This is a genomic window from Streptococcus cuniculi (assembly GCF_001921845.1).
Lineage (GTDB): Bacteria > Bacillota > Bacilli > Lactobacillales > Streptococcaceae > Streptococcus > Streptococcus cuniculi.
In genome coordinates, this window is record NZ_MSJM01000009.1 from 1 (window position 1) to 51814 (window position 51814).

Below are 51814 nucleotides of genomic sequence, written 5' to 3' on the forward strand. Positions count from 1 at the left end.
AGAGGCTGGTGACGAGTCAAGAGCAGTGAGGCTTGAACAAAGTGAAAGCCAGCGTCTTTAGGCGCTGGCTGGGAATGTGGGCTTATAGCCCCGGTTCAAACCACCCGTTAGACGGGTGGTCATGATTGAAAAAAAGTTCTTTTATGATACTTTTCTTAGGTGGTGCGGACGGTAGCGACTTCCTGCGGAGTAAAGGCTGGGACAAAAGTCCCTTATCTCCTTACGTTTTATGGTTTTAACAGTTTGACGCAGTAGTTGTCTGGTTTGTAAAACGTTGATAAATCAACATTCTATTAGAAGAGGCTAGCGAAGAATTGTTCGCTAGCCTTATTTCCAACCTTCCACAATTCTTGATTGTGAAAGCTAGTCAACTTGCGGGGTATTGACAGTCAGGGGAGTGACTGTTGATACCCGAGCCTAAAAATTAGAAAGCGAGGTCTACGAAATCGAACTCTTACGAGTTACCGATTTCTGTCCCACTCCCTAGCCCGAGCCCAGAAACAAAGGAGCGAGGATAATCGATTTCTACGAAATCACCGATTTTTATCCCACTCCCTACTTTTACCACAGCGAAAAGTATCTGATGAGGCTCGCTCCGCTCGCGAAAATCGGCAAATCGAGTAGAGCTTTTTAACTTGTTTAAATAGATCTTGGATTTGTCTACATTTTGAAAGAAGAAGCCTGCTAGGCTTCTTCTTTGTTAAAAACGGAATAGACTATCAAACACTTCGACCTGCTAAGAGGCTAATCGGGAGAGAATAATGTTGCTCAAGGGCTACTCCTTCAATTTTGAGAATGAGGAGGTCTACCATGAGAATGGCAATATCTGCCAAGGGCTGCTTGATAGTGGTTAACTGGGGATAATGGGTCTCGATAAAGTAAGTTCCGTCATAACCAATCAGTTTGAGGTCTTGGGGAACGGATAGCCCCAAGGATTGGGCGATATTCCAGACCAGCATAGCCGTCAAATCTCCTGAAATGAAGATTCCGTCTGCGTGGCTGGTTTGGAGGATATTTCTGATTTCCATTTCCTTGCGCACAGGTGAGAAGTCGCTCGAAATGTGGTAGATATCAGCCTGTGGAAAGATGCTGGAAAAGCCTGTCTGACGAAGACCAGTAGGGGAATTGGAATCATCATTTCCCGTAATCATAATCGGTTGTTTGCAGCCTGCTTTTTGCAAGGTCTGGGCTGCGAGCACCCCGCCTCCGTAATTGTCAGAGGAGACAATGGGAGTGGATGGGGATAAATTGCGGTCAAAGGCGATGATTGGCGCAGATACGCGGTCATAATCCTTGATGCCTAGATTGTGGCTACCAGAGATAATCCCGTCCACCTGATTGGCGGTGAGCATCTCGAGATATTCCCGCTCCTTTGCAGAATCGTGCTGGCTGTTGCAGACAATGGCCTTGTAGCCGCGATTGAACAATTCCTTTTCCAAATGCTCAATCAGTTCTGCGTAGAAGATATTGCTAATGGTGGGGAAGATGAGACCGACCAGCTTGGCGGATTTTCCTTGTAAGCCCCTAGCGAGGTTGTTGGGCTTGTAGCCCAATTCCCGCATGGCATCGGTGACTTTTTTGATGGTTTTTTCGGAAAGATAGCCTTTTTTGTTAATGACACGGGAGACGGTAGTGGGGCTGACGCCCGCTAATTTTGCGACATCAGTTAGTTTTGCGACCATAATCTAATGGGTAGTAATGTCCAGTTGCTTTCCCTGCTAGAACTGCGATACCAGTCTGGTCTTTGCGAGGGAAGACGCGTCCGGAAAATACTTTTTCTCCTTTATTGATGAAAATTTCAAAGACAGACTTGTCGATGAAGATGTTGGCAGTCGTTGGCTGGTTGTCAATTTCGCAATGACGTTCTGTGCCAAAGTCAAGGGCAAAGGCTTCACCACAGTCCTTACGGTCTAGGGAAACTCGTTCATTTGCTGGGTCAATGGTCAGCTTGAGTCCGTGGCCATTCGCATCTGCAAAAAGGACCAAGTCTAGGCTGCTGTCTGCTTCTACGGTCACTTCCAGTTCGTAGACATTGTTGGTCTCGGCTTTTGCTGCAAAGGCTTGAGAATCCGTGCGGAGGCTCGTGATGGCTTCCACGGGATATTGGTAGAGCTTACCGTCTTTGATGGTCAATTCCTTGACGAGGGAGAGGCACCCTTGATAGTCATAGCGGTCTGTCGGATATTCGACATCTGGAAGAGCGAGCCAGCTAACGGCAAGGGCTCGTCCGTCAGGCGCATTGAAGGCCTGGGTTGCGTAGCACTCAAAACCGTAGTCCAACTGCTCAAGAGGGCTTGGATTGACCATGGTTGCTGTCTCTGGGTCGAATGATTGGGCTATCTTATACATATTCGGATAGATATTGTCGTAATCTAGGACAGCCTTGTCCAATCCTTGGGGACAATAGAGCAGCACAGGCTTTTCATCGATAAAGACCAGATTTGGACATTCCATCATGTAGGCGGTCAGGTCATTGTCAAAATTCAAATCAGCTACGTATTCCCAGTTGAGGTAGTCGTTGTCAACGGCCTTGTAGAACTTGATGATGCCTTTTTCATCGAGATTTTGCCCACCGACAATGGTATAGTAATTCCCTTTAAAGTTGAAAATCTGTGGGTCGCGGAAGTGGTCGGTTGTGTCGGTTGGCTGTTCAATCAAAACCTGATCGATTTTTTGAATCTGCCCATCTGTGTCCATCAAGGCACCGATTTGGTAGGGGTGGCGAACCCAGTTTTCGTCGCGGACATTTCCCGTATAAAAGAGAAAGAGCTTATCGTCAAACTGCATGGCAGAGCCAGAATAGGCACCGTGGCTATCGAGTGGTGTGTCGGGATAGAGCATGGTACCTGTTGGCTCAAAGTGGACCAGGTCTGTTGATTCGGTATGAACCCATGATTTCAATCCATGCGCAGCACCGAATGGGAAATATTGATAGAACAGGGTCCATTTGCCATTAAAGTAGGAAAAGCCATTGGGGTCATTTAAGAGCCCGTGAGGTGTTTCGATGTGGAAGTTGGTCCTCCAAGGCGAGCTTTGGGTATTGTTTCTAATCGTATCAATGTAGTCTGCTGACCAGTCCGCATACGGACGGTAGCGTTCTTCAGTGGTGAAGGCCATGTGTTCTCCTTTTACAGTGTTGTACGTATTTCTTCTATAGTTATAGTAATATAGTAAACGTTTGCTTGTCAAAAATCAAGGTTTTAACGTCAAAAGATAAAAAATAATAAAAATTTATGTCAAGCGTTTGACATATTGCAAAAAAATGGTATAATGAGAAACATAGAAAGTTTGAAAATGCTTTCAAAAAATGAAAAATAACGCATTAAAGGAGATGTGCTTTATGGATTACAATAAAGTAGCCAAGGACGTCATTGCGGCGGTCGGAAGAGACAACTTAGTCGCAGCGGCACACTGTGCAACCCGTCTACGCTTGGTTCTAAAAGACGATTCAAAAGTTGACCAAGCTGCCTTGGATCAGCACGAAGATGTTAAAGGGACATTTAAAGCATCAGGGCAGTACCAAGTCATTATCGGACCTGGTGATGTGAACTTTGTTTATGCAGAGTTGATTAAAGAAACTGGTCTAAAAGAAGTTTCGACAGATGACTTGAAAAATATTGCAGCTAGCGATCAGAAGTTCAATCCGATCATGGCTTTGATTAAACTTTTGTCAGATATCTTTGTCCCAATTATTCCAGCCCTTGTAGCGGGTGGTTTGTTGATGGCATTGCGTAATTTCTTGACTTCAGAAGGTCTATTTGGTCCTCAATCAATCGAGCAAACTTTCCCAGCAATCCAAGGTGTTTCTGAAATGATTCAACTCATGTCAGCTGCGCCATTCATGTTCTTGCCAATCCTTGTCGGAATTTCAGCAGCAAAACGTTTTGGTGCCAACCAATTCCTAGGAGCTGCAATCGGTATGATTATGACTACTCCAGCTCTTGGTGGCGGAGAGGTCTTCTGGGATATTTTTGGACTGCAAGTTGCTCAGACAAGCTACATCTACCAAGTTATTCCTGTCTTGGCTGCTGTATGGGTCTTGTCTATCTTGGAGAAATTCTTCCACAAACACTTGCCAGCAGCGGTTGACTTTACCTTTACACCATTGCTATCTGTCATGATTACAGGTTTCCTAACCTTCACAGTCATTGGTCCGGTAATGTTGTTGGTATCAAATGGAATCACAAACGGTATTGTATGGTTGTATAACACAACTGGCTTCCTTGGTATGACAGTCTTTGGTGGAACTTACTCCTTGATTGTTATGACAGGGCTTCACCAATCATTCCCAGCGATTGAAACTCAATTGTTGACAGCTTTCAACGAAAACGGAACTGGTTACGGAGACTTCATCTTTGTCGTTGCCTCAATGGCAAACGTTGCCCAAGGTGCAGCAACATTGGCAGTTTGGTTCTTGACCAAAGATTCTAAAACAAAAGGCTTGACCTCTTCAGCAGCTGTATCAGCCTTCTTGGGAATTACAGAGCCAGCCTTGTTTGGTGTAAACTTGAAATACCGTTTCCCATTCTTCTGTGCCCTAGCAGGTTCAGCAGTCGGAGCAGCTGTAGCAGGTTTGACACACGTGATTGCGGTATCTCTTGGAGCAGCAGGCTTCCTTGGATTCTTGTCTATCAACGCTTCTTCTATTCCAATGTACATCGTCTGTGAATTGATTGCTTTTGCAGTAGCCTTTGCCTTGACATTTGCTTATGGTAAAACAAAAGCAGCCGCAGTCTTTGCAGCAGAAGGTGCAGAGGCTGTGCCAGTAGCAGCTCCAGAAGCGCCAGCTCAAGCAGTAGAAGTAGCTTCAGAATCTGTTGAAGAAACACTCGTATCCCCACTTTCAGGTGAAGTGGTTGCCCTTGAAAATGTGAATGACCCAGTTTTCTCATCAGGTGCTATGGGGAAAGGTCTTGCGGTAAAACCGTCTGAAGGTGTTGTTTATGCACCAGCAGATGCGGAAGTGACCATTGCTTTTGAAACAGGTCATGCCTATGGCTTGAAAACAGCAAGCGGCGCTGAAATCCTTATCCACATCGGTATTGACACGGTATCAATGGAAGGTGATGGATTTGAAAAATTGGTGGCCGCAGGTGATAAAGTAACCGCTGGTACACCGATTGCCAAGTTTGATGCAAGCAAAATTGCAGCCGCAGGTCTTGATGATACCACTATGGTCATCGTGACAAACACAGCAGACTTCGTAGCAGTTGAAGCTCTTGCAAGTGCGACAGTTGCTCACGGAGATGCCTTTATCAAAGTTGCAAAATAATCTAGTGAAAAAGGCGGTTCGCCTTTTTCTTACGCCTAAAACTATGATATAATAAAGTAGAATAAAACTTTACAAAAATCAACAATATCCTGCTCACATATCTCCTTGTTTTGCTTGCTAGGTCTAGGTATCAATAATCAATTTTTGACAGTTTGAACTTTCCTATTTTTAGCTTTTTGAATGTATAGGAGTGCGAATGAAGTGAGCCTAAGGCTGATATTTTCGTAGTAAGTGGAATTCTTAGCAATAGCAAAGCTATTGCTAAGAACGGCATTTTTGAGACCTGAGGCTCAAAAATGAGTAATGAAACTCTGAAAGAGGTTGCTTACGTCCGCACTACCTAAGAAAATATCGAGAAGGATAGATGTTGATAGTTGTTAGGTATAAAACGATTTCAAAAGGGAGAAACAAGATGACAAAATTGTATGGAAGTTTAGAAGCTGGCGGGACAAAATTTGTCTGTGCAGTTGGAGATGAGAATTTCCAAGTGGTTGAAAAGACACAATTCCCAACGACAACGCCGTATGAAACAATTGAAAAAACAGTTGAATTTTTCAAGCGCTATGAGGACCGTCTAGCAGGGATTGCGATTGGTTCGTTCGGTCCTATCGATATTGATCAAAATTCAGCAACCTATGGCTACATTACGACAACTCCAAAACCGCATTGGGCAAATGTCGATTTGCTGGGCTTGATTGCAAAAGAATTTAAGATTCCGTTTTACTTTACGACCGATGTGAACTCTTCTGCTTTTGGAGAAGCCATCGTTCGTAAAGGCGTGAACAGTCTCGTTTACTACACCATTGGAACAGGAATCGGAGCAGGTGCGATTCAAAATGGCGAATTTATCGGAGGCGTAGGTCATACAGAAGCTGGTCATACCTACGTTGCGCTCCATCCGCAAGATGTGGCAAAAGAATTTACAGGCGTCTGTCCTTTCCATAAGGGCTGTTTAGAGGGTTTGGCGGCAGGTCCGTCTTTGGAAGCTCGTACAGGAACACGTGGTGAATTGATCGAGCAAAACTCTGACGTATGGGATGTTCAAGCCTACTACATTGCTCAAGCGGCAGTACAAGCAACCTTGATGTATCGCCCACAAGTCATCGTTTTTGGTGGCGGTGTTATGGGACAAGAACACATGCTCAAGCGTGTGCGGGATAAATTCACAGCCTTGATGAATGGCTATGTACCAACCCCTGATGTGACAGAGTACATCGTGACACCAGCGGTAGCTGAAAATGGTTCAGCGACCCTCGGCAACTTTGCCTTGGCTAAACAGGTATCTGAAAAATAAGATTTACGGAGCTGGACTTGAGTCCAGCTCTTTTTTCTAACAATACAAGTTTTTTCTCTTCTTTTTTGAGAAATCTTTGAAGGACATTGGCTTTTCTAGGCTATTTTTGCTATGATAGCAATAAGAAATAGAAACGAGGAATCATTATGGCAGAACCATTATTTTTGCAATCTGTGATGCAGGAAAAAATTTGGGGCGGAACCAAACTTCGGGATGAGTTTGGCTATGAAAGTTCGAGCGATCACGTAGGAGAATATTGGGCAATTTCGGCTCATCCAAACGGGGTTTCAACCGTTAAAAACGGTGCCTATGCAGGCTGGAAATTGGATGACTTGTACCGTGAACACCGCGAACTCTTTGCCAGTCGTTCAGAAGAAGTCTTTCCGCTCTTGACCAAGATTTTAGATGCCAATGATTGGTTGAGCGTGCAAGTCCACCCAGATGATGCTTATGGACTGGCACACGAAGGCGAACTTGGTAAAACCGAATGCTGGTATGTTCTAGCAGCCGATGAAGGCGCGGAAATTATCTACGGTCACAAGGCTCTCTCCAAAGAAGAACTCCGTGAGAAGATTGAGAAAAAAGACTGGAACGGCCTGTTGCAGAAAGTTCCTGTTAAGGCTGGCGATTTCTTCTATGTACCGAGTGGGACCATCCATGCCATTGGAAAAGGCATCATGATTTTAGAAACCCAGCAGTCAAGCGACACGACCTACCGCGTCTATGACTTTGACCGCAAGGACGATGCGGGAAATCTTCGAGAACTGCATTTGGAAAAATCGATTGATGTCACCACAATCGGTGAGCCAGCAAATAGCCGACCTGTGACCTTACATGCAGATGATTTGCGCTCGACATTGCTTGTTGCCAACGACTTTTTCAGCGTCTATAAGTGGGACCTGACAGGTCAGGTTGCCTTGAAGCAAACCGCAGATTACTACTTGGTGAGTGTCTTGTCTGGTCAAGGAGAACTTGGTGTGGACGGGCAAAGTTATCCAATCGCCAAGGGAGATCATTTTATCCTGCCAAACGATGTCAAGGACTGGACCTTGAAAGGGCAAGACTTGGAAATGATTAGCAGCCACCCGTAAGGATGAAAAATCGATTTTAAACAGAGCCGATGAAGCAGGTGTTTCATCGGTTTAATCTGTCGCTCATTCTTGAAAGTAGAGGGGAAACATGCTATAATGAAAAGAACACAAAAAAGAATCGATACAAGTAAGGAATAAAATGGCAAATATTTTAAAAACAATTATCGAAAACGATAAAGGTGAATTACGAAAATTAGAAAAGATGGCCGACAAGGTCATTTCCTATGCAGATGAAATGGCTGCCTTGTCCGATGAGGAATTGCAGGCCAAAACAGCAGAATTTAAAGAACGCTACAACAAGGGTGAAACTCTTGATGACCTTCTATACGAAGCCTTTGCGGTTGTCCGTGAAGCTGCTAAACGGGTACTTGGTCTCTATCCTTATCCTGTTCAGATTATGGGGGGGATCGTTCTTCACCATGGGGATGTGCCAGAGATGCGTACTGGGGAGGGAAAAACCCTGACAGCAACCATGCCAGTTTACCTCAATGCCTTGGCTGGTAAGGGTGTGCACGTTGTCACGGTCAATGAGTATTTGGCGAGCCGTGACGCGACAGAAATGGGTGAAGTATACTCATGGCTCGGCTTGTCTGTAGGGATTAACTTAGCGGCTAAATCTTCTCTTGAAAAACGCGAAGCCTACAACTGCGATATTACCTACTCAACCAACTCAGAAATCGGCTTTGACTACCTTCGTGATAACATGGTGGTCCGTGCGGAGGACATGGTACAACGTCCCTTGAATTTTGCCTTGGTCGATGAGGTAGACTCGATTTTGATCGACGAGGCGCGGACACCGCTTATTGTATCTGGTCAAACATCTTCTGAAACCAACCAACTCTATTTCCTAGCAGACAACTTGGTCAAATCATTGGATGAGGATGATTACATCATCGATGTTCCATCAAAAACCATCAGTCTATCTGACTCTGGAATTGACAAGGCAGAGAGCTTCTTCAAATTGAAGAATCTATATGACATTGAAAATGTAGCACTGACTCACTTCATTGATAATGCCCTTCGTGCCAACTATATCATGACCTACGATATTGACTACCTCGTAAATGAGGAGCAAGAGGTCATGATTATCGATCCATTTACGGGTCGTACCATGGAAGGTCGTCGTTATTCGGATGGTTTGCACCAAGCAATTGAAGCTAAAGAAGGTGTGCCAGTTCAGAACGAATCAAAAACCAGTGCTTCTATCACCTACCAAAACCTCTTCCGTATGTATAGCAAATTAGCGGGTATGACAGGTACTGGTAAGACCGAGGAAGAAGAATTCAGAGAAATCTACAACATTCGTGTGGTTCCAATCCCAACCAACCGTCCGATTGCCCGTATTGACCATGAAGACTTATTGTACCCAAGTTTGGAGTATAAGTTTAATGCGGTTGTGGCAGATGTCAAGGCGCGTTATGAAAAAGGTCAGCCTGTCCTAGTCGGTACCGTTGCGGTAGAGACTTCGGATTACCTTTCAAAACGTTTGGTGGCGGCAGGTGTTCCCCACGAGGTCTTGAATGCCAAGAACCACTATCGTGAAGCGCAAATTATTATGAACGCCGGTCAACGCGGTGCAGTTACCATTGCAACCAACATGGCGGGACGTGGGACAGATATCAAATTAGGCCCTGGTGTCCGTGAACTCGGTGGACTTTGTGTCATCGGTACAGAGCGCCATGAAAGCCGTCGGATTGACAATCAGCTCCGCGGACGTTCAGGTCGTCAAGGAGACCCAGGTGAATCTCAATTCTACCTCTCATTAGAAGATGATTTGATGAAACGCTTCGGATCAGAGCGTATCAAGGCCTTCATGGAACGTATGAATTTGACCGAAGAAGAATCTGTCATCAAGTCTAAGATGTTGACCCGCCAAGTGGAATCTGCCCAAAAACGCGTTGAAGGAAACAACTACGATTCTCGTAAACAAGTCCTTCAATATGACGATGTCATGCGTGAGCAACGCGAAATCATCTACCGTCAACGTCAAGATGTGATTACTGCGGATCGTGATTTAGCTCCAGAAATCAAGGCGATGATCAAGCGGACGATTGAACGCCAAGTGGCGGATCACAAGGTAAGTAAGCGTAGTGAAGCTCTACAAGCTATTTTGAACTTTGCCCAGCTCAATCTTGTTCCAGAAGAGTCTATCAGCCTCACTGACTTGGAAGGCAAGTCTGATAAGGAAATCATAGCAGACCTTTACGACCGTGCCTTGGAAGTCTACGACAGTCAAGTAGCCAAGTTACGCGATGAAGACCGTGTACGTGAGTTCCAAAAAGTTTTGATTCTTCGCGTAGTGGACAATCGCTGGACAGACCATATCGATATGATGGATCAATTGCGCAATGCAGTTAGCCTACGTGGATATGCACAAAACAATCCAGTTGTAGAGTATCAGTCAGAAGCCTTTGCGACCTTTAATGATATGATTGCTGCGATTGAGTTCGATGTAACACGTCTCATGATGAAAGCCCAAATTCATGACAATATTGAACGGGAGCGGACAAGTCATGAAGCACGTACAACGGCTGTCAAGAATATCGTCCCTGCCCAAGCTGCTACGAATGAGCAAGTCAGCTTTGAAGGAGTGGATCGTAACGACCCATGCCCATGTCAGTCAGGCAAGAAATTCAAGAACTGTCATGGACGCAAACATGTATAGTAAGAAGATATGAGGGAGGAGTGAGGGAATCCAGTATTCAATCGAATACGGATTTCTCACTTCTTTTTTGAGAAATGATGATAGGACACGGAATAGATTTACAAGAAATCGCTGCTGTTGAAGCGGCCATGAACAGACACGATCGCTTTGTCGAGAAAGTCTTGACGGAAAATGAACGAGGGCGATTTGAACAGTTGAAAGGTCGTCGAAAGCTGGAATACCTAGCTGGTCGATGGTCTGCTAAAGAAGCCTTTGCTAAAGCATTGGGAACAGGGATTGGCAAGGTTGGATTTCAAGATATTGAAATTTTGACAGATGACAAGGGAGCGCCCTATGTCGCCAAGTCCCCTGTTCGAGCCAAGGCTTGGCTCAGTATTAGTCACTCTGCTGGTTTCGTGCAAGCCAGTGTGATTTTGGAGGAAGTAGATGAAAGCAAGCATTCATAGACCCACAAAGATTCAGGTCAACTTGTCAGCTATCTCATATAATGTAGAGCAGGTTAAGCGTCACTTGCCGGAAGAGACCAAGGCTTTTGCGGTGGTCAAGGCCAATGCCTATGGGCATGGGGCAGTTGCGGTAGCACGTCGCCTAGAAAGTCAAGTCGATGGTTTTTGTGTCTCCAACTTGGATGAGGCCTTGGAATTGCGCCAGGGGGGTATTTCTCGACAAATTTTAATTCTTGGAGTAGTTCCAGTAGAGGTCGTGCCACTTGCCATTTCCGAAAAGATTACGCTGACAGTTGCAAGCCTAGAATGGGTGACGAGCCTTCTTGAGTGTGGCACTTCCTTGAAGGGGTTGACGGTTCATATCAAAGTGGACACAGGCATGGGTCGGCTTGGTTTTCGGGATTGCCAGTCTCTTAACCAGGCTATAAATGACTTGAGAGATGAGGGTGTGCAAGTCGAAGGCATTTTTACCCACTTTGCAACAGCAGATGAAAAGGACGACAGTCAGTTTCAGACTCAACTTGCTCAATTTAAAGACATGCTTGCGGCACTAGACCAACTACCTACCTGCATTCATGCTAGCAATTCGGCAACCAGTATCTGGCATGCAGATACAGTTTTTAGTATGGTTCGTCTGGGCAATGTCATATACGGTCTCAATCCGAGTGGGCATGAGCTAGACTTACTCTATCCCGTTCAGCCAGCTTTGCAGTTGACCTCTGAATTAGTCCATGTCAAAAAAGTCGAAGCGGGAAGCAGTATCGGCTATGGTGCGACCTATCATAGTGGCGAAGCGGAGTATATCGGTACGGTTCCGATTGGCTATGCGGACGGTTTTTTGCGTGCCATGCAGGGCTTTGCGCTTTTAGTCGAGGGTGAAGTCTGCCCTATTGTCGGTCGGGTTTCTATGGATCAAATCACCATACGTCTACCGAAAAAGTATGCTTTAGGAACACCTGTGACTCTGATTGGTCAAAGTGGAAACGGTACGATTTCCGTGCAGGACTGGGCAGATTACCTAGGGACTATTAACTATGAAGTGGTCTGCACCTTGTCTGACCGCATACCTCGCTATTATGAGTAAGAAAACGGCTATTTGCATCGGCAAATAGTCGGTTTTTGCTGTTTTTATCTCCTGAGTAGGACGTCCTCTTTTTCCTGATGAGAAAATCAACATGAGGTTCTTTTTGTTGTGTGTTTATTATAGGAGAAAGTGTCAGATGTTTCAGAAATAACTTGACAATTGGGCAAAAGGTGAGTACAATAATAGGAGAGGTTATAACCAGTTTTAGGTTAATATGTTAAATCAAGTAAAATCTAGTTTTAATGAAAGGAGACTCTATGTCACATTATATTTTTGCTAAGTCCATTATTTTATCAGATAGGGAGGTAGAAAATGCCTATCTGGAGATTACAGATGATGGTCAATTTGGTGCGATTGTAACGGAAAAACCAGACGGTGATATCGTGGATTATGCAGACTATCACATTGGACCTGGTCTCGTTGATACCCACATCCACGGCTATGCGTCGCATGATGTCATGGATAATGATTTTGAAGGCATCAAGGTGATTTCAGAAGGACTCTTGTCCTGCGGTGTAACATCTTGGTTGCCAACGACCTTGACCGATTCGACAGAGAATCTAGATGCGGTCTGCGAAACGATTGGTCGCCATGCGGGGGAAGAAACAGGTGCCAAGATTCAAGGGATTTTCCTTGAAGGGCCATTTTTCACAGAGAAATACAAGGGAGCGCAAAATCCTAAGTATATGAGTGACCCATCGGTGGAGAAATTGGACAACTGGCATCGCTTGTCTGCGGGCTTGGTCAACAAGATTGCCATTGCTCCAGAGCGTGAGGGTGTGGAAGAATTTATCCACTTTGCTAACGAGAAAAAGATTCATACTGCACTTGCCCATAGCGATGCGACCTATGATCAAGCTAAGAAAGCGGTAGAAGCAGGAGCGAATATCTTTGTCCATGTCTACAATGGTATGAGCGGACTTCATCATCGTGAGCCTGGTATGGTCGGTGCGGCTCTTGATTTGAAACATGTCTTTGCGGAAGTGATTTGTGATGGCCACCATGTGCATCCTGCAGCGGTTGAGATTGTTGTGAATGCGCGTGGTGTAGAGGAGACAGTCCTCATTACGGACTGTATGCGGGCTGGTGGTCAAGGAGAAGGTGATTCTCGTCTCGGTGAATTTGAAGTGGTGGTCAAAGACGGAACAGCTCGTTTGAAACACAATGGCAGCCTAGCAGGATCCATCTTAGAATTGATTCAAGCGGTCGAACACATCGTAGAATGGGGCTTAGCAAGCCTACCAGATGCCGTTCGGATGGCTTCACTTGCGCCAGCAAAATCTGTCAACATCGATCATGTCTGTGGACAAATTGCAACAGGTCGCGCAGCAGATTTCATCGTCATTGATGACAAGGGACACTTGCAGGCTACTTACTTGGACGGTGTCAAACGTTTTAGTAACAACGGATAGTTTATTGGCGAAAGGCCAGTTATTATTGCTTATATTCTACTTTATCTAGGAGGAAGATAATGGAAAAATTACAACTTTCACAGGCAAAATACGATCATCTTGTTCGTCTATCAAATGATGAAAAAGTGATTGCAGCCCTTGCGATTGACCAACGCGGTGCCTTGAAGCGTCTCTTGTCAGCGGCAGCAGATGCTGATTTTGGTGATGACATCTTGGTGGATTTCAAAAAAGTCATCGCAAGTGATCTAACCCAGTATGCAAGCTCTATCTTGTTGGATGCCGAGTACGGGGTGCCCGCGGCTGAATTGCGTCATCCAGATTGTGGTTTTATTGCAGCGTATGAAAAAACCGGTTATGATGCCTCAACCCCAGGTCGCTTGCCTGACTTGCTTCCAAACTGGTCTGCAAAACGTATCAAGGAATTAGGGGCAGATGCTGTCAAAATCTTGCTCTACTATGATGTGGATGACAAGCCAGAAATCAATGACATCAAGCATGCTTGGGTGGAACGCATCGGTAGCGAGTGTATCGCAGAAGATATTCCTTACTTTGTGGAAATCTTGACCTATGATGCGAGCGACATGGATGTGACTTCCCGTGAATATGCAGCCTTGAAACCACACAAGGTGAATGGAGCTATGCGTGAATTTAGCAAGCCACGTTACAATGCCGATGTCTTGAAGGTGGAAGTGCCTGTCAATATGAACTTTGTCGAAGGTTACACCGATCAAGAGCCAGTTTATAGCCTAGAGGAAGCCAAAGCCTATTTCAAGGAGCAAGCAGCAGCAACGCATTTGCCATTTATCTTCTTGAGTGCAGGGGTATCTGCTAAACTCTTCCAAGAAACATTGGTCGTGGCGAAAGAAGCAGGTTCTAGCTTTAACGGAGTGCTATGTGGTCGTGCAACTTGGAAAGATGCAGTTGCAGTCTTTGCCAAAGAAGGTGAAGCAGCAGCCAAGGCATGGTTGGCAGACCAAGGTCGTCAGAATATGGAAGAACTCAATAGCGTTCTTGAAACGACTGCAAGCTCATGGCTGGATAAGGTAGAAGTAAAATAAAAGACAAAACTCCAACTCTGTCACAGAAGAGTTGGAGTTTTGCGTTTGTTCTGTCTTTACCTGAAAATAGCTAGATACAAGGGGATATATGCTCGTTTTTCATGTTTTTCAAAATGATGGTATACTATTGATTGGCTCTACTATACCCGCCTAGGAAAGGGAAGGGCGTCATTGACCAGAATGGAACTGTTTTTAAATGTTATAGTCTTTTAGTTTTGATTTAGTACTAGGCAACGAGTCGCAAGCATAACTGAAGTTAGGTAAGACGAGTTAACGACGTAATAGATTAAAACTAAAGGAGTATACCGCCAATGTGATTGCAGGAATACTCTTGTATTACATTGAAAAACGGCTAGACAAGCGGTAATAAAAGTAGTAGCTCTAGCTTGAGCACTCGAAAGAGTGCAAAAAAAGTCCCTTGCAAGGCCTAATTCGCAAGGGACTTTTTCGTTGTCAGTAACTGACTGAACTTCTTCTTACTTAGATTGTAGTTTATTTTTTCGATAAAATCAACTACGATTTTCAGCTTGCTTCCTTGGCTACTGTTTCAAACTTGGTTTTTGGGGAACGATCTATTTACCCGAAAAACGCTTGATACAAGGCCTTGAGGGCTTTTTCTTTTTCTTCAGTCTTGATAACGAAGAGGACAGAAACTTCGCTTGCACCTTGGGAAATCATGGCCAAGTTGACATTTTCTTTTGAAAGCGCTGCGGTTGCAGTTGCAGTAACCCCGACATGGCTCTTCATGTTTTCACCGACAATCATGATAATAGACAGACCGTGCTCGATTTCTGCCTTGTCCACTTCTAGTTTTGAATTGAGTTGGCGGAGGATTTCTTCTTCCTTGATTGGTGTCAATTCACGGTTACGCAAGACCAGAGAAAGGTCGTCGATACCAGTCGGCATGTGCTCCCAACGGATATTGAGATCTTCAAGGATATTCAAGACCTTACGACCAAAACCGACTTCGCGGTTCATCAGGTATTTGGACATATTGATGCTGACAAAGCCGTCATCTGCTGCAATTCCGACAACTGGCAGGGTATGGTCGGTATGTTTTAGGACAATGCGTGTACCAGGGTGATCAGGATTGTTGGTATTTTTAATGACAAGGGGAATCCGACCACGATAGGCAGGAAGGAGAGCTTCGTCATGAAGCACTGAAAAGCCAGCGTAGGCCAACTCCCGCATTTCACGGTAGGTTAATTCCTTGATGGAGTGGGGATTGTGAATGATACCGGGGTGGGCCGCAAAAATCCCGTCCACATCGGTAAAGTTTTCATAGAGATCCGCTTTGACACCAGCTGCTACGATAGAACCTGTAATGTCTGAACCGCCACGAGAGAAGGTACAGATTTGATTGTCAACGGTTACTCCGAAAAATCCCGGAATGATGAGGACTTCATCTGCCTCTTTTAAGGCTTCAATCTTGTCATAACTAGACGGCAAAATGCGAGCATTTCCAGGTTCGGAGCTGACAATGATGCCTGCCTTTTTAGGATGGATATAGCGGGCTGGAACGCCTTTATAGGTGAAATATTCAGCGACTAATTTGGCATTGTTGTCTTCTCCAGCCGCCAAAAAGGCATCGTAGAGAAATTCATTGTCGTCAATTGGAAGAGTTGCCAAGGCAAGAATGCTTTCTGCAATCTTCTTCATACATTTGCCAGGGAAGTTTAGCTCGTCCACCATGGCTTGATAGCGGTTGATAATCCACTCTTGACTAGCAGAAACATCTTTGCCATCGGTATATTCTTTGTAGTATTTGATGAGGGCATCAGTCACCTTGGTATCCTTGCTATCGCGTTTACCAGGGGCGGATACAACGATAAATCGACGTTCTGAATCTGCTTGAACAATGTTGAATACTTTTTCAAGTTGGGCAGCTGAAGCAAGGGAGCTACCACCAAATTTTGTCACTTTCATAACAATTTTCAATCTCCTTTTATGCTTTTCATCATTATAGCAAAAACTGCTACGCTTGTCAGTAGGCTTAGTATGAAAGTTTAGGAATGTTTCGATTTATGCTATAATGATATAAAAACATCAAAAAAGGAGTAGTAGATGGCCTATAAAGGGATTATTTTTGACATGGACGGTGTCTTGTTTCAGACAGAAGACTTTTACTACCAACGGCGAGCAGATTTTCTAGCGACTAAGGGCTTGTCTGTTGCTCACTTAAATCCAGCTATATTTGTCGGAGGTCGGGCCAATCAAGTGTGGAAGCTCGTCCTGCAGGACGATTATGACAACTGGGATATCCCAGCCCTAGAAGCAGAATATAAAGAGTATAAGGAAGGTCGACAAACGCCCTACAAGGATTGTCTCTTCCCAGATGTGCCAAGGGTTTTGGCTAGTCTAAAGGAAAAGGGGATTGAACTTGCCCTGGCTTCTAATACAGATCGCAGCGAGATTGAGCGTGCCTTGACCGAAGCGGGGATTCGTTCTTATTTCTCCCATGTCTTTTCTGGGACAGAATGTAAAGCCTGTAAGCCTGACCCTGAAGTCTACGAAAAAGCCTGGAGCGCGCTAGGCTTTGCCAAATCCGAAACTCTGGTCATCGAAGATAGCCCGAAAGGAATCGAAGCAGGAAAAGCCGCGGGTCTAACTGTCTGGGCCATTCGAGATCAAGAATTGGGCTTAGATCAGTCGCAGGCAGATGATTTTTTAGATCGACTGGGAGATTTGCTAGATAAGTTGTAAATGTAAGGAGCCTTGACTCCTTTTTTGTTATTTCCAAGACGAAATCGCATCGGCTGTCACACCAGAACTCCTTGTTTTCTGAAAAATATGTGATAGAATAGCTCCAATACGTAAAACCTCTTTCTTTGAGGTATCAAATGATCGTCGTTTCGCTTTGATTGATGATATGGTTCACTCATCAAAAGGAAACGCTGCTAGCAACTAAAAGTTGACAGTCTATAACCATAAAAGGAGGACAAAGATGACCTATGAAACGATTCGGTATGAAGTAGAAGAGCGTATTGCGAGGCTGACCTTGTGCCGTCCCGAAGTATCAAATGGCTTTAATATTCCGATGTGCGAGGAAATCTTAGAGGCAATTGAAAGCGCTAGTCGGACGGATGAAGTGGCTATTCTCCTCATCCAAGCAGAGGGGGCTGTTTTTTCCGTTGGCGGTGATTTGGTAGAAATGAAACGGGCTGTAGATGAGGATGATATTGCGTCCTTGGTCAAAATCGCAGAGCTGGTCAACCAGATTTCCTTTGCGCTTAAGAAATTGCCTAAGCCCGTCATCATGGTGACCGACGGTGCGGTGGCAGGAGCTGCAGCCAATATGGCGGTTGCAGCAGACTTTGTGGTTGCTTCTGATAAGACCAAATTCATTCAGGCCTTTGTTGGTGTTGGTCTAGCACCTGATGCGGGTGGCCTGTTCTTGCTTAGCCGTAGTATCGGCGCAACCCGTGCCAGTCAACTCGCCATGACAGGAGAAAGTCTAAGCGCAGAAAAAGCCTTGGAATATGGACTGGTGTACAAAGTAGTCGAGCAGGAAAAATTAGTCAAGACCTGCCAGCAGTTGGTCAAACGCCTGTTAAGAAATTCGCCAAATTCCTACCGCGCCATCAAAGAATTGATGTGGAAGAGTGAATTTGAAGGGTGGCAAGCATACGCTAATCTGGAGTTGGAATTGCAACGAGAACTAGCCTTTAAAGAAGATTTTAAAGAAGGGGTTCGAGCTCATTTTGAACGCCGCAGACCGAGCTTTACAGGCCGATAAGATGTCATCATCTTGCCCTGATAGTCTTGCATCTTATCCGATGTGACAAAAAATATTTGACAATCAAACTAATCTGTCGTATACTTTGATAGTCAAAGTATGTAAGGAGGCATTCGATTGTGGAAGATGCAAAGATTAATGAATATCTGACTGCGATTTTTAATAATGTGCTCATTATTGAGGAGACCAGTCTGCGGGGGAGCCGCTTCAAGGATATTTCAATCAAGGAAATGCACACGATCGATGTCATTGGTGACAAAGATGGTGTAACTCCGAGCGATGTTGCCCGTGCTTTGATGGTGACACTAGGTACGGTGACCACCAGTCTGAATAATTTGGAACGAAAAGGCTATATTGAACGGATTCGATCGACCAAGGATCGCCGTGTGATTCATCTTCATTTGACCAAAAAAGGAAGATTGGTCTATCGTTTGCACCAACGATTTCACAATGAAATGGTGCGCCAGATTACATCAGACATGGATGAAGCCGAATTTAAGGTCATGAAAAAGGGTCTCTTGAAACTCTATCATTTCTTGGAGGACTTAAAATGACAACCTTTGCAAAAATCAGTCAGGTGGCTCACTATGTGCCAGCGCAGGTCATTGAAAATGATGATTTAGCGCAGCTGATGGACACGAGTGATGAATGGATTGCTTCGCGGACAGGCATTCGCAGGCGCCATATCACAAAAGATGAAGAGACCAGCGATTTAGCCGCGCAGGTAGCTACGCAACTCTTACAAAAAAGTGGTACTGCTCCAGAAACGATTGATTTTATCATCGTTGCAACGATTACGCCCGATTCAGCCATGCCTTCAACAGCAGCGCGGGTTCAGGCTAAGATTGGGGCAACACAGGCTTTCGCCTACGACTTGGTTGCAGCCTGCTCTGGTTTCGTCTTTGCCTTATCTACTGCTGAAAAGCTCATTGCTTCAGGGCGCTACCAAAAGGGGCTGGTGATTGGGGCAGAAACGCTCTCGAAAACCCTTGACTGGTCAGACAGAAGCACAGCGGTTCTCTTTGGAGACGGGGCGGGTGGTGTCTTGTTAGAGGCGACCGATCAGCCGCATTTCTTAGGAGAAATTCATCGGACAGATGGCAGCAGGGGCACGGATTTGCAGTCGGGGGTCCTAGGACTTTCATCCCCTTTTTCAGAAGCAGGAGAAGATGCTCCCTATCTGAAAATGGAGGGGCGCTCCATCTTTGAATTTGCGATTCGGGATGTGACCAAGACCTTGGACGACTTGTTAGCTAGTCAGGGCTTGACGGATGAGGATGTGGATTATTACCTACTCCATCAGGCCAATCGGCGGATTTTGGAAAAAATGGCCAAGAAGTTGCGCAGCGACATCCGTAAATTTCCAGCCAATATGGCGGAGTACGGCAATACCAGTGCGGCAAGTATTCCGATTCTACTATCGGAGTGTGTCGAGCAAGGAAAGATTTTCCTTGATGGTAGCCAAACCCTTGTTTTAAGCGGTTTTGGTGGGGGCCTCACCTGGGGAGCCATTCTTTTAACACTTTAGTTAATGAACTGTTTTTACAGTTATTAAAAATTTTTATTATTTTCTTAAAGGAGAAACATCATGGCAGTATTTGAAAAAGTACAAGCAATTATCGTGGAAGAACTTGGTAAGGACGCAGAAGAAGTAACCCTTACAACAACATTTGAAGATTTAGATGCAGATTCATTGGATCTTTTCCAAGTCATTTCAGAAATCGAAGACGAATTTGACATTCAAATCGAATCAGAAGATGGTTTGAATACCGTAGCGGATTTGGTCGCTTACGTGGAAGAACAAACAAAATAAGACAGAAGAACAATAAAGAATAAAAATGCTAGTATCTAGCATTTTTACTGGAGTAAATACTTTGATTATCAAAACATTGAACTATCAAAGTATTTTAAATAGGTAGTGGGGACAAGCACCCCGCTTCCTTGTTTAGTTAATTGTTTGATATTCAAATGATTAACTAAGCAAATGAAGAATTGAAAAGGGGACATGATGCAAACAAAGATTACAGAACTACTTGAGATTGAGTATCCGATTTTCCAAGGTGGTATGGCTTGGGTCGCAGATGGAGACCTAGCTGGAGCAGTATCAAATGCTGGTGGTCTAGGGATTATCGGTGGGGGAAATGCTCCGAAAGAAGTCGTCAAAGCCAATATCGACAAGGTTAAGGCGCTGACAAATAAGCCCTTTGGTGTCAATATCATGCTCCTTTCTCCCTTTGTGGACGATATTGTGGATTTGGTCATTGAAGAAGGCGTAAAAGTCGTGACAACTGGTGCTGGCAATCCAGGAAAATACATGGAGCGGTTCCATGCGGCAGGTATTACCGTCATTCCGGTCGTTCCAAGTGTTGCACTAGCGAAGCGGATGGAAAAGCTAGGTGTGGATGCGGTCATTGCAGAAGGCATGGAAGCAGGGGGCCACATCGGTAAATTGACGACCATGACCTTGGTGCGGCAGGTGGCTGAAGCGGTTTCGATTCCTGTGATTGCAGCGGGTGGAATCGCAGATGGTCATGGGGCTGCGGCAGCCTTCATGCTAGGAGCAGAAGCCGTTCAGGTCGGGACCCGTTTTGTGGTTGCAAAAGAGTCCAATGCGCATCCCAACTTCAAGGCAAAAATTCTTAAGGCAAAAGATATTGATACCACCATTTCTGCTCAAGTGGTTGGCCATCCTGTACGGGCGATTAAAAACAAGCTCTCGACAGCCTATGCGAGTGCAGAAAAAGACTTCCTTCGTGGCTTGAAAGACAGCAAAGACATTGAAGAGCTAGGGGCAGGTGCCTTGAAACATGCAGTGGTAGACGGTGATGTGGAATACGGTTCTGTCATGGCTGGTCAGATTGCTGGTTTGATTACCAAGGAAGAGTCTTGTGCCGAGATTGTGCAAGATATTTATGAGGGAGCAGCCCAAGTTATCAAGGAACAAGCAGCACGTTGGGCAGGAAATGGAGCATAAGATGACAAAAACAGCCTATCTATTTGCTGGTCAAGGAGCCCAATATCTGGGAATGGGACGGGACTTGTATGACCAGTATGACATTGTGAGACAGACCTTTGATGAGGCGGCAAGCGTCCTTGGTTATGATGTGCGAGACTTGATTGATACCGATGAAGAAAAGCTCAACCAGACCCGCTATACTCAACCCGCTATTTTAACGACTTCGGTTGCGATTTGGCGCTTGCTCAAGGAAAAAGGAGCAAGAGCAGACATGGTGGCAGGTCTGTCTCTGGGAGAGTACAGCGCCTTGGTAGCATCAGGTGCCTTGGACTTTAAAGAGGCGGTTGCCTTGGTGGCAAAGCGCGGTGAATATATGGAAACAGCTGCGCCAGCAGGGAGCGGTAAAATGGTAGCGGTGCTAAATGCGGACTTGGATACCATTGAGAGTGCCTGTCAGGCTGCATCGATTCATGGCGTTGTAGCCCCTGCCAACTACAATACTCCAGCTCAAATCGTCATTGGCGGTGAAGTAGCCGCGGTTGATGCAGCGGTTGCCTTGTTAAAAGAAGCTGGCGTGAAGCGAATGATTCCGCTCAATGTATCAGGCCCCTTTCATACCGCCTTATTGCAACCCGCTTCAAGGCGCTTGGCCGAGGATTTGGCAACCATTTCCTTTGGCGATTTTGAGATTCCGTTGGTCGGAAATACCCTTGCTCGGGTCATGACCAAGGAGGAGATTGTGCCACTTTTGACCCGTCAGGTGATGGAGCCTGTGCGATTTTATGATGGGATTGCCTGCATGCAAGCAGCAGGGGTGACAGAATTTGTCGAAATTGGTCCGGGAACAGTCTTGTCAGGCTTTTTGAAAAAAATCGACCGTTCGGCACGTGTTCAGCAGGTGGAAAATCTGGAGACACTCACAGCGTTTACAACAGAGGAGTAACAAATGGAAGTAAGTGGAAAAAATGTATTGATTACAGGGTCTAGTCGTGGAATTGGCCTAGCGATTGCCCAGGAATTTGCCAAGCAAGGTGCCAATGTCATCTTAAATGGACGAAGCAGCATTTCAGAAGAGATCTTAGAGAGCTTCTCTAGTTATGGTGTCAAGGTTCATGTGGTGCTGGGTGATGTTGGAGAGCAGGCAGATGCCAAGCGTATGGTGGCTGAAGCCATTGATTTGGCAGGATCTGTGGATATCTTGGTCAACAATGCAGGGATTACCAAAGATGGGCTTGCGCTCAAGATGTCAGAAGATGATTTTGAAGCGGTGCTCAAGGTCAACCTTACAGGGACTTTCCATATGACGCAGGCTGTATTAAAACCAATGACCAAGGCAAAGAGCGGTGCTATTATCAATGTCTCCAGCGTCGTTGGATTGATAGGAAATGCTGGTCAGGCCAACTATGCCGCCTCTAAGGCAGGTGTGATTGGATTGACCAAGTCCATTGCCCGTGAAGTGGCAGGGCGCAATGTTCGTGTCAATGCCATTGCCCCAGGTTTTATCGAGTCCGACATGACGGCTGTTTTATCGGACAAGATTACAGAGGCCATGCTAGGACAGATTCCGATGAAGCGCTTTGGCTTAGCACAAGAAGTCGCAGAAGTCGCTGTTTTCCTCGCTCGCCAAGAATACCTCACCGGACAAGTCATCGCCATTGACGGTGGCCTAACCATGCAATAAAGGAGTAAGACATGACAACACATCGCGTAGTAGTAACAGGATATGGTTTAACCTCACCGATTGGCAATACACCTGAAGAATTTTGGCATAGTTTGAAGACTGGAAAAGTCGGAATTGGTCCGATTACCAAGTTTGACACGAGTAGCTACAATGTTCACAATGCAGCAGAGGTTACCGATTTTCCATTTGATAAATATTTCGTCAAAAAAGATACAAATCGTTATGACTTGTACTCGCTTTATGCCATGTATGCGGCTCATGAAGCAGTTGCGAATGCAAATTTAGAAACGGAAAGTCTTGATCGTGACCGCTTTGGGGTCGTCTTATCTACTGGTATCGGTGGTATCAAGGAAATCGAAGAGCAGGTTGAAAAGATGAATACCAAGGGGGCGAAACGCATTCGGCCGATGGCTCTCCCTAAGGCGCTTCCCAATATGGCTGCGGGAAATATTGCCATGCAGGTAGGTGCAAACGGTATTTGTAAATGCGTTATCACTGCCTGTGCATCTTCAAATGATGCCATTGGCGAAGCCTTTCGAGAAATCAAATTTGGCTTCCAAGATGTTATCCTAGCAGGCGGAGCAGAAGCAGCGATTACCCCGTTTGCTATCGGTGGTTTCCAGGCCTTAACAGCCCTTTCCACTACCGAAGATCCCTTGAGAGCCTCTATTCCTTTTGATAAGGACCGCAATGGCTTTGTCATGGGAGAAGGAGCTGCGGTTCTAGTCTTAGAAAGTCTCGAGCATGCTGAGAAGCGTGGAGCTACTATCCTAGCGGAAATCGTAGGCTACGGCAATACCTGTGACGCCTACCATATGACGTCTCCTCATCCAGAAGGACTCGGTGCCATCAAGGCGATGAAACTAGCGCTTACAGAAGCAGGTCTTGCACCAGAGGATATTGATTACATCAATGCGCATGGAACATCGACGCCAGCGAATGAAAAAGGAGAAAGCCAAGCGATTGTGGCCGTATTTGGAACCGACACACCTGTTTCTTCTACCAAGTCCTATACAGGGCATTTGTTGGGAGCTGCAGGAGCCATTGAGGCGGTTGCGGTGATGGAAGCTATGCGCCATTCGCACGCTCCAAAAACAGCAGGGACCCAAGCCTTATCTGAGGACATTGAAGCAGATGTCATTTACGGAGAGGGACGTGACATGGAGATTCGCCACGCCATTTCCAATACCTTTGGTTTTGGGGGGCATAATGCCGTCATTGCCTTTAAACGTTGGGAGGATTAAGTGAACAATACAGAGATTAAAGACTTGATGGCTCAATTTGACCAGTCCAGTCTACGTGAGTTTTCCTATACAAATGAAGGGGTGCAGCTTGTCTTTAGTAAAAATGAGCACAAGCCTGAACCGACAGCGCCAGTTGTAGCCCCAGTTGCTGTATCAGAAACGGTGGTTGCTCCTCAAGTGGATACGACACCAGCACCAACTACAGGAGCTATACTTGATGCCGCTAGTGAAGGGACGGTAGTAGAAAGTCCGCTCGTAGGAGTGGCCTATCTCTCACCATCGCCAGACAAGCCAGCCTTTGTATCTGTAGGAGATACGGTGAAACAAGGCCAGACCGTAATGATTATCGAAGCCATGAAGGTCATGAATGAAATTCCTGCACCGTGTGATGGTGTGGTGGCAGAGGTCTTGGTTGCAAATGAAGATGTGATTGAATTTGGACAAGGATTGGTGAGGATTGTATGATCGATATTCAAGCAATTAAAGAAGCCCTACCGCATCGCTATCCCATGCTCTTGGTCGATCGGGTGCTTGAGGTTACGGAAGATGAGATTGTCGCCCTGAAAAATGTGACCATTAACGAGCCTTTCTTTAACGGGCATTTTCCAGATTATCCAGTCATGCCAGGGGTTCTCATCATGGAAGCTCTAGCCCAGACGGCAGGTGTCTTGGAATTGTCCAAGGAAGAAAACAAGGGGAAATTGGTCTTTTACGCAGGCATGGACAAGGTCAAATTTAAAAAACAAGTCGTGCCGGGGGACCAGCTCATCATGACTGCCCGCTTTGTCAAACGCCGTGGCACGATTGCAGTCGTAGAAGCTAAGGCAGAAGTAGATGGAAAACTGGCAGCGAGTGGGACATTGACGTTTGCCATCGGGAGTGGGACAGAAATCAGTAACTCGTAAGAGTTTGATTTCGTTGTCCTCGCTCTCTAGTTTCTAGGCTCGGGTATCAACAGTCACTCCCCTGACTGTTGATATCCGCACAGTTGATTAGACAATCTTTGGAGCTTAAAAAGCGAACGAAGGTGTCAATCAACCACTGCGTCAATATTTTCACTAATATCTGATAAGAAAGGCTGGACTTGAGCCCAGTCTCTTATCCTTTACCTTTTTACATTTGATTGTGAAAGCTAATCAAATTTTAATTTTTATATAGTATGAAGAGAAAGGAGGAGAGCCATGTTTCGGAAAATACTCATAGCAAATCGTGGTGAAATTGCGGTGCGGATTATTCGAGCAGCGCGTGAATTGGGGATTGCAACGGTGGCCGTCTATTCAACGGCTGACAAGGAAGCTCTCCATACCATGCTGGCTGATGAAGCGATTTGCATTGGGCCAGCTCGTTCGCGGGATTCTTATTTGAACATGAATGCCATTATTTCAGCGGCCGTTGTAACGGGAGCAGAGGCGATTCACCCAGGCTTTGGCTTTTTAAGTGAAAATTCAACCTTTGCGACCCTCTGTGCAGAAGTGGGTATTCAATTTATCGGACCATCTGGCGATGTCATGGACATGATGGGGGATAAAATCAATGCTCGCGCCCAGATGATTGCGGCCAATGTACCCGTCATTCCAGGCTCGGACGGTGAAATCATGACAGCAGATGAGGCGCTTTCTGTGGCAGAAGCCATCGGCTATCCTGTCATGCTCAAGGCTTCAGCTGGTGGCGGCGGAAAAGGGATTCGCAAGGTCGAAAAAGCCGAAGATCTCGTATCCGCCTTTGAATCGGCATCAAGTGAAGCCAAGGCTGCTTTTGGAAATGGTGCTATGTATCTGGAGCGGGTCATCTATCCAGCCAGACACATTGAGGTGCAGATTTTGGCGGACCGATACGGCCATGTTGTGCATCTGGGGGAGCGGGATTGCTCGCTACAGCGCAACAACCAAAAGGTGCTAGAAGAAGCTCCGTCGATTGCTATTGGACAAACCCTGCGGGAGCAGATTGGACAAGCAGCGGTGCGCGCAGCAGCAGCGGTTGGTTATGAAAATGCAGGAACGATTGAATTTCTCTTAGACGAAGCAAGCGGTCAATTCTACTTCATGGAAATGAATACCCGCGTGCAGGTCGAGCATCCTGTGACCGAGTTTGTGACAGGGGTCGATATTGTCAAGGAGCAAATTCGGATTGCTGCAGGGCAGGAATTGAGCGTAAGGCAGGAAGATATCGAGATTCAAGGACATGCCATTGAATGCCGGATTAATGCTGAAAATCCAGCCTTTCACTTTGCACCGAGCTCAGGGAAGATTTCCAATCTCTACCTACCGAGCGGTGGTGTCGGGGTGCGTGTGGACTCGGCTGTTTATCCGGGCTACACCATTCCCCCTTACTACGACAGCATGATTGCCAAGGTCATTGTCCATGGTGCCAACCGTTTTGAGGCCCTGATGAAAATGCAGCGGGCCCTTTATGAGTTGGAAATTGACGGTCTTGTGACCAATACGGATTTTCAGTTGGACTTGATTGCAGATAAGCGAGTTGTAGCAGGGGATTATGATACGGCTTATCTGATGGAAGAGTTTTTGCCTCGCTATCAAGGAGGTTTGGAATAAACTCTAGCAGCCATCACTAGAAAAAGGAGGAGTTCATGGCTCTATTTGGAAAAAAGGATAAATATATTCGCATCAATCCCAATCGGTCGCTCTTGAACGAGACCGCTCAGAAAAAGCCAGAAGTACCCGATGCCCTATTTTCAAAATGTCCTGCCTGCAAGCGCCTGATTTATCAGAAGGAGCTGGGACAGGAAAAGATGTGCCAGCATTGTTCCTACACCTTTCGGATTAGTGCCTTTGAGCGCTTGGCCTTGACGGTCGATGAAGGCTCGTTTGAAGAATGGTTTACAGGAATAGAAACCAACAATCCTTTGGATTTTCCCGATTATCTGGAAAAATTAGCCGCAGTCCGCAAAAAGACTGGCCTAGATGAGGCTGTCATGACAGGAAGGGCACGGATTGTGGGACAGGAGGTAGCGCTTGGTATCATGGATGCTTCCTTTATCATGGCCAGTATGGGGACGGTTGTCGGTGAAAAGATTACCCGCCTGTTCGAGCTTGCGACAGAGCAGGGATTGCCAGTTGTCCTCTTTACCGCTTCTGGTGGTGCCCGTATGCAGGAGGGAATTATGAGCCTCATGCAGATGGCAAAAATCTCTGCCGCTGTCAAACGCCATTCCAATGCAGGTCTCTTTTACCTGACTGTGCTGACGGACCCTACAACAGGTGGCGTGACCGCCTCCTTTGCCATGGAGGGCGATATTATTTTGGCGGAACCGCAGGCCTTGGTGGGCTTTGCAGGTCGCCGTGTCATTGAAACCACCGTTCGGGAGCAGCTGCCAGATGACTTTCAAAAGGCGGAATTTCTGCAAGAACATGGTTTTGTAGATGCCATTGTCAAGCGTCAGGAATTGCGGGAGACCATTGGCTACCTAGTACGATTGCACGGAGGAAAGAAATGACGGAGATTGCAAAAATCATTCGACAGGCACGGGATCAGGCACGGTTGACCAGTCTGGACTACGCTCGTCTACTCTTAGATGATTTCATGGAATTGCATGGTGATCGTCAGTTTCGCGATGACGGTGCGGTGATTGGTGGTGTCGGATTCTTAGGTGGAAAGCCTCTTACGGTAGTGGGCATTCAAAAAGGCAAGAGCTTGCAGGACAATCTCAAGCGCAATTTTGGCCAGCCACATCCAGAAGGCTACCGCAAGGCACTCCGTTTGATGAAACAGGCGGAAAAATTTGGCAGGCCCATTCTCACCCTGATTAACACAGCAGGAGCCTATCCAGGAATCGGTGCAGAAGAGCGGGGACAGGGCGAAGCCATCGCTCGAAATCTGATGGAGATGAGTGACCTAAAGGTTCCGATTATCGCCCTTATTATCGGTGAGGGAGGTTCTGGCGGAGCGCTAGCCCTTGCAGTAGCGGATCAGGTCTGGATGTTAGAAAATGCCATCTATGCAGTGCTCAGTCCAGAAGGGTTTGCATCGATTTTATGGAAAGATGCTAGCCGGGCAATGGAGGCTGCAAGGCTGATGAAAATCACCTCCTATGAACTCTTAGAAATGGGAGTGGTCGATCGGGTGATGTCAGAGCAGGGAAGCCAGCAAGCACTGGTAGAGCGCCTAAAACAAGAGCTGATTGTGACCTTTCAGCACTTGAGCTCTCTTCCAGCAGAGCAACTCGTCGCTAAGCGTTACGAGCGCTTTCGGAAATACTAAAAGGAGTAAAGACAATCATGATTTCGAAAGAATCGATTGTCTTTGCTCCTCTTGTTTATTGTTTATTCTACATTCCAAGCAACACCCTCGTACTTCCAACCACGAGTCGAGAGGACATTTTTTTCATTGACATCTCGTGTATAGAGGTGCTTTTTAATACCTGCGTGATAGAGACGATAAACTGGGGTGTTGCCACTTGATTTATAGGCTTCCCCCTCTTGGTTCCAACCACGGGTCGCAAGAACCTTGTACTCATTTGTATCCATGGTGTAGAGATGAACTTTTAGGCCTGGGTGGTAGAGACGGTAGACAGGAGTACCTGAAGCGTTATTGCTGGTCCAGGCTTGTCCCTCTTGGTGCCAACCTCTTGTTCCAAGAACGCGATATTCATTTTCGTCCATGGTATAGAGATGTACTTTTAAATCTGGTTGGTAAAGGCGGTAGACGGGTGAGACATTATGATTTTTACCGACAACTTTTATAGTGTTCTGAACATTGTATTGGATATCAGTAGTCCCTATCGGTGATAATTTTCGCTTAAAACCAAATTTATCTAGTTCAGCTTCGAATTCTGGAGATTCATTATATTCACGACGACCATATACGGAAAGCCTTACTTCACCCTCTTTTAAGGCTTTCCATCTTCCTGTTTTGTCAATTGAAAGAATACTTGGGTCTGAAACTACATAATGAAAAGCATACTGAAAATCTTTTAATATGCTGGCTTGATTGGGACGGACCTGACCGGTTTCACCAATAACAATTTCTCCACTCGGAATAGTAGTTTCATCAAAATATTCCGGAAAAACATAATAATCATAGATGAGTTCTTCTGCTTTTACAGAAGAGATAGAAGAAATGACAAGAAGGCAAAGCATAAAGCCTGCGCATACTATATACTTCAACGGTTTAGTTAATTTCATTATTTTCTCCTTACTCCACATTCCAAGCGACACCCTCGTACTTCCAACCACGAGTCGAGAGGACATTTTTTTCATTGACATCTCGTGTGTAGAGGTGTTTTTTGATGCCTGCGTGGTAGAGACGATAAACCGGTGTACTGCCGCTTGATTTATAGGCTTCCCCCTCTTGGTTCCAACCACGGGTCGCAAGGACCTGGTACTCGTTTGTGTCCATAGTATAAAGATGAACTTTTAGGCCTGGGTGGTAGAGGCGGTAGACAGGAGTACCAGAAGCGTTGTTATTAGTCCAGGCTTGGCCTTCTTGGTCCCAGCCATGATTTCCAAGGATACGATACTCATTTTCGTCCATGGTATAGAGATGGACTTTTAAGTCTGGTTGGTAAAGGCGGTAGACGGGGCTACTTGCTGGAACGACTTCAATATCGTACTCCTTGGTCTCCTTGGTTCTTACTGTATCAGGTCTTGCTCCATTAGGAATAGGCATAGGCTCTAAATCGTGCTGTCTCATATAGTCTCTCATATAGTCAAAGAATCGATTCGAAGAATTATCAACACTAATCTCTAATCTTGTTTTACCAAGTCTCACTGCTTTCCAATGACCAGTATCATCTATTTCTAAGACATCACTAGAAGAATCTGGAGCAAAAGAATAAAAATAGGGATTCTGAAAATCTTTTAAGGGTCCATCCTGTAATGGAAGAACTTGCCCAGATTGCCCAAGGATGATCTTCCCTTGAGGTACCGTGGTTTCATCTAAATAAAATTCATCATCGTCAATGTAGGTTGTGGCTTCTGCGCTTTGAATAACCACAAAACACATACAGAGGACGGAAAACAGCGCGGTGATATAAATAGTAAGTTTTTTCATCTTCAAAAAACTCCTTTATTTTTAGTATATCAAATGTTCAAAAAGTAATCAAGTGATTACACGAGGATAAATCGCTTTTCGCCATTCACGAAAGATGCATCCGATTTTTTTCTGGTTGATGAGTAAAAACAAATGGCTAATCCCTTGCTGGTAGGTGTTTTAGTGGCTATACTGTTTGCACAAATCAAAATAGGTTGAGCAAGGCTCAACCTATTTTAAACGATTTAAATTGTCTTATTTGAGTGCAATCACCTCAACACCACCCATGTATGGACGAAGGACTTCTGGGATAGTGACAGAGCCGTCTTCGTTTTGATAGTTTTCGAGAATGGCAGCAACGGTACGTCCCACGGCAAGTCCTGAACCGTTTAAGGTATGCAGGAGTTTGACCTTACCGTCCGCCTCATCACGGTAGCGGATTTGAGCACGGCGGGCTTGGAAATCTTCAGTATTGGAACAGCTAGAGATTTCACGGTAGGTATTTTGCGCTGGAATCCAGACTTCCAAGTCGTAGGTTTTAGCCGCAGAGAAGCCCATATCGCCTGTACAAAGAGCAAGAACGCGGTATGGAAGTCCCAATTTTTGGAGAATATTTTCAGCGTTAGCCGTCATTTTCTCAAGCTCTTCGTAGGATTCTTCTGGTTTGGCAAATTTGACCATTTCAACCTTGTGGAATTGGTGCAAGCGAATCAAACCGCGGGTATCACGACCAGCAGAGCCAGCTTCTGAACGGAAAGACGGGCTCATGGCAGTGAAGTAAATTGGCAAGTCTTTGCCATCGACAATCTCATCACGGTAGTAGTTGGTCAATGGCACTTCAGCTGTCGGAATGAGGACAAAGTTGGTGCCATCTAGCTCAAAGGTGTCTTCCTTGAATTTTGGATATTGACCTGTACCAAACATAGAATCATGGTTGACCATGTAAGGGGGGATGACTTCTTGGTAGCCTTCTGCGATATGCTCATCGAGCATGAAGTTGTAGAGGGCACGTTCCAAGCGAGCACCGAGGTTCTTGTAGAAGAGGAAGCGAGCGCCAGTTACTTTGGCCCCGCGTTCCCAGTCTAGAATGCCGAGGTCCTCACCGAGGTCCCAGTGGGCTTTTGGTTCAAAGTCAAATGTACGCGGTGTACCCCAGCGGCGTACTTCTACGTTTTCTTCTTCGTCTGCCCCGACTGGTACGCTGTCATGTGGTGTATTTGGCAAGAGGACGAGAATGGCCTGTAATTCCTCATCAATGGCAAGGAGTTCCGCATCTAATCCTTTAATGGTGGCAGAGAGTGCTTGCATGGCCGCAATCTTATCGTCTGCATTTTCCTTGTTGCGTTTGGCTTGGGCGATTTCAGCAGAGACGGTGTTGCGTTCTGCCTTTAACTCTTCCACCTTGACCAAGACTTCGCGGCGTTTGGTGTCGAGGTCCTTGATGTGAGTAAGGGTTTCGGTGGCAACTCCGCGGGTTGCGAGTTTTGCAGCCACTCCGTCAAAATCTGCGCGAATGCGTTTCATGTCTAACATGGTTTTCCTCCTATAAAAAACGCACCCATGGAAGCGTTGGAGTGACAAGAGCCACGGTTCCATCCAACTTCACATGAGTGCACTTATTTCAGTATCAAAATGGGTTACACGGTAGAATTTCATACCATTTGTTTATCTGCTCACAGCGACCGCAGACTTCCTGAAAAACGCCTGATATTACTTATCCGTTGCACCTATTATACTGGATTTTTTAGCGTTTGGCAAATAGATTTTTAAAAAATTGCCCGATGGTTTGCAAAAGTGTCGGTAATTTCACGACTTTTTCATTGCCGAGATGTGCCCTAGCTTCTTTTAAAATCTTGCCTGAATCCTTGGAAGCAAAGAGGAATTTTCCACTGTCTGTAAAAACTTGGAAATGCCGGCTCACTGTCTTACCAGAGACGTTGGCGCCAATCTGTTGGACATTTTCCCAGGGGATTTGGATGTAGTCTTCGACATTGGCATCGGCATAAAATTCTAAGGCCTTGTCGCCGATGAGGAATTTTCCGACCTTGCCTCCCACTCCTAGGTAGGAAACCCCGGTGGTTTGTAAGTCAACGACTTTATTTTGTGATTGTACCATAATTTTTCCTTATGAGTGATATTTTTCTTATTATACCATATTTGCTCTGATGAAGTAGAGGGTGAGACAGTCTTGTATGGTTTTTCATCAGATTATCTAAAAAAGAAGGCCGAAACCTTCTTTTATGATACTCTATAAAAATCAAAGTTCTGACCAGCTTTCACAATTGAGAATTGTGAAAGGTTGGAGATAAGGCTAGCCTTGCTAGCTTCCTCTAAACCGCAGACATAACTTAGGTTATTTCCAAACCCCAACAGTCTCCCAGACCGTTGGAGTAAGGTGAGTTAACGACGTCAGAATTTGATTTTTGACGAGATTACATGATACCTGCTACACGAGCAAGAATACCAACGATAAAGAGTCCAATGATGATGGTGATTGGAGAAACTTTTTTCTTCAACAACCACATACATAGGAAGGTAAGGAGCAAGTTCATAAATCCTGGAATCAAACCGTTCAAGTTATCTTGGAAGGTTGTGATTTTCGTAGGAGTTTGTGAAAGTCCTTGACCGACTTGTTCAAAGGCTTGACGAATTCCTTCGCTGCCAGCTGGTAATTGATCCCAGTGGATATAGGCTTTGTCTGCAAGTGGTACTTCTGATACATTGAAAGTAAAGTTGATGGATACCCAACGTTGTGCAAGGACTGCAAGGATGAACATACCAAGGATAGACGCCCCTTTTGTGATGTCTTGGAGGATACCACCTGACATGTCTTTGGTGATTTCAGAACCAGCCTTGTAGCCGATTTCTTGTGTGTACCACAAGAAGGACATACGGATAAGGTTCCATGCAACAAAGAAGATGATTGGTCCGATTACATTTCCTGAAAGGGCAAGAGAAGCTCCGAGGGAACCGAGGATTGGACGAACGGTAAACCAGAAGACTGGGTCACCGATACCTGCAAGAGGTCCCATCATACCGATTTTCACCCCTTGGATAGCCGCATCATCGATTTCAGCACCGTTTGCACGTTCTTCTTCAAGGGCAAGGGTTACTCCAAGGATAGGAGCTGCCACGTATGGGTGAGTATTGAAGAATTCCATGTGGCGTTTGAGGGCTGCCGCTTGGTCTTCTTTATTTGTGTAGAGTTTCTTAAGAGCTGGTACTAAAGAGTAAGCCCAACCCAAGTTTTGCATACGCTCGTAGTTCCAAGAAGCCTGAAGGAATTGTGAACGCCACCATACTTTTTTACGGTCGTTTACTGAAAGTTGTAATTTTTCTGACATTGTAAATCTCCCTTCTTAGTAGTCTTCTAAGATATCGCCGATTGGGTCGTTAGAGGTAGCACCTCCGCCGCCATTTCCACCTGTTTTTGAAAGGTGAAGGTAGATAAGAGCGATTGCAACACCAAGGGCACCAAAACCAATCAAGGTGATTTGAGTGACAGCTGCAAGTACGAAACCAATCGCAAAGAATGGCCATACTTCGCGCGTTGCCATCATGTTGATAACCATGGCAAAACCAACGGCTACCACCATACCACCACCGACTTGCATACCACCTTTAAGCCATTCAGGCATGAGGTTCAGCATAGCTTGTACAGATTCAGCAGGAATCGCAAGCAGAAGGGCCGCAGGGACAGCGATACGAAGTCCTTGAAGAGAAAGAGCGACTAAGTGGTAACGCTCAAGCGCAGCAAAGTTTCCTTTTTCAGCAGCGGCATCAGCCCCGTGTACAAGAGCGACAGAAGCTGTACGAACGAGCATAGTAAGGAAAAGTCCAGCGATCGCAAGAGGAATCGCAATCCCTTGAGCGACACTGATGGCACCTTGAGAGAAGTCGCCACCTTTTACGAGGATAATCGCCGCAGCAACAGATGCAAGCGCAGCGTCTGGAGCAACAGCAGCCCCGATGTTTGCCCAACCAAGAGCAACTAGTTGAAGGGCACCACCGAGAGCAACACCTGCTGCAAGGTTACCTGTTACAAGACCGATAAGGGTACAAGCAACGATTGGTTGGTGAAATTGGAATTGGTCGAGGATTCCTTCCATACCAGCAAGGAATGCGACTACAACGACCAAAATCATTGAAAGTAATGACATGATAGATCCTTTCTTTTCATAAATGTAGATAGAATGAGGGTGAAACGCTTGTTTCTTCCTCTTTGTGCGTAGAGATGATGTTTCAATCAGATAAAAGGCTCAAGTGTGATAGGCAACAGCTCAAGTCCTTCACCTGATACATCATCAATCACTGATTTTTGAAGAGTATTAGTGAGGCACGTTTGCTTTGTTGATTAAGTCAAACAAGTCTTTCTTCGAATCGTTTGGTACTTTCCGTACGTCAAATTCAACACCAAGGTCACGCAATTTTTCAAAGGTCGCGACATCTTCTTTGTCCATAGAAAGCACATTGTTGACCATGGTTTTACCAGTTGAGTGAGCCATTGATCCGACATTCAAGGTCTTGATTGGCACACCGCCTTCAATGGCGCGAAGGGCATCTTGAGGCGTTTCAAACAAGATAAGGGCATGTGTATTTCCAAAGCGAGGATCTTTTGCAACGTCAATCAATTTCTGGATTGGTACGACATTTGCTTTCACGTTTCCTGGCGCAGCTTGTTTAATCAATTCTTTCCGAAGTGTGTCAGCAGCTACTGAGTCAGAAGCAACGATGATACGGTCTGCTTTTGAATCTGGTGTCCAAGCAGTTGCTACTTGACCGTGCAAGAGACGTGTGTCGATACGAGCAAGGTTGATTTTTAATTTCCCATCTCCGATAACTGTTCCCTCAGGGATAGCAGCTTGAGCCACTTCAGTTTTAGCAGCAACAGCTGTTTCTTCTACAGGGTTTAGTTCCTCTGGAAGGGCTTTGATTCCGTCTTTTGATTCTTTGATGATGTTTGCAGCAACAGCAGCAACGCCTGCATTTGCGTCCATCATGCGTTCTGTGTAGGCTTGAATTAACATTGGCAAATTCAAACCAGTGATGATAGCGAACTTACGGTCTGGGTTTTCTCCCATGACACGGCTTGCTTGGTTGAATGGTGACCCACTCCACAAGTCGGCTAGGACCAAGACCTCGTCATCCGCATCAAAAGTAGCCACGGCATTGTTGAATTTTGCGTATAAATCATCTGGCCCCTCATTTGGCATAAAAGTGACAACTTGTACTTTTTCTTGTTCGCCAAAGATCATTGAGCCAGATTGATGAATACCAGCGGCAAATTCACCATGGCTTGCAATAATGATTCCGATACTCATTATGTTTCCTCCTAAAAATTTTGTTAGCCAGTAAAAGGACATTTCATCTCCCCAGTGCCTGCCTATCTAAGACCCTGTATTTCCTAGTGTCTTTCATCTGACTAAAGTTCTCCATGTTGCTGTCAATTGAGACGACATTTTTGAACTGTCTTATTATAAAACGGTTTCAAAGATTCTGTCAAGTAGATATGTGCTATTTGCGAGTAAATTTTGTAGAAAATTTCTGAAATCGGTCTATACATTTACAGAATTGTTTGCAAAGAACAATTGACAGATAAAGGATTTTTATACCCCAAAACACCAGAAAAAAGATGACAGAAAAATGTGCCATCTGATTTTGGTTTAGAACGTAGATAAACCCGATTTTCTATTTAAACAAGTTCAAAAGCCCTGCTAACTCAACATTCGATTTTTCGATTTTCGCGAGCGAAGCGAGCCTCATCAGATACTTTTCGCTGTGGTAAAAGGAGGGAGAGGGGCAAAAATCGTGATTTCGCAGAAATCGATTATCCTCGCTCCTTTGTTTCTGGGCTCGGGCTAAAATAATCCACTGGATTATTTTACTCCGCAGGAAGTCGCTACCGTCCGCGCCACCTAAGAAAAGTATCAAAAAAGAACTTTTTCTTCAATCTGATTAACTCCTCAGAGAGGAGCTGACAGGCTTAGTCTAAAAATAGGGCTTGCAGTTCTCTTGCGACACCGTCTTCATCATTGGTGTAGCTTGTCAAGCAGTCCGCATAGGGGAGGAGGGTGTCGCTGGCATTTTTCATGGCGTAGCCTGTTCCTGCTAGGGACAACATTTGAACATCGTTGTGTTCGTCACCAAAGGCAATCAAGTCCTTGGCGTCCATCCGGTAGTGGTCGAGCAGATAGGTGAGGGCAGAGGCTTTTGTCACCCCTTTGGCACAGGTTTCAAGGATATTGAGAGGGCCACCCCAAGTGTTGATTTCCAGTTCATCATTGAAATAGCGATTGATGTCATCGGCCAGAGCGTACTTGTCTGCGGCGCGGGTCTGCATCAAAATCGAGTGGGGGTCTGATGTAATCCGCTCAGGCTTTATCAAGGTATCGGGAGTGATTTGCTCGACACCTAGGAGAGCGGGACTAAAGTTGTCCAAGTAATTTTGGGTGATGAAAAACTTATTTTTGTATTCTCCAGCAATAAAGTCAGCTTGGAATTGTTCTTCTTCTTTTAGAAAATCAATCAGGTAGCGCTTGTCAATGAGGATATTTTGCTCCCATTCCCATTGTTGGTCTGGAATGTGGATGAGAGAGCCATTGAAGTTGATCATCGGCGTTGTGAGTCCTAGTTCTTTATAATAATGGCGCGCCATGCGATAGGGACGACCCGTCGCAACAATCACGGTGTGACCAGCTTCTTGGACCTTGCGAATGGTCTCAATCGTAAAGGCGCTCAATTGGCTATTCTTGTTTAATAATGTGCCATCTAAGTCAAGGGCAATCATTTTTTTCTTCATACAGGTAACTCCTTTCTGAGAGCTATAGTGGATTGAGAAAGGAATAGGACTAGGCAAGGAGCTGCAGATAGAATGGCGTTCATCAAAGCGACTGAACGATGTCCTAACCTTTATTCAATTCACTATAATATGTCTCAGTATAGCAAAATAAGGCCTATCTGGCAAAACATAGTCAATGGTTTCGTTTTTGTGCTATGTAGCTTGAAAATTGTAAAATCCGAACATTATTCGGTTGACAAAGTCGTTTTTGGACAAAAGAAAACATTTTCACGAATATTTCGCTTGAAAAGTGAATGTTTTTAGTTTATAATGTATTTATCGTTCGTAAATAAAGGAGAAAATTGAAAAATGGACAAGTTTTTTGGTCTGAAAGAACATGGAACGACAGTTTCGACAGAAATCATGGCAGGTTTGACGACATTCTTTGCCATGTCGTATATTTTATTTGTAAACCCAAGCGTATTGAGTGTGGCTGGTATGCCTTCGCAGGCGGTATTCTTAGCAACGATTATTGCCAGTACCGTGTCAACGCTCATCATGGGACTCTTTGCTAATGTTCCCTATGCCTTGGCACCAGGAATGGGCTTGAATGCTTTCTTTACCTATACAGTCGTTATCGGACTTGGATTTACGTGGCAGGAAGCCTTGGCAATGGTTTTCCTTTGCGGTTTGTTTAATATTTTTATTACCGTTACAAAGGTGCGCAAGAGTATCATCAAGGCGATTCCGGTTAGCTTGCAGCACGCCATCGGTGGTGGTATCGGGGTCTTTGTGGCCTATCTTGGTTTTAAAAATTCAAACTTGATTACCTTCTTGACATCTGGTTCGGACATTATCACGGTCAATGGTGTGGCTCCTGCGGATGCGACAGCAGATACCTTCTCAAATGGGGTCTTTTCAGTCCTAGCAGGTGGTGGGGTTGTTCCAGCTATTTCAACCTTTACAGACCCAAGTGTTCTCTTGACCGTCTTCGGCTTGATTTTGACAGCTATCTTAGTTATTAAAAATGTACGCGGTGGTATCTTGATTGGGATTGTAGCAACAACCCTTGCAGGAATTCCAGCGGGTGTAGTAGACATTTCTTCTATTAACTTTGCCGAAAATCATATCGGAAGTGCTTTTGCAGAATTAGGGACCACCTTCCTTGCAGCCTTTGGTGGTATGTCATCACTCTTTAGCAGTACCGAACGTCTGCCGTTGGTGCTCATGACAATCTTTGCTTTCAGCTTGTCGGATACCTTTGATACACTTGGAACCTTTATCGGTACAGGTCGTAAGACAGGTATCTTCTCAGCAGAAGATGAAGCGGCCCTTGAAAACGGCAAAGGCTTTAATTCAAAAATGGACAAGGCTCTCTTTGCTGATGCTATTGGAACCTCTATCGGTGCGATTTTTGGAACTTCCAATACAACGACTTATGTTGAGTCTGCTGCAGGGATTTCAGCAGGCGGACGGACTGGCTTGACCGCCGTGACAACAGCTGTCTTGTTCCTCTTGTCTATCCTCATCTTGCCATTTGTCGGTATTGTACCTGCAGCGGCAACTGCTCCAGCCCTTATCATCGTTGGGGTCATGATGGTATCCTCTTTCCTTGATGTGGATTGGAGTAACTTTGAAGATGCGCTTCCAGCTTTCTTTGCAGCCTTCTTCATGGCACTATGTTTCTCTATCTCATACGGAATTGCAGCAGCCTTTATCTTCTATTGCTTGGTCAAAGTCTCAACAGGCAAGGCAAAAGATATTCACCCAATCCTTTGGGGAGCAACAGCCTTGTTCATTCTGAACTTTATCATCTTGGCAATTCTTTAATAATTAGCTACTTTCTAAAACAGACGGGGTGGGTCAAAAAATCCAATCCCGTCTTTTTATGTAGATTTTAATGGTTCGTATAGATAAAAATAGTTTTAGAATGAAGCTCATCTTTTCGAGGTTTGTAAGAGCTGGAACAACATGAGTCCGAGCACGATGTTTTCGCCGTAGTGGAATTCTTGAGGTTGGGACAAAAGTCTCATATCTCCTTACGTTTTATAGTTTTAACAGTTTGACGCAGTAGTTGTCCGGTTTGTCGCATGTTGACACCCGAGCCTAGAAACTAGAGAGCGAGGACTACAAAATCAATTTCTGTCCCACTCCCAAAAATGAGTATTGCTTCAACAGTCTGTGGGATTGTCGAAGGTTAGAAATAAGGATGAAATAATCTTTTAGAACGTAGACAATTCCAAAATCTATTTAAACAAGTGAAAAAGCTCTGCTAACTTAAGATTCGATTTGCTGATTTTCGCGAGCGGAGCGAGCCTCCTCCAATCCTTTTCGCTGTGGTAAACGTAGCGTCATGACTGGTCATGACGCTACTCGGAAATGTTGAGACATTGGGCTCAACATTTAGGTATGGAATTCCGTAGGAAGTCGCTACCGTCCGCACCACCTAAGAAAAGGATTGCAAAAGAACTTTTTCTTCAATCCTCAACTGGTGAAGAGGTTGCTTGCGTCTATGCCAATGAAGAAAATATCAAAAAAGTTTATTTGTTTGGTATGTTATACTCATAAGCAAATGACAAAACAAGCTCTCTATGCTATAATAGAGGGCATGTATAGTCATAATGAAGAAGAATTGATTGCGCTAGGGCAGGCGATTGGCTGTAAGCTACGAGCAGGCGATGTGCTGGTTCTGACTGGTGATTTGGGTGCAGGGAAAACCACCCTGACCAAGGGAATTGCCCAAGGTCTTGAGATTAAGCAGATGATTAAAAGTCCGACCTACACCATTGTCCGTGAGTATGAGGGGCGCTTGCCTCTCTATCATTTAGATGTCTATCGTATCGGAGATGATCCAGACTCGATTGACTTGGATGACTTTCTCTATGGCGATGGTGTGACGGTCATTGAATGGGGAGAGCTTCTGGATGCTTCACTCTTGGATGATTTTCTACGAATTATCATTGAAAAGGTTGAAGATGGTCGTAAGCTAACCCTTGAGCCACAAGGAAAACGTAGTCAGGCCCTGGTAGAGGAGATTGGTCATGGCGCAGGTTGAAAAAGAGATTTTCTTTGAAGAAGCAGAAGGCTCTCATGCAGCTGCTTTCATTGAGTTTATGAATCAGGTAGCAAAAGAGACCGACTTTCTCGTCATGGATGAAACGGGTTTTCAGTTTACAGCGGAACAACTAGCCTCTATTTTTGAACAGAGTCTTGCTAGTCCAAGTCAACTTCATCTCCTTGCCTTATGTGGTGATGAGGTAGTTGGAGCTGTCACCGTTCGTGCCTCTAAGCAGTACCGCATCAGCCATATTGGCAATATCTTTATCGCGGTGCGAAAAGACTATTGGGGCCACGGCATCGGACGGATTTTATTAGAAGAAGTGATTGAGTGGGCAAGGGAAACCGGCTTAATGAAGCGGCTGGAGTTGACCGTTCAGGTACGCAATGATCGTGCGGTTGCCTTGTATCAGAAAATGGGTTTTGAAATAGAAGGCACTCAAAAATGGGGTGCAAGAACAGATGAAGGAGAATGGCTTGACCTGTATTACATGGGCAGGCTGATAGATGATAAATGAGTATTGGTAAGAAGATTTTTCTCATGCTTTTAGCCATTGTTGGCTTAACAGTTGGAGCTGGAGTGCTATACGCCACAACGGTGTTGAACTATTCGACGGATAGTTTTTCGAAGACCTTCAAATCGATTGAGGGACAAGAAGAGGATCATGTGATTGAAGCGACAGAACCTCTGACAGTCCTTTTGATGGGGGTTGATATGGACCAGGCCAGCCGAGGCGGAAATTGGGAAGAGGGACGGAGCGACTCCATGATTTTGGTGACGGTCAATCCCAAGACCCAAAAAACGACCATGGTCAGTTTAACGCGTGATATTATGGTCGAAATTGCAAATGCAGATGGAACGTCCAGCGGTACGGTTGAAAAGCTCAACCACTCCTACAGTTATGGTCAGGCTCCGATGGCGATTGCAACGGTTGAAAAGATGCTCGACATCAATATCAATCGCTATGTCGAAATCAACATGGACGGGTTGATTGAATTGGTTGATGCGATTGGTGGGATTACTGTGAATAATACCCTCGGTTTTCCGATTTCTATCAGCGAATATGAGCCAGCCTATACAGCAGTTGTTGAGCCAGGAGAGCAGCGTGTCAATGGAAATCAGGCCTTGGTCTATTCTCGGATGCGCTACGATGATCCAGAAGGGGATATTGGCCGTCAAAGGCGTCAGCGTGAAGTCATTCAAGCCATGGTTAAAAAACTACTTCAGCTGGATGGAATTACGCAGTATAAACCGATTTTAGATGCCATTTCAAACAATATGCGCACGAATGTCTCGATTACTCCAGCCTCTTTTCCAGCTCTTCTAGGCTATAAAGATTCCTTGAAGACTATTGAAACCCACCAATTAGTAGGGGAGGGTCAGATGGTGGATGGACTGTATTACCAGATTCCGACTAGTGAAGAATTGCTTGAAATCCAAAACATCATCAAAACTTCCCTCGGTTTACCAACCTCGACAGAGTTGAGAACCAATGTGAGAGTATCTAGTGGTGCTACACCGATTTCGGTGATTAACGCCTATACAGAACTACCGGGCATTACTAGCTCACTAGGGGAAGCAGATTCGACTGCTGGAGCTGGATTTGACGCTCCGCAATAAAAACCAAGCCCGTGGGGCTTGGTTTTTAGTTTTCTTGATATTTAGCCTGTATCTTTTGAATCTCGCTCAGATTTCCAGCGATGTTTTGCTGATACACCCGCAGTTTGTACTGAACGTCCTCGGCCATTTCTTGGAGTGGCGCTTGGTAGCTTTGGAGCACGGCAAGCTGGTCTTGGATATTCTGATAGCTATCCTGCATGCGGTGGATGATGTCCATGGTTTCAGTGGTTTCTGTCACGATTTTGTCGCGGTTTTTAACGGCTAGATAGGCGATTGTGGCAGCTGTTCCAGCTGCGATGAGGTGTGATAGTTTCATTTTGTCTCCATCCGTAATTGGTCTGCAAGTTGCGCCAAGACTGGGAAATCAGGCTCGTTGGCATCAAAGGAAATGTGTAGTCCGTCTTTGTCGTCAAAGCGGGGTAAGAGGTGGACATGGGTGTGAAAAACGGTCTGTCCCGCGCTTGCTTCCATGTTGCTGATCAGATTGACTCCGCTTGCTCCGAGCTGCTCTTTTAAGTGCTGGGCGATGACGGGGATTTTGGCAAATAGCGCTGCGCTTGCTACTTCATCCATTTCAAGCAGATTCCGGAAATGTTTTTTTGGAACGACTAGGGTATGCCCCTTTGTGACCTGGGTAATGTCTAAAAAGGCAAGGACATCTTCATCTTCGTAGACGATAGATGAGGGAATATCTCCAGCAACGATGCTACAAAAAATACAATCTGACATAAAGCAAACCTCTTTTTTAAAATTCTGTTATAATAAGTATATCAAATTGTAGGGAAAAATGTATGTTAGAAGTAAAAAATGTCACAGGTGGTTACGTCCATATCCCTGTTTTGAAAGATGTTTCCTTTCAAGTAGCAGACGGTGAGTTGGTCGGCTTGATTGGATTAAATGGTGCAGGAAAATCAACAACGATTAAAGAAATCATTGGCTTGTTGTCGCCCTATCAGGGACAGATTTTAATTGACGGAGAAAGTTTGCAGACCAATCCGCAGGGTTATCGCAAAAAAATCGGCTTTATTCCTGAAACGCCGAGCCTCTATGAAGAATTGACCTTAAAAGAGCATTTAGAAGTGGTGGCCATGGCCTATGACTTGGACTGGGAACAGGCTTTTGTACGGGCAGAAAAGTTGCTCAAGATTTTCCGTTTGGAGGAGAAATTGGAATGGTTTCCCGTGCATTTTTCAAAAGGGATGAAACAGAAAGTCATGATTATTTGTGCCTTTATGGTCAATCCGAGTTTGCTGATTGTCGATGAGCCCTTTTTGGGGCTAGATCCAGTAGCAATCGATGATTTGATTCGCTTGTTGGAAGAAGAAAAAGAAAAGGGGACATCAATCTTGATGTCGACCCATGTTCTGGACTCGGCTGAAAAAATGTGTGACCGCTTTGTCATCTTACATCAAGGTCAAGTACGGGCTGAGGGCAACTTAGCAGAATTGCAGGCAGCGTTTGGTCGTAAACAGGCTAGCTTGAACGACCTCTACCTTGCTCTGACCAAAGAAGGAGTAGAGGGATGACAGGACTGTTTCAGGAGCGTAGGCTAGCCTTTACCCAGCGCTGTCTCAAGTATCTCCGCTATGTGTTAAATGACCATTTTGTCCTTGTTTTAATGGTTTTGCTCGGTTTTTTAGCCCTACAATATCGCCAACTCTTGGAGCATTTTCCAGCAAATCCTTGGATTGTCTACCTATTATTAGCAGTTGTAACGGTCTTGCTCTTGTTTGCTGGACGGATCGCCACGTATCTGGAATCAGCAGATCGCGTCTTTCTCCTACCGAAGGAGGATGAGGTCCTTGGCTGGATTCAGGCAGCTCGCCTGCGTGCGATGTTGCTCTGGGGAATCGTGCAGCTGGTGGTTCAAGTTTTGTTGTTCCCCCTCTATCTGAAACTGGGATGGTCGCTTCTCATCTTTGCTTTGTATCTGCTCATCTTATCGGTGATGAAATATGTTTGGCTCGTCTTGCAAACGCGGTTTGTATCGCAGTCGGGACAGTTGGATTGGGACAGGGCGGTGCAGTATGAAACCAAGCGCCAGCAAGGAATCTTGCGGTTTTACTCGCTCTTTACCCATGTCAAGGGCATCAGCAGTGATGTCAAGCGCCGCAAGTATCTGGATGTTGTGTTGACCTTTGTCAAAAAAAGGCAGGGCAGGACTTGGGACTATTTATTTATCCGCAGTTTTCTCCGTTCGGGGGATAGTTTTGGCCTCAGTCTTCGCTTACTGGCTTTGAGTATGGCAAGTCTTCTCCTGATTGCGGAATCCTGGCTTGGAGCAGGCCTAGCAGTCTTGTTTGACTACCTCTTGCTCTTTCAGTTACTGCCCCTCTACCATGCCTATGATTACCAGTACCTGACCCGTCTGTACCCTCTAAGCCCGCAGGATAAAGTAGTCAGTTTTAAGCGCGTAGTACAAATCATCATCTATTTGGTTCTTACTTCCCAATTGCTGGTGGGCTTGCTGGCTTTACAAGATAAGGCATACCTTGCCGTACTAGCAGGAGCGGGGATCTTTTTGGCTCATCTCTATCTCGGCCTGAAATCAAAAAAATTGATTGACTAATGAGATGAAAACTAGTAAAATAGTAAAGAATTTTTCAAAGGAGAACTGGCATGCAATTTGATACAAGCGGACTTCGTCTGCAATCGATCGCAGGAAATAGTGGAAAAGCATTTAAGGGCATGCGAACAGATGGAACGCCCGTTTTTGTCAAGTATGAAATGCCTCCGATTGTTTCGGCTTTGGCGCATGAACAGATTACTCCCCCTGTCCTTTCTGCCAATCGAGAGTTGGGAGTTGGCCAGCGTGTGGAGCAGGAATGGCTGAATGGTCATACTCTGACCCGCTCCGAGATGGGAGGCAAGCAGGTGCAGCAGATTTTGGTGCGGATGCACTATTCGAAAATGTTGCTCAATCAAGCCTTGCAGTTAAATTATACCTATCAAGAGCCCCAAGATTTGGTTCGCAAATGGCAGCAAGAAGCCCCAGCTCGCCTTGCTAAAAACAGCTATCTTCAGTCGGTTTGTAGTGACTTGTTGAATCATCTGCCAACTTTCCGTAAGGATGTGGCGACCTTTGTCCACGGGGATTTACACCATACGAACTGGGTTGAGACAACTAGTGGTCTGATTTATCTGACGGACTGGGAGACAGCTTGTGTAACAGATCGGATGCTTGATGTGGCTTATCTCTTGACCCACTACATTCCAAGACAATCTTGGGAAGAATGGCTCAAGAGCTATGGCTACAAATACAACCAAACCGTCTTAAATAAAATTTACTGGTATGGTCAGCTCGGCTATCTCAACCAAATTGCAAAGCATGTCGAAAGCTATGACATGGAAGCAGCGAATAAAGAAATTTACGCCTTGCGGTATTTCCGTAAGAGCTATTACAAGGAAGTATGAGAGTAAGAAATCGTAAAGGAGCTAGTGATATGCTAGCAGCATATCCTCAATATGTCATCTTGACTCCAGAGGAGTGTAAAGGAAAATGGGCTAATATTTTTGGAAATGATAATCCCATTCACATCGAAGTGGGTTCTGGCAAGGGACGCTTCATTACAGGAATGGCGGCTCAAAATCCTGACATCAACTACATCGGGATTGACATCCAGATGACAGTGCTAAGCTATGCCTTGGATCGTGTGGTCGAGGCAGGTTTGCCCAATATTAAGTTGTTACAGGTGGACGGCTCTAGCTTGACCAACTACTTTGCACCAGCAGAAATTGATCGTCTTTATCTGAATTTCTCGGATCCATGGCCTAAAAAACGGCATGAAAAACGCCGCTTGACCTACAAGAGCTTTTTGGATACCTACAAGGAAATCTTGCCAGAAAAGGGAGAAATTCATTTCAAGACCGACAATCGCGGGCTATTTGAATACAGCCTCGTCAGTTTTTCACAGTATGGCATGACCCTAAACGGTGTCTGGCTAGACCTACATGCCAGCGACATGGAAGGCAATGTCATGACTGAATATGAAGAAAAATTCTCCAACAAAGGTCAAGTCATTTATCGTGTGGAGGCACAGTTTTAAAAACATTCGAGACATCGAATGTTTTTTTCTATCAAAAAAACTCCTCGGATCGCCATTTATCAAGGAAAAGAGGCATATTCCTTTACAAAGCCTTGAAAGTGTGTTATACTAATTGAAAATAGAGAAAAGGAGGGTTGGTCTTGTACCAGCCCTTTGATGTGTATCTAGAAGGAGGTTTTCCGATGGCAACGATTGTAGATATTGTCACGCAGGCGATTGCTCCGCACATTACAGCTCCCTATGAGCTGGTGGATGTGGAGTATGGCAAGATGGGTGGCGATGATGTCCTATCTATTTTTGTAGATAAGGAGGGAGGGATTACCCTCAATGATACGGCCGAGTTGTCCGAAGTGATTAGTCCACTGTTGGATCAGATTCAGCCGGATCCCTTTCCAGACCAATACATGCTGGAAGTGACCAGTCCTGGTCTTGAGCGACCATTAAAAAATGCTGAAGCAGTTGCGAAAGCCGTTGGTCAGTATATCCATGTCAAACTCTACCAAGCAATTGATAAACATAAGATTTTTGAAGGAACGCTCCTATCCTTTGAAAATCAAGAATTGCTGATGGAATACATGGATAAAACAAGAAAAAAACAAGTTACCATTCCCTATCAGACAGTCGCTAAAGCACGTCTGGCTGTCAAAATTTAACAGAAAGGACCTTTTGAGAAAAAGGAAAACAAGATGAGTAAAGAAATGCTAGAAGCCTTCCGTATTTTAGAGGAAGACAAGGGGATTAAAAAAGAAGACATCATTGAGGCGGTCATGGAGTCACTCCGCTCAGCCTACAAACGCCGCTACGGTCAATCCGAATCTGCTGCGATTGAGTTCGATGAGAAAAAAGGAGATTTTCGCGTTTATACTGTCCGCGAGGTCGTAGATGAAGTCTTTGATAGTCGTCTTGAAATTAGCTTGAAAGATGCCTTGGCGATTTCTTCAGCCTACGAACTAGGAGATAAGATTAAGTTTGAAGAATCACCAGCAGAATTTGGTCGTGTAGCAGCTCAATCTGCTAAACAGACCATTATGGAAAAGATGCGCAAGCAGACCCGCGCCATTACCTACAATACTTATAAAGCACACGAAAAAGAAATCATGTCTGGAACGGTTGAACGCTTTGACAATCGCTTCATCTATGTCAACTTGGGCAATATCGAAGCACAGTTATCCAAACAAGACCAGATTCCTGGCGAGGTTTTCCAATCCCATGACCGCATCGAAGTCTACGTTTACAAGGTAGAAGACAATGCGCGTGGTGTCAACGTCTTTGTCAGCCGTAGTCACCCAGAGATGATCAAGCGTTTGATGGAGCAAGAAATTCCAGAAGTCTATGATGGAACGGTGGAAATCATGAGCGTTGCCCGTGAAGCAGGTGACCGAACCAAGGTTGCCGTGCGTAGCCACAATCCAAACGTGGATGCAATCGGAACAATCGTTGGACGTGGTGGTTCAAACATCAAGAAGATTACAGGCAAGTTCCATCCAGCACGCTACGATGCTAAGCTGGACCGCATGATTCCAATCGAAGAAAATATCGATGTCATCGAGTGGGTACCAGATGAAGCAGAATTCATCTACAATGCCATCGCCCCAGCCGAAGTGGATCAAGTAATCTTTGACACGGAAGATGGTAAGCATGCGACTGTTGTCGTGCCAGATGATAAGCTCTCTCTTGCCATTGGTCGCCGTGGACAAAACGTGCGTTTGGCAGCTCATTTAACTGGCTTCCGTATTGACATCAAATCTGCATCAGAATACGAAGCAATCGAAGCTGCACTTTATGGTGAAGCAGAGGCTGTAGACGCTGTCGAAACAGAAGAAACAGGCGAATAAGCCTGTTTGGAGGTGCGTATGGCAAAGGCTAGAAAAATCCCCTTACGAAAATCCGTTGTTTCGGGAGAGATTATTGACAAGCGTGATTTATTGCGTATTGTGAAAAACAAGGAAGGCCAAGTCTTCATTGACCCAACTGGGAAAGCAAATGGTCGTGGAGCCTATATCAAGCTGGACAACACAGAAGCAGCTCAGGCCAAGAAAAAGCGTGTCTTTGACCGTGCCTTTAGCATGGAAGTAGCCGCAGAATTCTATGACGAATTGATTGCCTATGTGGATCACAAGGTCAAAAGGAGAGAACTGGGTCTTGAATAACCAGCAAAGAATATTAAATTTACTTGGCTTGGCTCAACGTGCTGGTCGCCTAATTTCAGGAGAAGAATTAGTCGTTGAGAGCATTCAAAAGCAAAAGGCGAAACTTGTCTTTTTAGCACAGGATGCAGGTCCCAACCTAAGTAAGAAAATCACAGATAAAAGTCATACCTATCAGGTAGAGGTCGTTACCGCGTTTTCAACGCTGGAATTAAGCTCGGCAGTCGGCAAGCCACGTAAGGTGCTGGCTGTGACAGATGCTGGATTTACTAAGAAAATGAGGTCTATTATGGAATAGAACAGGAGGACAAGATATTGTCTAAGAAGAGATTGTACGAGATTGCCAAGGAATTGGGCAAGGAAAGCAAGGAAGTTGTCGCCAAGGCGAAAGAATTAGGAATTGAGGTCAAAAGCCACTCTTCAAGTGTGGAAGCAGAGATTGCGCAGCGGATTGTTGACGGATTTTCTGCGGCGAAAAAAACGGTTGAGAAAGTGGTGGAAAAGGTTGAAAAAGCACCAAGTAAGCCCGAACAACCTGAGCCAAAAAGTGTAGAAGAAAAACCTGCAACTCCTGCTCCTCAAGCTGCGGTGAATCGTCCAAAAAGTCGTAATTTTAAGGCGGAGCGTGAAGCGCGTGCCAAGGAGCAAGCGGCGAAGCGTCATCAAGGAAGAGGTCAAGGACGTCCGCAGGACAACCGTTCAAATGGCCAGCAAAAACCGCGTCGTGACCACAGTGACCAAGACCGTAGAGGAAATCGCAATCAAGGATTTGATAAGCGCTCCGCTCAAGGAGGTCAGCGTCCAAATCGTGGTGACCAACGTCCAAGAATGGAAGAAAGCCGTACTAAAATTGATTTCAAGGCCCGTGCAGCTGCTCTAAAAGCAGAGCAAATGCAAGAATATGCACGTACAAGTGAAGAACGCTTCCGCCAAGCTCAAGAGGCGAAGAAGCAACCGCAAAAGCCAAAAGAAATCAAATTTGAAGAGCCTGTAGTAGAAACAAAGCCGAAGGTTGTACCAGCGGCAGTTGAAGCAACACCTGCTACAGATAAGCGTCGGAAAAAACAAGCTCGACCAGATAAGCGCCGTGATGATTTTGATCACGAAGAAGATGGTCCAAGAAAACAACAAAAGAATCGAAATAGTCAAAATCAAGTGAGAAATCAAAGAAATAGTAACTGGAATCCAAACAAGAAAAAGAAAAACGGCAAGCAGCAACCAGCAGCCAAGCCTGTCACAGAACGCAAGTTCCACGAATTGCCGACAGAGTTTGAATATACAGCAGGTATGACGGTCGCTGAAATCGCAAAACGCATCAAGCGCGAACCAGCTGAAATCGTGAAAAAACTCTTTATGATGGGTGTGATGGCGACACAAAACCAATCCCTCGATGGCGATACGATTGAATTGCTCATGGTGGATTATGGCATTGAAGCCAAGGAAAAAGTGGAAGTCGATAATGCCGATATCGAGCGTTTCTTCGTAGAAGAAGGCTACCTCAACCCAGAAGAAATGGTAGAACGTCCACCAGTTGTCACCATCATGGGACACGTTGACCACGGGAAAACCACTCTGTTGGATACCCTTCGCAATTCACGTGTTGCAACAGGTGAAGCAGGAGGAATCACGCAGCATATCGGTGCCTACCAAATCGAAGAAAATGGTAAGAAAATTACCTTCCTTGACACACCAGGACACGCGGCCTTTACCAGCATGCGTGCGCGTGGAGCCTCTGTGACGGACTTGACTATCTTGGTCGTTGCCGCAGATGACGGTGTAATGCCGCAGACCATTGAGGCAATCAACCACTCAAAAGCTGCCAATGTTCCAATCATCGTAGCCATTAACAAGATTGATAAGCCAGGTGCAAATCCAGAGCGTGTCATCGGTGAATTGGCAGAGCATGGGGTCATCTCAACTGCTTGGGGTGGAGACTGCGAATTTGTTGAGATTTCAGCCAAATTCAATCAAAACATTGATGAATTGTTGGAAACCGTTCTCCTCGTTGCGGAAATCCAAGAGTTGAAAGCTGACCCAACGGTTCGTGCGATTGGTACAGTTATCGAGGCGCATTTGGATAAAGGAAAAGGTGCGGTTGCGACCCTTCTTGTCCAACAAGGTACCTTGAACGTCCAAGATCCAATCGTTGTCGGAAATACCTTCGGACGTGTCCGTGCCATGACCAATGACCTCGGTCGCCGTGTCAAAGTAGCTGGACCATCTACACCAGTTTCCATTACTGGTCTGAACGAAGCACCGATGGCGGGTGATCATTTTGCGGTCTATGAAGATGAAAAATCAGCGCGTGCAGCAGGTGAAGAACGTGCCAAACGTGCCCTCTTGAAACAACGTCAAGTTACCCAACGTGTCAGCCTTGAGAACCTCTTTGATACCCTTAAAGCTGGTGAAGTTAAGTCTGTTAATGTCATCATCAAGGCCGATGTACAAGGTTCGGTTGAGGCGCTTGCTTCCTCTCTTCAAAAGATTGAAGTAGAAGGTGTTCGTGTCAATATCGTCCATTCAGCGGTCGGTGCCATCAACGAATCTGACGTAACCTTGGCAGAAGCATCAAATGCCTTCATCATCGGATTTAGCGTCCGTCCGACACCGCAAGCACGCCAACAAGCAGAAGCTGACGATGTCGAAATCCGTCTCCACAGCATTATCTACAAGGTGATTGAGGAAATGGAAGATGCCATGAAGGGAATGCTAGATCCTGAATACCAAGAAAAAATCATTGGTGAAGCCCTCATCCGTGAAACCTTTAAAGTTTCTAAGGTGGGAACAATCGGTGGATTTATGGTCATCAACGGAAAAGTTACCCGCGACTCAAGCGTTCGCGTTATCCGTGACGGTGTTGTCGTCTTTGACGGACAACTTGCTAGCTTGAAACACTTCAAAGATGATGTCAAAGAAATCACCAACGGCCGCGAAGGCGGACTCATGATTGACAACTACAACGACCTCAAAGTCGACGACGTCATCGAAGCCTACATCATGGAAGAGATTAAAAAATAAGATACAAAGCCCGTAAAGTGCCAAGCAAAATTAGGAGTTCTAACGACGGAGCGCCTGCTCCTAGGCTGAACTCTCTATTTTGCACAGCACTTAGGGCGTGTTCAGTTAGCTAAGTAGTGAGAGCGTAAAAAAAGTCCTAATGAAAATAGGAGATTTGTGAAGCGTTCGTTGAACGCAAACGAATCTATCCCTAAAGGGAGCCAAACCTGTAGTCTGCTAAAGCAGTCACAGTATTGTCTCTTTTTCATAGAGACTTTTAGCTCGAACACAATTCCGCTTCACACAGCACTTAGGGCGTGTTCAGGGCTAAGTAACGGAGGCGTCGAAAACGAAAGAAAAATAGGAGATGGACCGCAGAGTCTTTAGACTCAAGAGACATTTGTCTTTTTTCCGAAGTTTTCAGCCGTAGTACAATTCGGCTAAGTAGTGAGAGCGTAAAAAAGTCCTAATGATACCCCTAGGGCATCCGTATCCGTAGAATAAGCCTAGCATATAACGGTTACGGCAAATAGGGCTTTATGAAGCGTTCGATGAACGCAAGTAAATCGGCTCTCATCTGTCACTAGCTAATTTTGCTACATTTTTTAGGCCATACTAGCGCTAAATAAAAAATACCCCGTCACCTCAATCCATTAGATGATAATTTGTAGCGTTTTGTGCTGATTTTCAATCAGGAAAATCCTTTACATTAGGAGGGAAGAACATGGCGAACCATTTTCGTACAGACCGTGTGGGCATGGAAATCAAGCGTGAAGTCAATGAGATTTTGCAAAAGAAAGTCCGTGATCCACGGGTTCAAGGCGTAACTATTACAGATGTTCAAATGTTGGGCGATTTATCAGTAGCAAAAGTCTACTACTCTATCATGAGTGACTTGGCTTCTGACAACCAAAAGGCTCAGACAGGACTTGAAAAGGCCAAAGGGACCATCAAACGGGAACTTGGCCGCAAGCTCACCCTGTATAAAATCCCAGACTTGGTCTTTGAAAAAGACCAATCGATTGAATACGGGAACAAGATTGATCAAATGTTACGCGCATTGGAAAATAAAGAGTAAAAAAACAGCCCAGTGGGCTGTTTTTTCACGAGCTTAAAAATAGGGCACTTTGTCAATTGTAGTGGGTGACATATAACTAAACACGAGAGGAGACGAACTTGGTCTTCTCTTTTTTGATGTTCAAAGCGAGGAAAATGCGTTTTTTAAAGTTGTCAAAGTTCCT

General features: G+C 45.3%; 48 protein-coding genes and 2 pseudogenes. 37 read left to right on the forward strand and 13 right to left on the reverse strand.

Annotation, left to right across the window (positions count from 1 at the left end; translation table 11 throughout):
• Nucleotides 1-719: 719 nt before the first annotated feature.
• On the reverse strand, nt 720-1682 hold the full coding sequence (locus BU202_RS09140) for a LacI family DNA-binding transcriptional regulator (RefSeq protein WP_075105476.1): 963 nt from the start codon (nt 1680-1682) through the stop codon (nt 720-722).
• Nucleotides 1663-3117: a sucrose-6-phosphate hydrolase gene (locus BU202_RS09145; protein ID WP_075105477.1), complete on the reverse strand. Its 1455-nt coding sequence runs from the start codon at nt 3115-3117 to the stop codon at nt 1663-1665. Before BU202_RS09145 ends, BU202_RS09140 begins: the two co-directional genes overlap by 20 nt.
• Before the next feature lie 223 nt (nt 3118-3340).
• Here BU202_RS09145 and BU202_RS09150 point away from each other — a divergent pair, with 223 nt between their 5' ends.
• From BU202_RS09150 to lacD, 8 genes are all read left to right on the forward strand, one after another.
• Nucleotides 3341-5272 carry a sucrose-specific PTS transporter subunit IIBC gene (locus tag BU202_RS09150; RefSeq protein ID WP_075105478.1) on the forward strand — a complete coding sequence of 644 codons (1932 nt, stop codon included), beginning with the start codon at nt 3341-3343 and terminating at the stop codon, nt 5270-5272.
• Between the two features lie 412 nt (nt 5273-5684).
• Nucleotides 5685-6566 carry a fructokinase ScrK gene (gene scrK, locus BU202_RS09155; RefSeq protein ID WP_075105479.1) on the forward strand — a complete coding sequence of 294 codons (882 nt, stop codon included), beginning with the start codon at nt 5685-5687 and terminating at the stop codon, nt 6564-6566.
• 146 nt (nt 6567-6712) lie between these two features.
• Nucleotides 6713-7657 (forward strand): mannose-6-phosphate isomerase, class I, encoded by a 945-nt coding sequence (gene manA / locus BU202_RS09160; protein WP_075105480.1) that lies wholly within the window; start codon nt 6713-6715, stop codon nt 7655-7657.
• 139 nt (nt 7658-7796) lie between these two features.
• Nucleotides 7797-10322 (forward strand): preprotein translocase subunit SecA, encoded by a 2526-nt coding sequence (gene secA / locus BU202_RS09165; RefSeq protein WP_075105481.1) that lies wholly within the window; start codon nt 7797-7799, stop codon nt 10320-10322.
• A gap of 74 nt (nt 10323-10396) precedes the next feature.
• Nucleotides 10397-10768 carry a holo-ACP synthase gene (gene acpS / locus BU202_RS09170; protein ID WP_075105482.1) on the forward strand — a complete coding sequence of 124 codons (372 nt, stop codon included), beginning with the start codon at nt 10397-10399 and terminating at the stop codon, nt 10766-10768.
• On the forward strand, nt 10749-11852 hold the full coding sequence (alr, locus tag BU202_RS09175) for an alanine racemase (RefSeq protein WP_075105483.1): 1104 nt from the start codon (nt 10749-10751) through the stop codon (nt 11850-11852). The genes acpS and alr overlap by 20 nt, the downstream gene beginning before the upstream one ends.
• 257 nt (nt 11853-12109) lie before the next feature.
• Nucleotides 12110-13264 (forward strand): N-acetylglucosamine-6-phosphate deacetylase, encoded by a 1155-nt coding sequence (nagA, locus tag BU202_RS09180; protein WP_075105484.1) that lies wholly within the window; start codon nt 12110-12112, stop codon nt 13262-13264.
• A 59-nt stretch (nt 13265-13323) separates the two neighbouring features.
• Nucleotides 13324-14322, forward strand: coding sequence for a tagatose-bisphosphate aldolase (lacD, locus tag BU202_RS09185; RefSeq protein WP_075105485.1), 999 nt, complete (start codon nt 13324-13326; stop codon nt 14320-14322).
• Nucleotides 14323-14898: 576 nt separating this feature from the next.
• On the opposite strand, the gene BU202_RS09190 is transcribed toward lacD, so the two are convergent.
• Nucleotides 14899-16248 carry an aspartate kinase gene (locus BU202_RS09190; protein WP_075105486.1) on the reverse strand — a complete coding sequence of 450 codons (1350 nt, stop codon included), beginning with the start codon at nt 16246-16248 and terminating at the stop codon, nt 14899-14901.
• A gap of 138 nt (nt 16249-16386) precedes the next feature.
• On the opposite strand from BU202_RS09190, the gene BU202_RS09195 reads away from it, so the two are divergent.
• From BU202_RS09195 to BU202_RS09260, 14 genes are all read left to right on the forward strand, one after another.
• Nucleotides 16387-17025 carry an HAD family hydrolase gene (locus tag BU202_RS09195; RefSeq protein ID WP_075105487.1) on the forward strand — a complete coding sequence of 213 codons (639 nt, stop codon included), beginning with the start codon at nt 16387-16389 and terminating at the stop codon, nt 17023-17025.
• A 241-nt stretch (nt 17026-17266) separates the two neighbouring features.
• Nucleotides 17267-18058, forward strand: a complete 792-nt coding sequence (fabM, locus tag BU202_RS09200) for a trans-2-decenoyl-ACP isomerase (protein ID WP_075105488.1) — start codon at nt 17267-17269, stop codon at nt 18056-18058.
• A 119-nt stretch (nt 18059-18177) separates the two neighbouring features.
• Nucleotides 18178-18612, forward strand: coding sequence for a fatty acid biosynthesis transcriptional regulator FabT (fabT, locus tag BU202_RS09205; RefSeq protein ID WP_075105489.1), 435 nt, complete (start codon nt 18178-18180; stop codon nt 18610-18612).
• Complete coding sequence (locus BU202_RS09210) at nt 18609-19586, forward strand: beta-ketoacyl-ACP synthase III (RefSeq protein ID WP_075105490.1); 978 nt, start codon at nt 18609-18611, stop codon at nt 19584-19586. Before fabT ends, BU202_RS09210 begins: the two co-directional genes overlap by 4 nt.
• A 60-nt stretch (nt 19587-19646) precedes the next feature.
• Nucleotides 19647-19871, forward strand: coding sequence for an acyl carrier protein (locus tag BU202_RS09215; protein ID WP_075105491.1), 225 nt, complete (start codon nt 19647-19649; stop codon nt 19869-19871).
• A gap of 195 nt (nt 19872-20066) precedes the next feature.
• Entirely contained in the window at nt 20067-21032 is a 966-nt protein-coding gene (fabK, locus tag BU202_RS09220) for an enoyl-[acyl-carrier-protein] reductase FabK (RefSeq protein WP_075105492.1), read from the forward strand.
• Nucleotide 21033: 1 nt separating this feature from the next.
• A complete protein-coding gene (gene fabD, locus BU202_RS09225; RefSeq protein WP_075105493.1) occupies nt 21034-21957 on the forward strand; it encodes an ACP S-malonyltransferase in 924 nt (307 codons plus the stop codon).
• A 3-nt stretch (nt 21958-21960) separates the two neighbouring features.
• Nucleotides 21961-22695, forward strand: coding sequence for a 3-oxoacyl-[acyl-carrier-protein] reductase (gene fabG, locus BU202_RS09230; protein WP_075105494.1), 735 nt, complete (start codon nt 21961-21963; stop codon nt 22693-22695).
• 11 nt (nt 22696-22706) lie between these two features.
• Nucleotides 22707-23939, forward strand: coding sequence for a beta-ketoacyl-ACP synthase II (fabF, locus tag BU202_RS09235; protein WP_075105495.1), 1233 nt, complete (start codon nt 22707-22709; stop codon nt 23937-23939).
• On the forward strand, nt 23940-24404 hold the full coding sequence (gene accB / locus BU202_RS09240) for an acetyl-CoA carboxylase biotin carboxyl carrier protein (RefSeq protein WP_075105496.1): 465 nt from the start codon (nt 23940-23942) through the stop codon (nt 24402-24404).
• A complete protein-coding gene (gene fabZ, locus BU202_RS09245; protein ID WP_075105497.1) occupies nt 24401-24844 on the forward strand; it encodes a 3-hydroxyacyl-ACP dehydratase FabZ in 444 nt (147 codons plus the stop codon). The genes accB and fabZ overlap by 4 nt, the downstream gene beginning before the upstream one ends.
• A gap of 276 nt (nt 24845-25120) precedes the next feature.
• Nucleotides 25121-26491 carry an acetyl-CoA carboxylase biotin carboxylase subunit gene (accC, locus tag BU202_RS09250; RefSeq protein WP_075105498.1) on the forward strand — a complete coding sequence of 457 codons (1371 nt, stop codon included), beginning with the start codon at nt 25121-25123 and terminating at the stop codon, nt 26489-26491.
• A 35-nt stretch (nt 26492-26526) separates the two neighbouring features.
• Entirely contained in the window at nt 26527-27393 is an 867-nt protein-coding gene (gene accD / locus BU202_RS09255; protein WP_075105499.1) for an acetyl-CoA carboxylase, carboxyltransferase subunit beta, read from the forward strand.
• Entirely contained in the window at nt 27390-28157 is a 768-nt protein-coding gene (locus tag BU202_RS09260; RefSeq protein WP_075105500.1) for an acetyl-CoA carboxylase carboxyl transferase subunit alpha, read from the forward strand. The genes accD and BU202_RS09260 overlap by 4 nt, the downstream gene beginning before the upstream one ends.
• A gap of 62 nt (nt 28158-28219) precedes the next feature.
• On the opposite strand, the gene BU202_RS09265 is transcribed toward BU202_RS09260, so the two are convergent.
• The 8 genes from BU202_RS09265 to BU202_RS09305 all read right to left on the reverse strand — a co-directional run bounded on the left by BU202_RS09265 (nt 28220) and on the right by BU202_RS09305 (nt 36726).
• Entirely contained in the window at nt 28220-29080 is an 861-nt protein-coding gene (locus tag BU202_RS09265; protein WP_089503463.1) for a hypothetical protein, read from the reverse strand.
• Nucleotides 29081-29090: 10 nt separating this feature from the next.
• A complete protein-coding gene (locus BU202_RS09270; RefSeq protein ID WP_075105501.1) occupies nt 29091-29948 on the reverse strand; it encodes a hypothetical protein in 858 nt (285 codons plus the stop codon).
• Nucleotides 29949-30182: 234 nt separating this feature from the next.
• Nucleotides 30183-31460 carry a serine--tRNA ligase gene (gene serS, locus BU202_RS09275; protein ID WP_075105502.1) on the reverse strand — a complete coding sequence of 426 codons (1278 nt, stop codon included), beginning with the start codon at nt 31458-31460 and terminating at the stop codon, nt 30183-30185.
• 211 nt (nt 31461-31671) lie between these two features.
• A complete protein-coding gene (locus BU202_RS09280) occupies nt 31672-32043 on the reverse strand; it encodes a DUF956 family protein (RefSeq protein WP_075105503.1) in 372 nt (123 codons plus the stop codon).
• Nucleotides 32044-32359: 316 nt separating this feature from the next.
• Nucleotides 32360-33271, reverse strand: a complete 912-nt coding sequence (locus BU202_RS09285; RefSeq protein WP_075105504.1) for a PTS system mannose/fructose/sorbose family transporter subunit IID — start codon at nt 33269-33271, stop codon at nt 32360-32362.
• A gap of 15 nt (nt 33272-33286) precedes the next feature.
• Nucleotides 33287-34087 (reverse strand): PTS mannose/fructose/sorbose transporter subunit IIC, encoded by an 801-nt coding sequence (locus BU202_RS09290; protein WP_075105505.1) that lies wholly within the window; start codon nt 34085-34087, stop codon nt 33287-33289.
• A 168-nt stretch (nt 34088-34255) separates the two neighbouring features.
• Complete coding sequence (locus BU202_RS09295) at nt 34256-35248, reverse strand: PTS sugar transporter subunit IIB (protein WP_075105506.1); 993 nt, start codon at nt 35246-35248, stop codon at nt 34256-34258.
• Between the two features lie 662 nt (nt 35249-35910).
• Entirely contained in the window at nt 35911-36726 is an 816-nt protein-coding gene (locus BU202_RS09305; RefSeq protein ID WP_075105508.1) for a Cof-type HAD-IIB family hydrolase, read from the reverse strand.
• A 348-nt stretch (nt 36727-37074) separates the two neighbouring features.
• On the opposite strand from BU202_RS09305, the gene BU202_RS09315 reads away from it, so the two are divergent.
• The 4 genes from BU202_RS09315 to BU202_RS09330 all read left to right on the forward strand — a co-directional run bounded on the left by BU202_RS09315 (nt 37075) and on the right by BU202_RS09330 (nt 41383).
• Nucleotides 37075-38535, forward strand: coding sequence for an NCS2 family permease (locus BU202_RS09315; protein WP_075105510.1), 1461 nt, complete (start codon nt 37075-37077; stop codon nt 38533-38535).
• Nucleotides 38536-39313: 778 nt separating this feature from the next.
• Nucleotides 39314-39760, forward strand: coding sequence for a tRNA (adenosine(37)-N6)-threonylcarbamoyltransferase complex ATPase subunit type 1 TsaE (gene tsaE, locus BU202_RS09320; protein ID WP_075105511.1), 447 nt, complete (start codon nt 39314-39316; stop codon nt 39758-39760).
• Complete coding sequence (locus BU202_RS09325; RefSeq protein WP_075105512.1) at nt 39747-40280, forward strand: GNAT family N-acetyltransferase; 534 nt, start codon at nt 39747-39749, stop codon at nt 40278-40280. Before tsaE ends, BU202_RS09325 begins: the two co-directional genes overlap by 14 nt.
• Nucleotides 40277-41383, forward strand: a complete 1107-nt coding sequence (locus BU202_RS09330) for an LCP family glycopolymer transferase (RefSeq protein ID WP_075105513.1) — start codon at nt 40277-40279, stop codon at nt 41381-41383. Before BU202_RS09325 ends, BU202_RS09330 begins: the two co-directional genes overlap by 4 nt.
• 25 nt (nt 41384-41408) lie before the next feature.
• Here BU202_RS09330 and BU202_RS09335 read toward each other — a convergent pair whose 3' ends face one another.
• Nucleotides 41409-41699: a chemotaxis protein gene (locus BU202_RS09335; protein ID WP_075105514.1), complete on the reverse strand. Its 291-nt coding sequence runs from the start codon at nt 41697-41699 to the stop codon at nt 41409-41411.
• Entirely contained in the window at nt 41696-42112 is a 417-nt protein-coding gene (locus tag BU202_RS09340) for an HIT family protein (RefSeq protein WP_075105515.1), read from the reverse strand. Before BU202_RS09340 ends, BU202_RS09335 begins: the two co-directional genes overlap by 4 nt.
• Before the next feature lie 62 nt (nt 42113-42174).
• Between BU202_RS09340 and BU202_RS09345 the strand changes: the two genes are divergently transcribed.
• The 11 genes and pseudogenes from BU202_RS09345 to rbfA all read left to right on the forward strand — a co-directional run bounded on the left by BU202_RS09345 (nt 42175) and on the right by rbfA (nt 51651).
• Nucleotides 42175-42909, forward strand: a complete 735-nt coding sequence (locus tag BU202_RS09345; RefSeq protein ID WP_075105516.1) for an ABC transporter ATP-binding protein — start codon at nt 42175-42177, stop codon at nt 42907-42909.
• The gene (locus BU202_RS09350) at nt 42906-43952 is read left to right on the forward strand and encodes an ABC transporter permease (RefSeq protein WP_075105517.1); all 1047 of its coding nucleotides are present in this window, start codon (nt 42906-42908) and stop codon (nt 43950-43952) included. Before BU202_RS09345 ends, BU202_RS09350 begins: the two co-directional genes overlap by 4 nt.
• A gap of 50 nt (nt 43953-44002) precedes the next feature.
• Nucleotides 44003-44797, forward strand: coding sequence for a cell cycle regulator CcrZ (ccrZ, locus tag BU202_RS09355; protein ID WP_075105518.1), 795 nt, complete (start codon nt 44003-44005; stop codon nt 44795-44797).
• On the forward strand, nt 44794-45429 hold the full coding sequence (gene trmB / locus BU202_RS09360) for a tRNA (guanosine(46)-N7)-methyltransferase TrmB (protein WP_075105519.1): 636 nt from the start codon (nt 44794-44796) through the stop codon (nt 45427-45429). The genes ccrZ and trmB overlap by 4 nt, the downstream gene beginning before the upstream one ends.
• A gap of 182 nt (nt 45430-45611) precedes the next feature.
• Nucleotides 45612-46082 carry a ribosome maturation factor RimP gene (rimP, locus tag BU202_RS09365; RefSeq protein ID WP_075105526.1) on the forward strand — a complete coding sequence of 157 codons (471 nt, stop codon included), beginning with the start codon at nt 45612-45614 and terminating at the stop codon, nt 46080-46082.
• A gap of 33 nt (nt 46083-46115) precedes the next feature.
• A complete protein-coding gene (nusA, locus tag BU202_RS09370) occupies nt 46116-47264 on the forward strand; it encodes a transcription termination factor NusA (protein ID WP_075105520.1) in 1149 nt (382 codons plus the stop codon).
• Between the two features lie 18 nt (nt 47265-47282).
• Nucleotides 47283-47579 (forward strand): RNase P modulator RnpM, encoded by a 297-nt coding sequence (rnpM, locus tag BU202_RS09375; RefSeq protein WP_075105521.1) that lies wholly within the window; start codon nt 47283-47285, stop codon nt 47577-47579.
• On the forward strand, nt 47536-47874 hold the full coding sequence (locus BU202_RS09380; RefSeq protein WP_075105522.1) for a YlxQ-related RNA-binding protein: 339 nt from the start codon (nt 47536-47538) through the stop codon (nt 47872-47874). Before rnpM ends, BU202_RS09380 begins: the two co-directional genes overlap by 44 nt.
• 17 nt (nt 47875-47891) lie before the next feature.
• Nucleotides 47892-48237, forward strand: a pseudogene (locus tag BU202_RS10795) (translation initiation factor IF-2 N-terminal domain-containing protein); the annotation flags it as partial.
• Nucleotides 48238-48425: 188 nt separating this feature from the next.
• Nucleotides 48426-50594: pseudogene (gene infB, locus BU202_RS09385) on the forward strand (translation initiation factor IF-2); the annotation flags it as partial.
• Nucleotides 50595-51297: 703 nt separating this feature from the next.
• Nucleotides 51298-51651 (forward strand): 30S ribosome-binding factor RbfA, encoded by a 354-nt coding sequence (gene rbfA / locus BU202_RS09390; protein WP_075105524.1) that lies wholly within the window; start codon nt 51298-51300, stop codon nt 51649-51651.
• Nucleotides 51652-51814 lie beyond the last annotated feature (163 nt).

Coding starts and splice junctions, on each gene's coding strand:
- BU202_RS09140 (WP_075105476.1), bottom strand. CDS start 1,682: ATGGTCGCAAAACTAACTGATGTCGCAAAATTAGCGGGCGTCAGCCCC.
- BU202_RS09145 (WP_075105477.1), bottom strand. CDS start 3,117: ATGGCCTTCACCACTGAAGAACGCTACCGTCCGTATGCGGACTGGTCA.
- BU202_RS09150 (WP_075105478.1), top strand. CDS start 3,341: ATGGATTACAATAAAGTAGCCAAGGACGTCATTGCGGCGGTCGGAAGA.
- scrK (WP_075105479.1), top strand. CDS start 5,685: ATGACAAAATTGTATGGAAGTTTAGAAGCTGGCGGGACAAAATTTGTC.
- manA (WP_075105480.1), top strand. CDS start 6,713: ATGGCAGAACCATTATTTTTGCAATCTGTGATGCAGGAAAAAATTTGG.
- secA (WP_075105481.1), top strand. CDS start 7,797: ATGGCAAATATTTTAAAAACAATTATCGAAAACGATAAAGGTGAATTA.
- acpS (WP_075105482.1), top strand. CDS start 10,397: ATGATGATAGGACACGGAATAGATTTACAAGAAATCGCTGCTGTTGAA.
- alr (WP_075105483.1), top strand. CDS start 10,749: ATGAAAGCAAGCATTCATAGACCCACAAAGATTCAGGTCAACTTGTCA.
- nagA (WP_075105484.1), top strand. CDS start 12,110: ATGTCACATTATATTTTTGCTAAGTCCATTATTTTATCAGATAGGGAG.
- lacD (WP_075105485.1), top strand. CDS start 13,324: ATGGAAAAATTACAACTTTCACAGGCAAAATACGATCATCTTGTTCGT.
- BU202_RS09190 (WP_075105486.1), bottom strand. CDS start 16,248: ATGAAAGTGACAAAATTTGGTGGTAGCTCCCTTGCTTCAGCTGCCCAA.
- BU202_RS09195 (WP_075105487.1), top strand. CDS start 16,387: ATGGCCTATAAAGGGATTATTTTTGACATGGACGGTGTCTTGTTTCAG.
- fabM (WP_075105488.1), top strand. CDS start 17,267: ATGACCTATGAAACGATTCGGTATGAAGTAGAAGAGCGTATTGCGAGG.
- BU202_RS09210 (WP_075105490.1), top strand. CDS start 18,609: ATGACAACCTTTGCAAAAATCAGTCAGGTGGCTCACTATGTGCCAGCG.
- BU202_RS09215 (WP_075105491.1), top strand. CDS start 19,647: ATGGCAGTATTTGAAAAAGTACAAGCAATTATCGTGGAAGAACTTGGT.
- fabK (WP_075105492.1), top strand. CDS start 20,067: ATGCAAACAAAGATTACAGAACTACTTGAGATTGAGTATCCGATTTTC.
- fabD (WP_075105493.1), top strand. CDS start 21,034: ATGACAAAAACAGCCTATCTATTTGCTGGTCAAGGAGCCCAATATCTG.
- fabG (WP_075105494.1), top strand. CDS start 21,961: ATGGAAGTAAGTGGAAAAAATGTATTGATTACAGGGTCTAGTCGTGGA.
- fabF (WP_075105495.1), top strand. CDS start 22,707: ATGACAACACATCGCGTAGTAGTAACAGGATATGGTTTAACCTCACCG.
- fabZ (WP_075105497.1), top strand. CDS start 24,401: ATGATCGATATTCAAGCAATTAAAGAAGCCCTACCGCATCGCTATCCC.
- accC (WP_075105498.1), top strand. CDS start 25,121: ATGTTTCGGAAAATACTCATAGCAAATCGTGGTGAAATTGCGGTGCGG.
- accD (WP_075105499.1), top strand. CDS start 26,527: ATGGCTCTATTTGGAAAAAAGGATAAATATATTCGCATCAATCCCAAT.
- BU202_RS09260 (WP_075105500.1), top strand. CDS start 27,390: ATGACGGAGATTGCAAAAATCATTCGACAGGCACGGGATCAGGCACGG.
- BU202_RS09265 (WP_089503463.1), bottom strand. CDS start 29,080: ATGAAATTAACTAAACCGTTGAAGTATATAGTATGCGCAGGCTTTATG.
- BU202_RS09270 (WP_075105501.1), bottom strand. CDS start 29,948: ATGAAAAAACTTACTATTTATATCACCGCGCTGTTTTCCGTCCTCTGT.
- serS (WP_075105502.1), bottom strand. CDS start 31,460: ATGTTAGACATGAAACGCATTCGCGCAGATTTTGACGGAGTGGCTGCA.
- BU202_RS09280 (WP_075105503.1), bottom strand. CDS start 32,043: ATGGTACAATCACAAAATAAAGTCGTTGACTTACAAACCACCGGGGTT.
- BU202_RS09285 (WP_075105504.1), bottom strand. CDS start 33,271: ATGTCAGAAAAATTACAACTTTCAGTAAACGACCGTAAAAAAGTATGG.
- BU202_RS09290 (WP_075105505.1), bottom strand. CDS start 34,087: ATGTCATTACTTTCAATGATTTTGGTCGTTGTAGTCGCATTCCTTGCT.
- BU202_RS09295 (WP_075105506.1), bottom strand. CDS start 35,248: ATGAGTATCGGAATCATTATTGCAAGCCATGGTGAATTTGCCGCTGGT.
- BU202_RS09305 (WP_075105508.1), bottom strand. CDS start 36,726: ATGAAGAAAAAAATGATTGCCCTTGACTTAGATGGCACATTATTAAAC.
- BU202_RS09315 (WP_075105510.1), top strand. CDS start 37,075: ATGGACAAGTTTTTTGGTCTGAAAGAACATGGAACGACAGTTTCGACA.
- tsaE (WP_075105511.1), top strand. CDS start 39,314: ATGTATAGTCATAATGAAGAAGAATTGATTGCGCTAGGGCAGGCGATT.
- BU202_RS09325 (WP_075105512.1), top strand. CDS start 39,747: ATGGCGCAGGTTGAAAAAGAGATTTTCTTTGAAGAAGCAGAAGGCTCT.
- BU202_RS09330 (WP_075105513.1), top strand. CDS start 40,277: ATGAGTATTGGTAAGAAGATTTTTCTCATGCTTTTAGCCATTGTTGGC.
- BU202_RS09335 (WP_075105514.1), bottom strand. CDS start 41,699: ATGAAACTATCACACCTCATCGCAGCTGGAACAGCTGCCACAATCGCC.
- BU202_RS09340 (WP_075105515.1), bottom strand. CDS start 42,112: ATGTCAGATTGTATTTTTTGTAGCATCGTTGCTGGAGATATTCCCTCA.
- BU202_RS09345 (WP_075105516.1), top strand. CDS start 42,175: ATGTTAGAAGTAAAAAATGTCACAGGTGGTTACGTCCATATCCCTGTT.
- BU202_RS09350 (WP_075105517.1), top strand. CDS start 42,906: ATGACAGGACTGTTTCAGGAGCGTAGGCTAGCCTTTACCCAGCGCTGT.
- ccrZ (WP_075105518.1), top strand. CDS start 44,003: ATGCAATTTGATACAAGCGGACTTCGTCTGCAATCGATCGCAGGAAAT.
- trmB (WP_075105519.1), top strand. CDS start 44,794: ATGAGAGTAAGAAATCGTAAAGGAGCTAGTGATATGCTAGCAGCATAT.
- rimP (WP_075105526.1), top strand. CDS start 45,612: ATGGCAACGATTGTAGATATTGTCACGCAGGCGATTGCTCCGCACATT.
- nusA (WP_075105520.1), top strand. CDS start 46,116: ATGAGTAAAGAAATGCTAGAAGCCTTCCGTATTTTAGAGGAAGACAAG.
- rnpM (WP_075105521.1), top strand. CDS start 47,283: ATGGCAAAGGCTAGAAAAATCCCCTTACGAAAATCCGTTGTTTCGGGA.
- BU202_RS09380 (WP_075105522.1), top strand. CDS start 47,536: ATGTGGATCACAAGGTCAAAAGGAGAGAACTGGGTCTTGAATAACCAG.
- rbfA (WP_075105524.1), top strand. CDS start 51,298: ATGGCGAACCATTTTCGTACAGACCGTGTGGGCATGGAAATCAAGCGT.